Below are 54,795 nucleotides of genomic sequence, written 5' to 3' on the forward strand. Positions count from 1 at the left end.
ATAGGCGCGGGCCTGCTCCACCGGATCGCCGGCGTCGCGCAGGGCGACGAACTGCACGCCCTTCACCACGCGCCCATCCTTCACGTCGAGGCACGGGATGACGCGCACGTTCAGCATCAGGCGGCGACCTTCAGCGCTTCCGCGGGGGTGATGTCGCCATTGTAGAGCGCACGGCCCAGCACCGCGCCATGGATCGGCGTGCCGGCCCGGGCTTTCAGCTTCACGATATCGTCGACGCTGGCCAGGCCGCCCGCCGCGATCACCGGGATGGCCACCGCATCGGCGATGGCCCCGAAGGCGTCGACGTTGAAGCCCATGGTGGTGCCGTCGCGGTCGATGTCGGTGATGATCAGGGCGCCCACGCCCACGTCCTCGAAGCGCCTGGCCACCGTCACCGCGTCCAGGTCGGAGCTCTCGGTCCAGCCCTGGGTCGCCACCTTGCCGGCGCGGACGTCGACGCTGACGGCGATCTGCTCGGGCCACCGGCGCGCGGCGTCGCGGACGATCTGCGGCTCGGTCACCGCCACGGTGCCGAGGATCACCCGGCTGACGCCCGCCTCGATCCAGCGCTCGATGTCCGCCAGGGTGCGGATGCCGCCGCCCAGCTGCACCGGCACCGAGACGGCGGAAAGGATCTGCTCCACCGCCGCCTCGTTCACCGCCCGACCGGAGACCGCGCCGTTCAGGTCGACCACGTGGATCCAGTGGAAGCCGCCGTCGGCCCAGGCGCGGGCCTGGTCGGCGGGGCTGTTGTTGAACACCGTGGCGGTGTTCAGGTCGCCGTGCAGCACGCGCACGCACTGGCCGTCCTTCAGGTCGATGGCGGGATAGAGGATCACGGGCGCCACTCCAGGAAGTTGGCCATGAGGTTGAGCCCCGCGCCTTGCGACTTCTCGGGGTGGAACTGGACGCCGGCCATGTTGCCGCGCGCGACGGCCGCGGGGAACCGGCCGCCGTGATCGACCCAGGCGGCGACGTCGGCCGGCTCGTCCGGGTGAATGGCGAAGGAGTGGGTGAAGTAGACGGCGCGCCCATCCTTCAGGTCGGCCACGACCGGGTTGTCGGAGACGTCCACCAGGGCGTTCCACCCCATGTGCGGCACCTTGGCGGCGGGGTCGGCGGGCTCGAGCCGGCGGACCTCGCCGGGAACCCAGCCCAGCCCTTCCGTGACGCCGAATTCGAGGCCGCGCGACGCCATCAGCTGCATGCCGACGCAGACGCCCAGGAACGGCGCCCCGCGCTCGCGCACCGCCTCGGTCATCGCCTCTACGAGGCCCGGCCGCGCTTGCAGGGCGGCCATGCAGGCGGCGAAGGCGCCCACGCCGGGCAGCACCACCCGGTCGGCGCCGGCCACGAACTCCGGGTCATGGGTGACCACGATCTGGTGCCGGCCGTCGGCGGCGCGCACCAGGGCCTTTTCGGCCGAGCGCAGGTTGCCCGACCCGTAGTCGATCAGGGCGACACGCTGCATGGGATGTTCCTTACAGCACGCCCTTGGTGGAGGGGGCGTGGCCCTGGGTCTTGGGGTCCAGTTCGACCGCCTGGCGAAGCGCCCGGGCCAGCGCCTTGAAGCCGCTTTCGGCGATGTGGTGGGAATTGTCGCCGTAGAGCGTCTCCAGGTGCACGCAGGCGCCCACGTTGAACGCGAAGGCCTGGTGGAACTCCTTGAACAGCTCGGTGTCGAACTCGCCGATCTTCGGCGTCTTGAAGCTCGACTTCCAGATCAGGTAGGGCCGGTTGGAGAGATCGATGGCGCAGCGCGTCAGGGTCTCGTCCATGGGGATGTAGGCGTGGCCGAACCGGCGGATCCCCTTGAACCCGTCCAGGGCCTGGTTGATCGCCTGGCCCAGCACGATGCCGGTGTCCTCCACCGTGTGGTGCATGTCGATGTGCAGGTCGCCCTTGGTCTCGACCTGCAGGTCGATCCCGCCGTGGCGGGCGAAGCTTTCGAGCATGTGGTCGAAGAAGCCGATGCCGGTGGTGATGGTCGACACGCCGGTCCCGTCCAGGTCCACGCGGACGCGGATCTGGGTTTCCTTGGTGTTGCGGACCACCTCGCCGACGCGGCTCATGGCATCAGTATCCCTTCGACGCGGCGAGCTCGGCGAGCGAGACGGACGGCCGCGGGCCGTAGTGCGAGATCACCTCGGCGGCGGCGAGCGAGGCCAGCTTGCCGCACTGCTGCAGCGGACGCCCCCGCGCCAGGCCGAACATGAACCCGGCCGCGTATTGGTCGCCCGCGCCGGTCGTGTCCACGACTTTTTCCACAGGCTCGGCGGCGACGCTCAGGCGCTCGCCCTGGGAAAGGATCACCGAGCCCTGCTCCGAACGGGTGACGGCGGCGAGCTTCACGTGCGGGCGCAGCGCCTCCAGCGCGGCGTCAAAATCGTCGGTCTGGAAGAGGGAGGTGAGCTCGGCCTCGTTGGCGAACAGCAGGTCCACCTGGCCCTCGATGAAGCCCATCAGGGCGGCGCGGTGGCGCTCCACCACGAAGCTGTCGGAGAGCGTCAGGGCGATCATCCGGCCGGCGCCGTGGGCCAGGGCCGCGGCCTTGGCGAAGGCCCGGCGGGCGCGCTCGGCGTCGAACAGGTAGCCCTCGAGGTAGACGATCTTCGCCGCCTCGATGGTGTCCTTCTCCACGTCCGCGTCGGTGAATTCCACCGAGGCGCCCAGGAAGGTGCACATGGTGCGCTGGCCGTCCGGCGTGACGTTGATCATCGAAACCGCGGTAGCCGGGCCGCCGGCCAGCGGGGCGTTCTCGAAGCGGGCGCCGATGGCCCGCATGTCCTTGGCGAACAGCTCGCCGAGCTCGTCATCGGCCACCTTGCCCATGAAGGCGCCCTTGCCGCCGAACGAGGCGAGGCCGGCGATGGTGTTGGCCGCCGAGCCGCCGGAGGCCTGGATCTCCGGCGTCATGCGCGAATAGAGCTGCTGGGACCGGTCCTGGTCGACCAGCATCATGGCGCCCTTGTCGAGGCCGTTCTCCGCGAGGAAGCTGTCCGGCGCCGGGCCGATCACGTCGACGATGGCGTTGCCGATGGCGGCGACGTCGTAGAGGTCTGGCATCGAGAGGCGTGTCCTGGCCGCGGCGAAGGCCCGCCGCTTAGCTGAAAACGGGGCAGGGCGCTACGGGGCGGGGCGGCGTGCGACCCCGTAGGCCAGCAGCGGCCAGGTCGACCACGGGCGACAGCCGCCAGGCCTCGCCATTGATCTCATGGCGGCCAGTCTGCCTGGGGCTCCAGGTCTCTCAAGGACCAGCCGCAGGCCGGCCGCGCGGCGCCGCGCCCGGAGGGCGCGTCCTTGACAGACCTGGAGCCCAAGGCTCGCATCTCACCATGAGATGAATGGGCGGAAGGGTCCCCGGGGGGGGGACCTTTCCGGACTCGCTGGGTTGTGCCGACCCCCGGACCCTCTCCGCGCCTCAGCCGACGAAGATCCACCCTGCCGGCAGGCTCGCCAGCTGCACGTTCTGCAGCACGAGCCGCCCGCCGCCGGTCATGTCGATCCAGACGTCCGCGCCCTGCTGGCTGGCGGCGTACTGTGTCCCGGGGTCGAGCTGCACCCGGTCGCCCTCGGCGGCGTTGAAGTCCGTGGCGATGTCGAGCCCGGCGTCGCCGAAGCTGTGGAAGATGTCCGCGCCCGCGCCGCCGACCAGGGTGTCCGAGCCGCGGTCGCCCGACAGCCAGTCGTTCCCCGCGCCGCCTTCCAGCCGGTCCTCGGCCTGGCCGCCGCGGACCAGGTCGGCGCCGTCGCCGCCGACGCAGGTGTCATTGCCGAGGTTGCCGTAGACGATGTCGTTCCCGGCGTCGCCATACAGGCGGTCATGGCCCTGTCCGCCGACCACCCAGTCGTCGCCGGCCGCGCCGTACTCCAGGTCGTCGCCGATGTTGCCGTGGATGTCGTCGAAGCCCGCGCCGCCGAAGATGGTGTCGTTGCCGTCCTCGCCGCGCAGGTAGTTGCCGGTGTCGACCACCGCAGGCGCGGGCCCTTCGGGGTTGAACAGGCCGTAGATGACGTCGTCACCGGCGCCGCCCCAGACCTGGTCGGCCCCCATGCCGCCGGTCAGGGTGTCGTTCCCCGCATAGCCGCGCAGCAGGTCGTCGCCGGACGAGCCGTTCCCCTGGTCGGCGCCGGAAAGGGCGAAGGACAGCGCCGCCTGGGTGTTGTCGGAATAGAACCACTGGTTCGCCTGGGGCACGGGCACGCTGATGCCGGTGAACTCCACCGAACGCCCGCCGCTCAGCGTCCAGGAGAGGCCGGTGATCGTGCCGCCGACGATCTGCTGGTTGGCGTCGTAGGTGAAGCCTTGGCCGGTGAACACCACCCGCTGGGCGCCCAGCGACAGGACGAGGCGCGCGCTGGTCGCCTCGTCGATGTTCATGCCGAAGAATTCGCCGACGTGCAGCGTGTCGAAATTGATCCCGCCCTGCAGGTTGATGGTCGCCATGGCTCAGCCCGTCCCTTGGTTTGCCTTCCCGGCAAAACCTGCAAAGCGCGGCTGCGTTCCGTCAACCGACGTTCGCCGGCTCAGCGGCCGATGAACAGGTGGCGCGAAGGGCAGAGGTCGGCCACCGGGCATTCCTCGCACTTCGGGCGGCGCGCGATGCAGGTGTAGCGGCCGTGCAGGATCAGCCAGTGGTGCGCGCGGGTCAGCAGCGGCTCCGGGATCTTGCCCATGAGCTCCAGTTCGACCGCGTCCGGCGTCTTGCCCGTGGAGAGGCCCAGCCGGTGCGAGACGCGGAAGACGTGGGTGTCGACCGCGATGGCCGGCTCCACCCGCAGCTCGTTCAGCACCACAGAGGCGGTCTTGCGGCCGACGCCCGGCAGGGCCTGCAGGGCGGCCCGGTCCAGCGGCACCCGGCCGCCGTACTGCTCCACCAGGATGCGCGCCATGGCGATGACGTTCTTGGCCTTGGTGTTGAAGAGGCCGATGGAGGAGATGAACGGCTTCAGCCCGTGCTCGCCCAGCGCCAGCATCGCCTCAGGCGTGTCGGCCACCTCGAAGAGCTTGGCGGTGGCCTTGTTCACCGAGACGTCGGTCGCCTGGGCCGAAAGCGCCACGGCGACCACCAGGGTGTAGGCGTCCTTGTACTCGAGCTCGGTGCGCGGGTCGCTCTCCAGGCTCTCGAACCGGTGGAAGATCTCGGCGATGCGGGCCTGCTCGGCGGGCGAGAGGCGAGGGGGCTTCTTCCGGCGGGCGGTCTTGGCAGGCGGCTTGGGCATGGACGCGGCGGAAGATGGCCTGCACTCCCCGCTTCGCCAAGGCGGTTTCCGGGCGTATCTTCCCCGCCGCCCATGGTCCGCCCGCTCTACATGGACGCCGTCATCACCCCGCACCGCTCGCTCTCCGAGCGGGGCTTCGTCGTGCTCATTTCGGTCGTGACCCTGGCGAATGTGGCCTCCGCCGCCGTGTTCCTGGCGATGGGCGCGACCCTGGTGCCGATCTTCCTCGGCGTCGACCTCCTGGCGGTGTTCGTGGCCTTCATGGTGAGCTTCCAGGCCGTGAAGAACGTCGAGCGCGTGCAGGTCACCTCGCGCGAGGTGCGGGTGGTGCGCGAGTCGCCGAAGGAGACGGTGGTGGTCTGGGAAAGCCCGACCGCCTTCACCCGCGTCTCGGTGGAGAAGGAGGAGGACCGGGCTCTGGACGTGAAGCTGGCCCTCTCCGGCCGCGAGCTGCCGGTGGCCGCCGCCCTCAGCCCGCGCGAACGCGCCGAGTTCGCCCAGGCCCTGGAGCGGGCGATCTGGGAAGCCAAGCGCGAGCGGATCTAGCGCGTTCCCTCTCCCGCTTGCGGGAGAGGGCAGGGTGAGGGCGGCGCAGGAACGTCCGCATCACTCCGGTTGGACCCGCTGGCGCGATCGGGTCCAACACCCTGCCCGATCCTGAGCCGCGCCGCCCTCACCCCAGCCCTCTCCCGCAGGGCGGGAGAGGGGGCTAGGCGGCGACCGCCGCGCGGAGTTCGGCGAGCCGGCGTTCGTCCGCCGGGTGGGTGGAGAGCGCCTCGGGCGGCTTCGGCTGGGCGTCGGCCCGGGCGATCATGCGCTCCCAGAAGGTGACGGCCGCGCGCGGATTCTGGCCGACCTTCTCCATCAGGGCGACCCCGATGCGGTCGGCCTCCAGCTCGTGCTTGCGGGAATAGGGCAGGATCACCCCATACATCGCCCCGAGCCCCAGGGCCGCGGCCACCGCCTCGCCGCCCTGGCCGCCCTCGCCGCCGGAGAGCAGCACCTGGGCGATGCCGACCCCGGCCTTCACCGCCAACTCCTGGCTGACCCGCTCCGCCGGATGGCGGGCGACAAGATGGCCGACTTCGTGGCCGAGCACCGAGCCGATCTCGTCGTCCGAGCGGGCGAACTCGAAAAGTCCGCGGAAGAAGCCGACCTTGCCGTTGGGCAGGACGAAGGCGTTGAACTCGGGGCTGTCGAGGACCACGAATTCCCAGGCGAGCTTGCGGCCCGAAGCCTCGGCCAGGGGCCGGCCGATCCGCGCCAGGCGGGCATGGGCGGCGGGGTCGCGCACGGGCCGCACCTGGGCGAGCATCTGGGCCCAGGCCTGGTCGGCCATGCCCACCAACTGCTCGTCCGGGATGAAGGCCAGCTGGCGACGGCCGGTGTCCGCGTTCTCGGAGCAGCCGGCAAGGCCGGCCGCCGCCCCGAGCGCCAGGAGCTTGCGGCGGGAGAGGCAGGCCCCGCACATGGCTAGAGGATATACCGGCTGAGGTCGGCGTTGGCCGATAGCTCGCCGATCCGGGTCTGCACGTAGGCCGCGTCCACGGTCACCGTCTCGCCCGTGCGGTCGGCGGCCGAGAAGGAGACTTCCTCCAGCACCTTCTCCAGCACGGTCTGCAGGCGGCGCGCTCCGATGTTCTCCACGGCGCCGTTCACCGTCACGGCGGCGTCGGCCAGGGCGTCGACCGCGTCTTGGGTGAAGGCCAGGGTCACGCCCTCGGTCGCCAGCAGGGCCTGGTGCTGGCGGATCAGGTTGGCTTCGGGCTCGGTGAGGATGCGGCGGAAGTCCTCGCGGGTGAGCGGCTTCAGCTCCACGCGGATCGGCAGCCGGCCCTGCAGCTCGGGCAGCAGGTCGCTGGGCTTGGCCACGTGGAAGGCGCCCGAGGCGATGAACAGGATGTGGTCGGTCTTCACCGGGCCGTACTTGGTGGAGACGGTGGTGCCCTCGATCAGCGGCAGCAGGTCGCGCTGCACGCCCTCGCGGGAGACGTCGGCGCCCTGGCGCTCGGCGCGGCTGGCCACCTTGTCGATCTCGTCCAGGAAGACGATGCCCTGGTTCTCGGCCAGCTCCAGCGCCTCCTGGGTCAGCGCCTCCTGGTCGACCAGTTTGTCGCTCTCCTCGGCGATCAGCGGAGCCCAGGCGCCCGACACCGTGGTCTTGTGCGTCTTGGTCCGGCCGCCGAACGCCTTGCCGAAGATGTCGCCGATGTTGAGCATGCCCACGCCGCCGCCGGGCTGGCCGGGGATGTCCATCATCGGCAACTGCGGGCCGGCGTCGGCCACCTGCAGCTCGACCTCCTTGTCGTCGAGCTCGCCGGCGCGCAGCTTCCTGCGGAAGGCCTCGCGCGCGGCGGTGGACCCGGGTCCGGTCAGGGCGTCGAGGATCCGCTCCTCGGCGGCCGCCTCGGCCCGGGCGCGGACGCCCGCCCGGCGCTTCTCGCGGACCATCTGGATGGCGCTCTCCACCAGGTCGCGGACGATCTGGTCCACGTCGCGGCCGACGTACCCGACCTCGGTGAACTTGGTGGCCTCCACTTTCAGGAACGGCGCCTGCGCCAGCCGGGCCAGCCGCCGGGCGATCTCGGTCTTGCCGACGCCCGTGGGCCCGATCATCAGGATGTTCTTCGGCGTCACCTCGTCCCGCAGGTCGGCGGGCACGCGTTTGCGCCGCCAGCGGTTGCGCAGGGCCACGGCCACGGCGCGCTTCGCCTCGGGATGGCCGACGATGTAGCGGTCGAGCTCGGAGACGATCTCGCGGGGGGAGAATTCGGTCATGTCGCCTGCAGAGATAGGAAGGCCCGGGGCGGCTTACGACGCCTTCGGCGGCGGGGCGGCGAGGAGCTGGTCGTAGAGCAGCCGCCAGCCTTCGGAATCGTAGCGCCAGATGCGCACGTAGTGGCCGCGCGCCGGCTTGCCGTCGGCCGCGGTCCAGTTGGCGTTCCCGTAGGTCCAGGCGAGGTCACCCGCCGCAGAGGCCTGGCCGCCGATCGGCGCGAACAGGATCTGCTGCGGTCGCGTGTCGAGCTCGGCCTCGAGGCCGGCCCGGTCGACCGGCGGCCTCGCCTTGGAGCCGACCACGCGCGCGTCCGTCGAGATGTGGGCCAGGTAGGCGCCTTTCACGTCCTTGCGGGCGGCGGCGGCCAGCGCCGTCTCGGCGCGGGAGACCTCGGTCATAGCCTTGGCGGGCGAGCCGGCCTTGCGCGCCGAGGCGCGGGCGTACGCGACGGGAGAGTCCTTCGGCGCCGCCCCGGTCGGATCGCTGGGCGGCCCGCCGTCGAACAGCCACTTCCATGAGCCGTCGGGCTGCTTGGCCCAGACGGTGAAGTACCAGGCGCCGGGTTTGCCGCCGAAGGCGTACGGCCCGGTGGTGAAGCCGAGGTCCCCCGACTGGGCAACCCCCGCCCACAGCGGCCACCAGACGAGGTCCGGCCCCTTGGGCCTGGGCTCGGCGAAGGCGGCCTTGGCCAGGGTCGGATCCGGGCTCAGCACGATCCCTTCCGGCGCCGAGTGCTTGTAGAAGCTCGCCTGGACGCCCAGCGCCAGGCCGTCGGCGGCGAAGGCGCGCTCGGCGGCCACCACCTCGGCGGGGTCGGCCTTGGGCGCGGCGAAGGCGGGCAGGGCCAGAAGGCAGGCGGCGACCAGCGCCAGGCTAGAGGACTTCAACCGTCAGGTTCCCATTGGTGTAGACGCAGATCTCGGCGGCGATCGCCATGGCCTTGCGGGCGACGGCTTCGGCGTCCAGGTCGGTCTCCATCAGCGCGCGGCCGGCGGCGAGCGCGAAGTTGCCGCCCGAGCCGATGGCGGCCACCCCATGCTCCGGCTCCAGCACGTCGCCGACGCCGGTGACGGTGAAGATGCTGTCCTTGTCGGCCACCAGCAGCATGGCCTCCAGCTTGCGCAGGTAGCGGTCGGTCCGCCAGTCCTTGGCCAGGTCCACGCAGGCCCGCGCCAGCTGTTCGGGATACTGCTCGAGCTTGGCCTCGAGCCGCTCGATCAGCGTGAAGGCGTCGGCCGTGGAGCCCGCGAAGCCGGCGATCACCCGGCCGCCGGCCAGCTTGCGCACCTTGCGGGCGCTGCCCTTCACCACCGTCTGGCCCATGGACACCTGGCCGTCGCCGGCGATCACGGTCTTGCCGCCCTTGCGCACGGCGAGGATGGTGGTGCCGTGCCAATCGGGAAACGGCGCTGTATGGGTCGACATGGCCTGCGATGTGGCCAGCGGGGGAGGCGAGGTCAAGCCACATGAGCTTCACCGACGAGGAGGTCGAGCGTTACGCGCGCCACCTGGTGCTGCGCGAGGTGGGCGGCCCCGGTCAGCAGAAACTCAAGGGCGCCAGCGTGCTGTTGGTAGGCGCCGGCGGCCTCGGCTCGCCGGCCGCCCTCTACCTGGCGGCGGCCGGCGTGGGCTCGATCTTCCTGGCCGACCCCGACACCGTGGACGTCTCCAACCTCCAGCGGCAGGTGATCTACACCGACGGCGACGTGGGCCTGCCCAAGGCCGAGGCCGCGGCCGACCGGCTGCATGCGCTGAATCCCCACGTCTTCGTGGCGGCCTACCACGGCGCGTTCGACGACCAGAGCGCCGACGAACTGGTCTCGGACGTCGACCTGGTGCTGGACGGCACTGACGACTTCGCCACCCGGTTCTGCGTCAACGCCGCCTGCGTGCGCCACGGCAAGACCCTGGTCACCGGCGCCATCGGCCGCTGGACGGGTCAGGTGGGCGTGTTCCGCGGGCGCCCCTGCTATCGCTGCCTGATGCCGGAGATCCCGCCCGAGGCCGAGACCTGCGTTGCCGTGGGGGTGGTCGGCGCCCTGGCGGGGGTGGTGGGCTCGATGATGGCGCTCGAGGCGGTGAAGCTGATCACCGGCGCCGGCGACCCCCTGCTGGGCCGCCTGTCGATCTACGACGCCCTGGCCGGGGAGACGCGCACTGTGCGGGTGGGAGCCGATCCCGAGTGTCCGGTGTGCGGGGCAGGGGGCTAGGCGAACGCCTCGCCGATGAAGCCGCTCGTCCGCTCGAGCACCGTCTTCCAGGTCTCGCTCGACCAGGTGGTGTGGCCCGCGTCGCGGATCTCGCGCAGTTCGACCCGCTTGCCGGCGGCGAGGAGGGCGTCCTGCATCAGCTTCGACTGGCGCGGCGAGACCACCTGGTCGTCCGAGCCGTGCAGCAGCAGCACTGGCGCCTTGAAGGCCTGCGCCTGCAGCCGCGGCGAGGCGGCGCGCAGGGCGGCCAGGTCGGTGCGCGGGTCGCCCACGGTGCGCACCCAGTAGCGGTAGGAGGGCGAGTCCTCCCCGTCGCGCCGCTCGTCCTCCAGCAGCTCGACCAGGTCGCTTACCCCGGCGATCGCCACCACCGCCTTGTAGGCGTCCGGGCGACGCACCGCCCCCTGCAGGGCCGCGTAGCCGCCGTAGCTCGCCCCGCAGATCGCCAGCCGGCCGCGATCGGCCCAGCCCAGCCGGACCACGTGGTCGACGCAGTCCTCCACGTCGGCCTGCATCAGGTCGCCCCAGCGCTTGCGCCCCTGGTCGGCGAAGGCCTTGCCGTAGCCGCCGGAGCCGCGGAAGTTCGGCTGCAGCACCAGCCACCCCTGGGCGGCCAGCGCCTGCACCATCAGGTCGTAGTCGTAGTAGTCGCGGATCTCCGGGCCGCCGTGCGGGACGACCACCATGGGCAGCGGACGGCGCTCCGGCGCGCCGGCCGGGATGCTGAGGTAGGCGGTGATCTCGGCCCCGTCTCGGGTGGCGACCTTCAGCGTCTCCATCCGCGCCAGCCTTCCCGGCTCCAGCCAGGGCCGGGTGGTGGCCACCAGGTGCAGCCGCCGCGTCGCGCGGTCGTAGACGTGGAACGCTCCGGGTTCCTGCGGCCCGGTGGACTTCAGCAGCAGCCGCTGGTGATCCAGGCTGATGTCGTAGAGCCGCACGTTGGCGGCCCCGCCCAGCGCCTTGTTGATCCCCTTGTAGTGCGCCGCCAGCGCCGGCTCGGCGAACTGGTAGTCCAGCCGGTCGGCCCGGGTTGAGGTGGCCACCAGGCGCAGGTTCTCGTCGATCACCGCGCCTTCCACGTCCCAGGCCGGGCGGTCGCCCACCACCGGCCCGAACTCCAGCGTCTTGATGTCGAAGGTGCGGATCGCCTTGGTGTCCTCGTCGTCCTTCCGCATGGAGACCAGGAACACCCCGGGCTCCGGCGTCGGCCCGACCACGTCGAAGTCCGGCAGCTTCTTCAGCTCGTCGCGGCGCGAGCGGCGGATCAGTTTCCACTCGGTCTCGCCGGGCGCGCGGGCGAACACCGAGACCACCGTGCCGCGCTTGTTGGAATCCATCCGCAGCATCGGCACGCCGCGCTGGGTCAGCCAGAAGTCGGTGGACGGCGGCCCCCGCTCCACCACCTTGGCGTGGCCGGTGTAGACGTCCACCTCGTAGAGGCTGAAGGCGCCACGGAAGGCGTCCCAGGTCTGCATCAGCACCCGCCGGGGGTCGTCGTGCATCAGGTCGACGATGCGGGCGGCGTCGAAGCTGCGCCGCAGCACCGCCTTCTGGTCCGAGAACAGGACCACTGGATCGCGCCCGTCCACGCCCACCGAGATCACCCGGCGCACCGGCATCGGGATCAGCACCCCGCTCACCCAGATGCCCGTAGGCCGTTCCTTGGGGTCGGTGCGCACCGTCACCCAGATCAGCAGGCGGTCGTTGGACGCCCACTCCACCTGGTCCACGTGGTAGTCGCCGAAGTCCACCGGGGCGGGGTCGGCCTCCAGCGCGTCCATCCGGCTGATCATCACCAGCGTGGTGCGCTCGTCGCCCTCGCCGCGCTCGCGCAGCACCGCCAGCTGCCGCCCGTCGGGCGAGATGGCCGCGTCGCGCACCACCGGCGCCCGCAGCAGCTCGTCCAGGGTGTGCGGCTTCGCTCCGTCCCCGACGCCCACGGCGGCGGCGCTCGTCGGCCTGGCCAGCAGGGCGCCGGGCAGGGGGGCGGCGAGGGCGGCGGCGAGCAGGTTTCGGCGGGTGGGACCCGGCATCGGCCTTCCGGTGACGTCGTTCGGCGAAGCTTTCGCCTCACCGGGCTTGGCCGTCAATCCGATGTCACACCCGTCACAGCATCTGCGGCAGGACCCGGTCCGGCGGCCGGTGACCGTCCATCCAGGTCTTGATGTTGATGATTACCTTCTCGCCCATCTCCACCCGGGCCTCGACGGTGGCCGAGCCGAGGTGAGGCAGCAGCACCGCGTTGGACAGGCCCATGAGCTTCGGGTTCACCGTCGGCTCGAACTCGAACACGTCCAGCCCCGCGCCAGCGATGGCCCGGCTCTTCAGGAGGTCGGCCAGCGCGTCCTCGTCGATGATCTCGCCCCGGGCCGTGTTGATGACGATGGCGTGCGGCTGGAGCAGCTTCAGCCGCCGGGCCGACAGCAGGTGGTAGGTGGCGGGCGTGTGCGGCGAGTGCACCGAGATGATGTCCATCCGGGCGAGCATCTGGTCCAGGCTTTCCCAATAGGTCGCCGACAGCTCGTCGGCGATCCGCGGGCTCACCGGCTTGCGGTTGTGGTAGTGGATCTGCATGCCGAAGGCCTTGGCCCGGCGCGCCACCGCCGTGCCGATCCGGCCCATGCCGATGATCCCCAGCCGCTTGCCGTTCACCCGCCGGCCCATCATCCAGGTCGGCGCCCAGCCGGCGAAATCGCCCGCCTGCACCACGTTGGCGCCCTCCACGATGCGGCGCGACACCGACATCATCAGGGCCATGGTCAGGTCGGCGGTGTCCTCGGTCAGCACGCCCGGGGTGTTGGTGACGGTGATCCCCCGGGCGTTGGCGGCGGCGACGTCGATATGGTCCACGCCGGCGCCGAAGTTGGCGATCAGCCTCAGCTTCTCGCCCGCCTTCTCCAGCACGGTGGCGTCGATGCGGTCGGTGATCGTCGGGGCCAGCACGTCGGCGCGGCCCACTGCGTCGATCAGCGCCTCGCGCGTCATCGGCTGATCCGTCAGGTTCAGCTCGGCGTCGAACAGCTCGCGCATCCGGGTCTCCACCGAGTCCGGAAGTTTGCGCGTGACGATGACTTTCGGCTTGCGGGCGACCATGAGCGAACTGAAAAGGGGACGTTTCCTGATGCGCCGCGGGATCGGCGCCTCGTTGGGGAAGACCTGTAGCAAAGGGTCCATGGGCGGCCAAGGCGAGGCGGTGCGAATGCGTGGGGTCGGGCGGCGGGCGCCGAAATGGGCAGCGCTGGCGCTCGGGCTCGCCTGCGCCCTGGGCGGACCGGCCGGAGCCGCCGCGCCGGCCGACCGTCCGACGCCATCCGGCCTGCCGGTGCCCCGCTGGGTGACGCTGAAGTTCGCCGAGGTGAACGCCCGCAAGGGGCCGGGCGACGACCACCGCCTGCTTTGGGTCTATCGCTCGCGCGGCCTGCCGGTGCAGGTGGTCGCCGAGACCAGCGAGTGGCGGCGCGTCTGCGACCCCGAAGGCGGGCTGGCCTGGGTGCACAAGCGGACCACAGACGGCCGTCGCAACCTGATGAACCTCCGCCGCCAGCCGCTGGCGATGGCCAAGAAGCCTAAGCCGGGCGCCAAGCCCGCCGCCTACCTCGGCGGCCGGGCGCTGGCGTCCCTGCTCCGCTGCGAGAAGGGCTGGTGCAGGGTAAAGGCGGGCGGCGCCACCGGCTGGATCCGCGAGGCCGACGCCTGGGGCACGGCCGAGGCGCCGCAGTGCCGCTTGAAGTCCTGATCGCTCGGCGCTGCCCCCAGGCGAGAGCTCCCGCAGGGCGGTGAACCGGCGCATCGCGGCGGGACGATCCGCGGGTCCCGGAACCCGCGTCCGCGTCTCGCCCGTTGAGCCCCCCGACGGGCTCTGCTACGGCGGACCCCTTCGGGAGCACGGATCATAAGATGAGCGTCAAGGCCAAGGACCACTACAGTTACGAAGAGCTGCTGGCCTGCGCCCGGGGCGAGATGTTCGGCCCCGGCAACGCCCAGCTGCCGGCCCCGCCGATGCTGCTGTTCGATCGCATGACGCACATCGACGACACCGGGGGCGAGCACGGCCTGGGCTACATCGAGGCCGAATTCGACATCCGGCCGGACCTCTGGTTCTTCGACTGCCACTTCCTCGGCGACCCGGTGATGCCGGGCAGCCTGGGCCTCGACGCGCTCTGGCAGCTTGTGGGCTTCTACCTGGGCTGGATCGGCGGCAAGGGCCGCGGCCGGGCCCTCGGCTGCGGCGAGGTGAAGTTCGCCGGCGAGGTCACCCCCGACATCAAGCTGGTCACCTACAAGATCCAGATGAAGCGGGTGATCAACCGCCGCCTCGTCATGGGTATCGGCGACGGGGTGCTGGAAGCCGACGGCAAGCCCATCTACACGGCCAACGACCTGCGGGTCGGGCTGTACCAGCGGGCCTAGAGACCCGCGAACTCTCTTCGGGAAGGAAGCATGCGCCGCGTCGTCGTCACCGGGATGGGCATCGTCTCGTCGATCGGAAACAACGCCAACGAGGTCCTGGCCTCGCTGAGGGAAGCCAGGTCGGGAATCTCGGCCGCGCCGGAGTATGCGGAGCTCGGCTTCCGCTGCCAGGTGCACGCCGCGCCCCAGATCGACTGGGAGGCGATGGTCGACCGCCGCGCCGCCCGCTTCCTCGCCCAGGGCACCGCCTATGGCCACATCGCCATGGAGCAGGCCATCGCTGACGCGGGCCTGGAGGAGGCCGAGGTCTCGAACGAGCGCACCGGCCTGGTGGTCGGCTCGGGCGGCCCGTCCACCCGGGTGATCGTCGAGGCGGCCGAGACCACCCGCACCAAGGGCCCCAAGCGGATCGGGCCGTTCGCGGTGCCCAAGGCCATGAGCTCGGGCCCGTCGGCGACGCTGGCCACCTGGTTCAAGATCCGCGGGATCAACTATTCGATCTCGTCGGCCTGCGCGACCAGCGCCCACTGCATTGGCAACGCCTACGAGCAGATCCAGCTCGGCAAGCAGGACATCGTCTTCGCCGGCGGCGTGGAGGAGCTCGACTGGAGCCTCTCCAACCTGTTCGACGCCATGGGCGCCATGAGCTCGAACTTCAACGACCGCCCGCAGGTGGCCAGCCGCGCGTACGACAAGGACCGCGACGGCTTCGTCATCGCCGGCGGCTCGGGCATCCTGGTGCTCGAGGAGCTGGAGCACGCCCGCGCCCGCGGCGCGAAGATCTACGGCGAGATCGTCGGCTACGCCGCCAACTCCGACGGCTACGACATGGTCGCGCCCTCGGGCGAAGGCGCCCAGCGCTGCATGAAGATCGCCATGGAAGGCGCGGGCAACCGGGCCATCGACTACCTGAACCCGCACGGCACCTCGACCCCGGTGGGCGACACCAAGGAGATGGAGGCCGTCCGCGCCGTGTTCGGCGACAAGGCCCCGCTGATCTCGTCCACCAAGTCGCTGACCGGCCACAGCCTGGGCGCGGCGGGCGTGCAGGAGGCGATCTACTCCCTGCTGATGCTCAACAACGGCTTCGCCTGCGAGAGCGCCCACATCGAGAACCTCGATCCGGCCTTCGCCGACCTCCCGATCGTGCGCCAGCGCATCGACCGCGAGCTCGAGACGGTGATGAGCAACTCCTTCGGCTTCGGCGGGACCAACGGCTGCCTGGTGATGAGCCGGGTCTAGGCGAATGGCGAAGCCTGCGCGAGCCAAGCACCAGGTGCTGATCCCCCTGGCCATGCTGCTGCTGGTGTTGGGGCTCACCACCGACGAATTCCTGGAAGGCGGCCTGCCCGGCGACTGGGTGAGGGGCGCCCTGTTGGGCGGGGCGGCGGGCCTGCTGCTGCTGGCGCTCGTGCTCGGCGTCCGCGCCCGCCGCGGCTGAGCCTTGGCCGCGGACGTGCCCCGTCGGCCCGAGCGGCCGGACGACGAGATGTGCTGCAAGCGCGGCTGCGACCCCTGCATCTTCGACTACTACGAGCGCGCCCTGGACCGCTGGGAAGCCAAGGTCCGCGCGCTCGGCCTCGATCCAGCGACCCTAAACCCCTCTCCCGTGAGCGGGAGAGGGTAGGGTGAGGGCGGCGCAGGACGCGCCGCCGCCGCTCCGGTTGGATCCGACCAAGCCTCTGCTCTAACATCGTGCCCGCCCCACCGCCGAGCCGCCCTCACCCCACCCTCTCCCCGAGGGAGAGGGCTTGGCGGCCCTTGCCTCTCGCCCCGCCCCCGGCCACAACCGCCCCACGAACACCACGGGAGACGCCAAGTGGCCGACGACTATCAGATGCCGAAGGGCGAGCTGATGAAGGGCAAGAAGGGGGTCGTGACCGGCGTTGCGAACCACCAGTCCATCGCCTGGGGCATCGCCCGCCAGCTCGCCGCCCAGGGCGCCGAGATCGCCTTCCTCCACCTGCCGGGCATGGAGCGCCGGGTGCAGCCGCTCGCCGAGGAGATCGGGGTCAAGGTGGTGGCGCCCATGGACGTGACCGACGACGCCTCGGTGGAGGCCGCATTCCAGGCGGTGAAGGACGCTTTCGGCGAGATCGACTTCTTCGTCCACGCCATCGCCTTCGCCAACAAGGACGAGCTGAAGGGCTCGTTTGTCGACAACACCACCCGCGAGGGCTTCCTGCGGGCGATGAACATCTCGGCCTTCAGCTTCGTGGACTGCGCCCGCCGGGCGGCGGCCATGATGCCTGAGGCCGGCGGCTCGATCCTGACGCTCACCTACATGGGCTCGGAGCGGGCGATCCCGAACTACAACACCATGGGCGTGGCCAAGGCCGCTCTCGAGGCCGCCGTGCGCTACGCCGCCCGCGACCTCGGGCCTCGCCGCATCCGGGTGAACGCGCTGTCGCCGGGGGCGATGAAGACCCTGTCGCTGGCCGGGATCTCCGGCGGCCGCGGCATGCTCGCCAAGGGCCGCTCGCTCAGCGCCATGAAGGAGGACACTTCCATGGAAGGCGTCGCCGGCGCCGCCCTCTGGCTGCTCTCCGACCTCGGCCTCTCCACCACCGGCGAATGTGTCCACGTCGACGCCGGCTTCCACATCATGGGCTTCTCCGACGACGAGGAATAACCCTCGGACCCGTCGGTAACCCTCTCCCGCTCGCGGGAGAGGGCAGGGTGAGGGCGGCGCAGGAGTCGCGGCCCCACTCCGGTTGGACCCGATCGCACCCCGGGTCCCACCCCCTGCCGACCCAAGCGCCGAGCCGCCCTCACCCTAGCCCTCTCCCGCAGGCGGGAGAGGGAACCGCGCCGTCGCTTCCTTCATAGGGTCCCAGCCCGGCCGGTCGCCACCGCAGGCGTTCAGGATCGTCAGGCACACCCCGTCGCGGTTCTCCAGCACCTGTGAATTCCAGAACCGGATCACCCGAAAACCCGCCCTCTCAAGCGCCGCCGTTCGCCGCGCGTCGTAAGCTTCCTGCTCCGCGTGCTGCCCCCCATCGAGCTCCACGACCAGCCCCGCCGCCTCGCACATGAAGTCGGCGATAAACGGCCCCACCGGAACCTGCCGGCGCCACTTCCACCCGCCCAGCCGCCGGTCCCGCAACACCGCCCACAGCCGCGCCTCGGCCTCCGTGTCGTCCTCACGCAGCGCCCTGGCTCGGTCCCGCTGCCGCTTGCGCGCCACCGTCCGAACCTTCGCCATAGCTGGAACATTAGGAGAACATGCGCCCCGGTCAACTCCCCCTCTCCCGCTCGCGGGAGAGGGTAGGGTGAGGGCGGAGCAGTCTTCACGGCCCGCGCTCCGGTTGGACCCGCTCGCACCCCGGATCCAACCCCCTGCCGACCTGACCGCCGCGCCGCCCTCACCCTAACCCTCTCCCGCCAGGCGGGAGAGGGAACGCGGCGGCGCCCAACTCCCCCTCTCCCACGAGAGGGAAGCCGCTCAGCGTTCCGGGTCGAGGTCGTTGCGGGGGTCGAGGGTGGAGTGCACCGGGCGGGGCTCGGCGCGGCGGCGCAGGCGGGCGTCCAGCTGCTGGTTCGCGGCTCGGTCGTGGGCGGCGAGGGTCCGGGCCGCCGCCACCGCCAGCCCGCCGGTCACGATCAGCACCAGGGCGATCAGCACCGGCCCGGCCTCGCCCGCGACGATCCTGCGGCCGGCGTCGACGAGCAGGTAGGCGGCCGCCGTCCCCGCGCCGATCACCAGCAGCCTGGTGGCGGGATCGGGCCTCACCGCGGGCGCTGTGGCTCGGGCCGGGGCGGCCGGGTGGCGTGGGGGGCGAGCGTCAGGTTCTGGCGCTCGAGGTGGCGATTGAGGGCTGCCTCGGCATCATGCCGGGGCGCGGCGAGCGCGTAGAAGACCGCGATCGATACGGCGCCTACGACGCAGATCGCCCAGGCGGCGATCTCGGCCCAGGCTCCAATCGCGCCCGCCAGGCCTCCGAGCGTCGTGAGGAACGACAGCGCCGTCCCCAGTACGCCGCCCGTCAGCACGATCCAGAGTCCGGTCTTCCTGCGTGCGGCCACCGCCAGCCTCCAGCCTGACCATGCAAACGGCCAAGGCTGGAACTGGCTCCGCCTCAGGCCGCGTAGGCCTTCAGGAACCGCCGCGCCGCCTCCCGGGCGATGGCGTCGGCCCGGTCTTCGTCGAGGTTGCGCTCGACCCCCAGCAGGGCCGCGGTCTGGTACGAGCCGATGACCATGCCGGCGAAGAACTCGGCGGCCTCGGCCGGATCCGGGCAGGCGAGCCGTCCGGCGCGGGTCTCCAGCTCCAGGAAGGCGGCGAGCTTCCGGCGGGACTCCCGCGGCCCCGCCTCGTAGACGGCGCGGGCCACCTCCGGCGCGTCCTGCGCCCCCAGGATGGCCGCCCGGAAGAAGCCCTGGCCGCGGCTGCCCTCCAGCAGCTTGGCCATCAGGATGCGGCCGAAGGCGGCCAGCGCCTGTTCCGGGTCGGCGATGCCCTCGGGCGTCTCGAGGGGCGCGGTCATCTCGTGCACCCGGCGGTCGCAGAGCGCCCGCACCAGTTCGGCCTTGGAGCCGTAGTGGTTGTAGATGGTCTGCTTGGAGACGCAGGCCCGGCGCGCGATCTCCTCCATGGAGGCCGAGACGCCGCGTTCGGAGAGCACCTCCACGGCGGCGTCCAGGATCGCTTCGCTCTTGGCCAAGTCGATCTGTCCGGCGATGCGGGGCATCAGTGACCGCCTCCGGGCGCGCCCATGGTCTTCCCGGGCTTGGCGAAGAAGGCCAGCGCCATGGCCGCCCAGCAGCCCATGGCCAGGAAGGCGAAGGCGTCGCCGAAGCTCAGCACCGAGGCCTGCCGCTGCATCATGCCCGACACCGCCTTGGCGGCCGCGCCCTCGGGGTTGGGCACGCCGCGGGCGGTCATCAGCTGGGTGATGGCCTCGAGCAGGCCCGCCGTGGCGGGATTGGCCGTGTTCGCAGCCGCGGCGATGTCGGCGTAGTGCACCGCGGTCTGGTGGGCGAGGATGGTGGACAGCAGGGCAAGGCCGATCGCCCCGCCGACGTTGCGCAGCAGGTTAATCAGCCCGGATGCGTCCTTCATCATGCTGACGGGCAGGGTGGAGACGCTCATCTGCTGGGCGGCGATCATGGCGATCATCGTGCCCAGGCCGCGGGCCACCTGCAGGGTGAAGAACTCGGCGAACCCCCACTCGTCGGTGACCCGCACGCCCAGCTGGATGCCCCAGGCCGCCAGGGCGAAGCCGCCGACCATGGCGATCCGGGCGTCCACCGCGCGCACGACGCGGCCGGCGATCGGGGCGGAGAGGAACATGGTGAGGCCGGACACCAGCATCACGTTGCCCACCTCGGCCGAGGAATAGCCCCGCACGTTGCCGAGGAAGATGGGCATCAGGAAGGTGCCCCCGAACAGGCTGACGCCCGTCACGAAGGTCATGACCATGCCCAGCGAGAAGTTGCGGTCGAGGAACGGCTTCAGCGAGACGATCGGCTGCCAGTAGGTGAGCTGTCGCCAGATGAAGACCACGCCGGCCACGGCGGCCGTGACGGTCAGCCACAGGATGGCGTCGTCCTCGAACCAGTTCTCGCTGGCGCCCTCCTCCAGCACGTACTGCATGGAAAGCAGGAAGACGGTCATCAGGCCCAGGCCCCACCAATCGATGCCTTTGGAGAGGCTTGGGTCGCCGCGGTCGAAGTTGGCGTAGCGGCCCACCAGGAACACCACCAGCAGGCCCACGGGGACGTTGATGAAGAACAGCCACCGCCAGCTCAGCTGGTCGGTCAGGTGGCCGCCCAGGGTCGGTCCGACGGTGGGGGCGAGGGTGACGATCAGGCCCACGATGACGTTGGCGGTCAGCCGCCGCTCCTGCGGGAAGACGGTCATGGCCGTGGCGAAGATCGGCGGGATCATCGCCCCGGCGAAGATCCCCTGCATCGCCCGGAAGACGATCATCATCCCGACGCTGGTCGACAGGCCCACGGCCACCGAGGTGACGATGAAGCCGATCACCGCCACCACGTAGAAGGACCGCGTCCCCCACATCTTGGTCAGGTAGGCCGTCAGCGGCATGATCACCACCTCGGCCAGCAGGTAGATCGTTTGCACCCAGCTGATCTCGTCGGCGGTGGCGCCGATGCCGGCCTGGATCTGGGTCAGCGAGCTGGCGACGATCTGGATGTCCAGCAGGGCCATGAACTGGCCGATGACCATCCCGCCGAAGCCCAGGAAGACCTTGGTCCAGTCGACCGCCTGGCCGTCGGCCCCCAGCTCGGCGGACGGCCGGGCCGCGGGCGGCGGCGAGCCGGGCGGGGCGGCGGCGTCGGTCACGGCGCGCGGCCTTACTGCGCGGTGCCGCGGCGGGCGTACTGCGAGGGCAGGGCGCCCGCTTCGGCGAAGCTCGGGCCGGTGTTCTCCGTCACCGCGACCTTCACCTCCACCGACAGCCCCGGGCGGAGCGCGCCGGCCAGCCGCTGGGTGCGGTCGACGGCGATCTTCACCGGCAGGCGCTGGGCGATCTTGGTGAAGTTGCCGACGGCGTTCTCCACCGGGATGAGGGCGAACTCGGCCCCCGTGGCCGGGGCGAAGCTGTCGATGCGCCCCTTCAGCGTCTGTTTCCCGAAGGCGTCGGCGTGGATCTCCACCGGCTGGCCGATGCGCAGCCGCGAGACCTGGGTCTCCTTGAAGTTGGCCACCACATAGGCGTCGCCCAGGGGCACCAGGCTCATCAGCGTGCCGCCGGGACGCACGTACTGGCCGACCCGGACGCCCCGGGCGCCGACCACCCCAGCCACCGGGGCGCGGATTTCGGTGCGGGCAAGGTCGATGCGGGCCTGCTCCACGGCGGCGCGGGCGGCTTGCGCCTGGGCGACGGTCTGGGCCCGCGCCGACCCCAGCGAAGCCGCCGCGCGGCGCTCGGCCTCGAGCGTGGCCTGCGCCTGGGCGACGTTGGCCGAAGCCTGCTGCTGGGCGGCGCGGGCGGTCTGGGCGCGCTGCGACGACACCCAGCCCTGCTGGGCCAGCTGGCCGTAGCGGTTGAGCTCGGCCTGGGCCAGGCCGGCCTGGGCGCGGGCGCTGTCCACCCCGGCCGCCTTCTGGGCGATCATCGCCTCCTCGAGCCGGGCCTTGTCGTCCACCTGAGCCACCGCGGCCTCGAGGGCGGCGGCGTTGGCCTCCGCCTGCGCCAGTCGCGCCTTTATGGTGGCGGCGTCGATGCGGACGAGCACCTGGCCGGCCTGCACCGCCTCATTGTCGTCCACCAGCACCTCGGCCACATAGCCGTCCACCAGCGGCGCCACCGGCACCTTGTCGGCCTGCACGAAGGCGTTGTCGGTGGACTCGAACTTCTGCTTGTTCGTCCACCAGACCCCGCCGCCGATCGCCAGCGCCACGGCGCCCACGCCGCCGGCCACGATCGGAACCAGACGCTTCTTCGGCAGCCCCGCCATCACACAAATCCCGGAAGAAGACCGAAAACTGGACGCAACGGTCCATCGTTCGATGACCAGCTAGGCCCGCCGCCGGTAAACCGCAAGTGAAGAATGGACGCTGCCGTCCAGAAATCGCCCGCCGCTGGACACCCGCCCCCCCTCCGTGCCCTAACCGCCCCATGAGCGAGTACGACGCCGAGGTCATCATCGCCGGGGCCGGCATCGCCGGCGCCACCCTGGCCCTGGCCCTCCATCAGGCGGGCGTGAAGCCCCTGCTGATCGACCCCGTGGTCTTCGACGCCCAGCTCGCCCCCACCTTCGACGGCCGCGCCTCCGCCATCGCCTTCGCCGCCTACCGTCAGTGGCGGGCGCTGGGCCTCGCCCCCGCCCTCGACCCTCACGCCCAGCGCATCGAGCAGATCCTCGTCACCGACGGCCGCTCCCCGGGCGCCGCGGCTGGCGGGCAGACGCCGTTCTGGCTCCGCTTCGACGCCGCCGAGATCGCCGACCGCGCCGACGGCGAGCCCCTCGGCTACCTGCTCGAGAACCGCCACATCCGCGCGGCCGTCGCCGCCGCCGTGGAGGCCGCGGGCATCCAGGTGCTGGCGCCCGCCCGCGTCGCGTCCGCCACCTTCGGCGTTCGCGAGGCCGCCGTGACCCTGGCCGACGGCCGGACCCTGACGGCCCCGCTGGTGATCGGCGCCGAGGGGCGGGGTTCGGCGGTGCGCGAGGCGGCCGGCATCGGCACGGTGGGCTGGGGCTACAGCCAGACCGGCGTGGTGGCCACCGTCCGCCTGTCCCGCCCGCACCAGGGCGTCGCCCACGAGTACTTCCTGCCCGAGGGTCCTTTCGCCATCCTGCCGCTGACCGGCGACCGCGCCAGCCTGGTCTGGACCGAGAGCGACCGCCGCGCGGCCGCGCTCAAGGCCGCTCGGCCCGAGATCTTCCATGCCCACCTGCAGCGCCGATTCGGCGACCACCTGGGCGAGGCGGTGGTGGAGGGTCCGGTCTTCACCTATCCCCTCAGCCTGCAGCTGGCCGAGCGGTTCACCGGCCCCAGGGTGGCCCTGCTCGGCGACGCCGCCCACGGCGTCCATCCGATCGCCGGCCAGGGGCTGAACCTGGGCCTCAAGGGGGCCGCCGCCCTGGCGGAGGTGCTGGTCGACGCCGCCCGGCTGGGCGAGGACGCCGGTTCGGAGGTAGTCCTGGAGCGCTACGCCGCCTGGCGTCGCTTCGACACCGTCACCCTGTCGGCCGGCATGGACGCCTTCGTCCGCCTGTTCTCCAACGACAATCCTCTGGTCCGCCTGGCCCGCGGCGCCGGCATGGCGGCGGTGAACCGCATCGGTCCTGCCCGCCGCTTCTTCATGCACCAGGCCGGCGGTGCGGTGGGCGACTTGCCCCGGCTGCTGCGCGGCGAGGCGCTCTAGCTAGTCGCCGATCTCCCGCGCTTCTTCGGGCAGCATGATCGGCACGCCGTCGCGGATCGGGTAGGCGAGCTTCGCCCCGCGGCTGATCAGCTCGCCGCGCGCGCGGTCGAACTCCAGCGGGCCGTGGGTCACCGGGCAGACCAGGACCTCGAGCAGTCGGGGGTCGACGTCCACCTCGACGAGGGGCACTGCGGTCTCAGGGGCGGTGGGTTCGCTCATGGGCGGCGGGTTTACTGCACCTGCGGCGCGCCGTCATCGTCGTCCTCGAGCGCGTCGATCTCCAGCAAGGCGGTGAGCGCATCGAACCGGCCGGCGAGGTCGGGCGCCTCCAGGAGCGCCTGCTTCTCGGCCGGGTCGAACGGCAGGCCCATGGCCAGGCTGTTGACCAGAGCCTCCAGCGGCGCGGCCGCGGCGGTTTCCCAGTCGATGTCCAGCTCGCGGCGGTTCAGGTAGCGCTTGAGCGCCATGGCGAAGCGCTTGCGCGCGGCCTCCTCGGCCTCGGCGCCCTCATCCTCCGCCAGGTCGGCTTCGAACCGGTCGTAATGCGCCCGCACCTGGCGATAGGGCGTCTTGAGGTTCAGCTCCTCGCCCGGCGCGAAGCGGCACACGCCGGTGAGCGTGATCAGGTAGCGGCCATCCGAGGTCTCGGCGTAGCTGGTGATCCGCCCGAGGCAGCCCACGTCGGCCAGGAGCGGCCGGGTGCGGTCGCCGCCCGGCTTGGATTGGATCATGCCGATCACCCGATCCCCGGCCATGACGTCGTCGATCATGTTCAGGTAGCGCGGCTCGAAGATCTGCAGCGGCAGGTCGCCGCCCGGCAGCAGCAGCGCGCCGTCCAGCGGAAAGACGGGAATGACCTGCGGCAGGTCGGCGATGCGCCGGTAGGGCGCCATGGTCGTTCCCCGGCGCGTCAACTGAACAGGATCGCCGACAGCCGGCGCCGGCCGTTCTTGGCGATCTCGGAGCTGTGGCCCGCCGCCTCGAAGATCGTCAGCAGCTGCTTGCGGGCCGCCTGGTCGTTCCACTCGCGGTCCTTCTCGATGATGGCCAGCAGGTGGTCCACCGCGGCCTCCATCTGCCCCTTGCCGGCGAGCGCCTTGGCCAGCTCGAGGCGCGCCTCGTGGTCGTCGGGATCGCTCGCCAGCCGCTGCTCCAACGGCGCGGTCTCGGAGTCGCCCTCGGCGGCCAGCGCGAGCGCCGCCCGCACGCTGTCCAGCTCGGGGTCCTTGGCGCCTTCTGGAACCATGTCGACGATCTCGCGGGCGCGGTCACTGTCGCCCGAGGCGAGGTAGACGCGCGCCAGACCGGCCATGGCCTTCACGTTCTCGGGCTCGTGGCGCAGCACTTCCGCGTAGGCCTGGGCTGCGCCGCCGAGGTCGCCGAGCTCCATGGACTCGCGGGCCATGTCCAGGAGGTCGTCGGCCGGCGAGCCGGCGCCCGCGCCGCCCTGCTTGGCCAGGCGCTCCACGAACTGCTTCACCTGGCTATCCGGCAAGGCGCCCATGAAGCCGTCCACCGGGCGGCCGCCGACGAAGGCGAACACCGCCGGGATCGACTGCACCCGCAGCTGGCCGGCGAAGGCCGGGTTCTTGTCGATGTCGATCTTCACCAGCTTCACCGCCCCTTTGGCGGCGGTCACGGCCTTTTCGAGGGCCGGGCCGAGCTGGCGGCACGGACCGCACCAGGTCGCCCAGAAGTCGACGATCACCGGCGTCGTCTTGGACGCCTCGACCACGTCGGCCACGAAGCTGGCGTCCGTCCCGTCCTTGATGATGTCGCCGGCCGGCTTGCCGGCGGTGTCCCCAATCAGGGTCATGGCTCTCTTACCCTCGCCTCGTCAGCCAAACGCCTCGCACGCCAAGATGGTCGCACAGCGGGCCCGGTTCAACGCACCGGCTCAACCACGGCCATGGCCTCGAAGTCCACCACCATCGGCGCGACTCCCACGGCGGCGAGAAAGCGGCGGAAGCCGTCGCCGCTGACGGTGGTGGTGGCGGTGTTGGCCATCGGGTGGAAGTTCAGCCGATCGGCTTCGGCCAGCGTCCGGTCCAGCACGAAGCGCACCTGCCGCTCGCGGTCGTTCACCAGGGCGAAGGCGGTGACCGAGCCTGGAGACACGCCGAGCACCTGGGCCATGAGCGTGGGGCTGCCGAACGACAGCCGGCCCGAGCCGATCACGTGATGAAGGCGCTTCAGGTCGATCCGGGCGTGGCCTTCGGCGGAGACCAGCCACAGCTGATCCTTCGCATCCTTCAGGAACAGGTTCTTGGTGTGCGCGCCCGGGAGCCTCGCCTTGATCTCCTCGCCCTCTTCGACCCGGAACACCGCCGGGTGGTCGTGGGTCTGGGCCTCCACACCGATTTCCCGCAGGAAGGCCAGCAGGCCGTCCCGGTCCTTGGGCTTCACCTCGCTCATCGCCTCCTGATAGCGGAACTGGACGCGGGCGCCATCCGCGCTCTAGAGGTCGGCCACACCCTAACCGCACGAGCCGACCGATGCTTCTGGAGTGCTTCCCCGTCACCGATCGCCCCCCTGAGCTGGTGCCGGGCCGGCCGCAGCGGGCCTGGATGGACCACTTCGCCGCGCGCCACCCCTATCGGTGCCTGCCGCTCAGCATGGCGAACTCGTCGGGATGGGAGCTGCTGTGCCCGGTGGGCTTCACCGCCGAGTGGAACGGCGGGAACATGCAGCAGGACATCACCCTGCGCCCCGACAACCCGCATCCGGATTTCCACAAGCTGGCCTCCAGCCACTTCAGCCACGGCGTGCTGACCTTCCATGCGGGCTACCTGTTCCGGACCCCGCCGGGCTGGTCGATGATGGTCATGGGCGCGCCCAACCACATCAAGGACGGCATCCAGCCGCTGTCCGGCGTGGTGGAGACCGACTGGCTGCCGTTCCCGTTCACGATGAACTGGCTCTTCACCCGGCCTGGGCGCGTCCGGTTTGAGAAGGGCGAGCCCTTCTGTTTCATCACCCTGCTGCAGGATAAGACGCTGCATGAGATCCAGCCCGTGATCCGGCGCATGGATTCCGACCCGGAGCTTCGCCACCAGTACGACGTCTGGGAGAAGCACCGCAGCGAGTTCAACCAGAAGATCTTCCGCGGCGACCCGGAGGCCACCAAGGAGGCCTGGCAGCGCTACTACTTCAAGGGCGAGTTCCCGGAGGAGGTCGCCGCGCCCGCCCCGCAGGGGCACGTCAACAAGCGCCGGCTGAAGACCCCGAAATTCGGCTGAAGACCCGCTTGCAAAGGCCTGGGTCGTCTGCCATAAGCCGGCCTCTCGAATTTCGGGGGCCGCCGGAAACGACGGACTTCGAGGAGCGCGGGCGTAGCTCAGGGGTAGAGCACAACCTTGCCAAGGTTGGGGTCGGGCGTTCGAATCGCCTCGCCCGCTCCAAGATTCGAACGGACAAACGCCGCCCTTCGGGGCGGCGTTTTGCGGTTGCGGCGGTGTCGCTCACCTGTCGAAGACCCGCCCTCGCGGCCCGGGGCCGCCACCGCCCGCAAGCAAGGTCTGCCGTCGGTCAGGCGGCAGCCTGGCGGATGGCCTCCTCGAAGGCGGCCATGACCGTGGGTCGGTCGGTGTCGTAGATGCCGTGCCCGCCGCGCCCGGTCCAAAGCCGCGCCCCGGCCGCCGCCAGGGCTTCACGGTCGGCCGCGCTGGTAAGGCTCGGCCAGCCAGGGCCCAGCGCAGGGCTCTCCAGCGGCCGGTCTCCGGCCACCACATGCAAGGGCTGCCCCGCTCTCACCTCAAACCGGCGCGGGGCTGTCGCGGCCGGCCCGAGGCCCAGCGCCTCGGCCACGAACCGCATCTGTTCGGGGTGCAGCCGTCCCGCCATGGTCTCGAGGAATCGCTGCAGGGGCCACAGGCCCGCGGCGTCCAGGAAGGGCTCCACGGCCACCCACGCCCGGACCGAATCCGTCGCGACCCCGAGCACCGCCGATGCGCCCGTGGAGAAGCCGCCCAGCACCACCCGGCGCCCGCCGTGCAGCCGCTCTACCGCCTCGCCGAGCGCCTCCGAGATCAGGGGGAGATCGTAGCGGGCGAAGCCCGGGCCCGACATGGCCGGCAGCCAGACGAGGGTCGCCCCTGCGCCCTCGACGCGAAAGTCACGGAGGTAGTCGCGCGACGGGAAGACGCCGTTCACGACCACCACCACCGGGGCGTCGGCGTGCGGCGGCGGCTGCAGCGCCTCGATCCGCAGCCTGCCCCTGGATGTCTCGACGAAGTCCATGCCCGATCCTCAGGCCAGGCTTAGGGGCGGGGGAGAGACGAGGCAACCGCTGCGGCGCGAGCCCAGGTGCGCCGATAGGCTGCGCCGGCTATGACCCTGGCGACCGTTCGGAGTAGCCCATGACCCGCTTCACCCGCCGCGCCCTGATGCTCGGCTCGGCGCTCGCCCTTGGTGCGGGGCCCGCCGCGCTTAGCGCTCCAGCCCGCATCGCGCCGCTGCTGACCACGCCGGAGGCCGTGGACGCCCAGTCGTGGGCGCGGCCCCGCGAAGCCCGCGTCACGCACGTTCATCTCGATCTCGCCGCGGACTTCGAGCAGCGGACGATCGGCGGGACCGCCACCCTCGACGTTCTCGCGCAGCCGGGCGTCGACGAGGTGGTCCTGGACGCCCTCGACCTGCAGGTGTCGCGGGTCACCGACGCCCGCGGCAGAGCCCTGGCCTGGAGCATGGGTCCGAAGGACGGCGACAAGGGCTCGGCGTTCACGATCAAGCTGGCGGGCGCCCGGCGGATCGTCATCGCCTACCAGGCGGGCCCGGGCGCCACGGCCCTGCAATGGCTGCCGCCGGAGCTCACCGCCGGGAAGGCCGCCCCCTTCCTCTACAGCCAGGGCCAGTCGATCCTGAACCGGAGCTGGTTCCCCACCCAGGATAGCCCCGGCGTGCGCCAGACCTGGAGCGCTCGCCTGGTGGTCCCCGCCGGCATGACGGCGGTGATGAGCGCCGAGCGGCTGACGCCGAACGGCGAGCCCGCCGGACCCGGCAAGCGGGCCTTCCGCTTCCGCATGCCCCATCCCGTGCCGACCTACCTCGTGGCGCTGGGCGTCGGCCGCCTGGCGTTCCGGCCGCTGGGCCGCCGCACAGGAGTCTACGCCGAGCCGGCCATGCTGGAGCGCGCCGCCTTCGAGCTGGCGGACACCGAAAAGATGGTCACCGCCGCCGAGCGGCTCTACGGCCCCTACCGCTGGGGCCGCTACGACCTGCTCGTCCTGCCGCCCGCCTTCCCCTACGGCGGCATGGAGAACGCCACCCTCACCTTCCTCACCCCCACCTTCATGACGGGCGACCGGGCGAACGTCAGCCTCGTGGCCCATGAGCTGGCGCACAGCTGGTCCGGCAACCTGGTCACCAACGCCACCTGGCCGGATGTCTGGCTGAACGAGGGCTTCACCAGCTACGTCGAGAACCGGATCATGGAGGCGATCTACGGCCGCGAGCGGGCGGTGATGGAGGCCGACCTCGCCTGGGACACCCTGCAGGCGGACATCAAGGAGCTGGGCGGCCCCTCCGATCCGCGCACCCGGCTCTACGGCGAGCCCGGCGGACAGATCGACTACTTCAAGGGCGAGACCTTCCTTCGCACCCTGGAGACGCTTCTGGGCCGCGAGCGCTGGGACGCCTACCTCCGCAGCTACTTCGACCGACATGCCTTCCAGCCGCAGACGACGGCCGGCTTCCTGGCCGACTTCCGCCGCCATGTCGTCCGGGGTGACGCGGCGCTGGAGGCGAAGCTGCAGCTCGACGCCTGGGCCTATCAGCCCGGCCTGCCGGACAACGCCGTCCACCTGCGCTCGGCCCGCCTGGAGGCGGTGGACCGCTCGGTGGCGGCCTTCGTCGCGGGCGGCGCGGCATCGAGCCTGCCGGCCAAGGGCTGGACCACCCAGGAGTGGCAGCGGTTCCTGAACAACCTGCCGCGGCGGCTCACCCCCGAGCAGCTGGGCGACCTCGACCGGGCGTTCGGGCTCTCGGCGTCCACCAACGGCTATGTCCGCTCGGCCTGGCTGGAGCTGGCCATCGCCAACCGGTACGAGCCCGCCCTGCCGTCGCTGCGCCAGTTCCTGACCAGCGTCGGCCGCGGCCTGTTCGTGACCCCGCTCTACACGGGCCTGATCCGGCAGGGCGACTGGGGCCGCGGCCTCGCCCGGGAGATCTTCGCGCAGGCGCGTGCGACCTATCATCCGAGCCTGGCCGACCGCATCGCCCGCACCCTGGCGGGCGCCCCCGCGGCCTGAGGCCTTCGCGGCCCGGGGTTACCCGGCGCTACGCCGCAGCGTAGGGCCGGCCATACCCGCGGCGCCGCCGAGAAGGGTCACACCCTGTCCGCCCTGATCTATCCGGTAGGGCCACGCACCGACCGCGCCGTGGTATTGCCGGAGTGACGGGGACCGAACGACGTGTTGATGAGCAGGCTATACATCTAACTATACTGGCGCTTGGCCGCGCCACGTCTTGGGATTAACACCTGGTTTACCAACACCGCTGAACGTCCCCGGCAAATGTCGGGGGTCTCCGTGGGCAGGTCATCGTTTCTTCATCGCAGTCTCGGCGCGGCGCTCGCCGCCGCCGCCCTACTGGCCGGGACGCCGGCCCTGGCGCTCGACACCGACGACGCCCCCCAGGCGACCGCGCCCGCGGATCTGGTGACAGACGGCGAACCCGCCGGCGGAGCCACGCCCGCGCCGGCGGTCGATCCGACGGCCGCGCTCGCCGCCCGCCTCGACGCCCTGGAGAAGCGCAACGCCGAGCTCGAAGCGCAGGTGCAGCGGCTGAGCGCGGTCGAGGCCAAGCCGGCGCCCAAGGCGGATCCCGCCGCGGCCAAGGTCTCCCTGGCCAACGGCCGCCCCACCTTCGCCAGCGCTGATGGCCGTTTCACGGCTTCCCTGCGCGGCTTCTTCCAGCTGGACGCCTCCCGCTTCGACCAGCGCCGGCCCGGCCCGCTGGCCAGCGATTTCCGCCGCGGCTCGCTCGGGGACGCCGCGGAAGCCGACCGCGCGCGCGACCTGGGCGACGGGACCAACTTCCGCCGCGCCCGCATCGGGGTCGAGGGCAAGGCCTTCGGCGATTGGGATTACAACTTCCTGTTCGACTTCGGCGGTTCCGGCGTCGAGTCGTCCGGCGTGATCAACCAGGCCTGGCTGCAGTACGGCGGTCTGAAGAACGCCAAGCTGCGGGTCGGCGCCTTCGCCCCGCCCGCCGGACTCGACGACGCCACCTCGGTGACCCAGAACCAGTTCATCGAGCGGGCGGCGGTTTCCGAGCTGGTGCGCGGCCTGGCCGGCGCGGACGCCCGGGTGGGCGCCGGCGTGCTGGCGGCGGGCGAGCGCTGGAACGCCTCGGCGGTGGTGACGGGCGCCACGGTGGGCCAGCAGAGCTTCGACGAGCAGCTGGGCTTCGTCGGTCGGGCGGTGTTCGCACCGATCAAGTCCGCCAAGACGGTCGTGCACCTGGGGGTGAACACCTCGCAGGTGATCAACCCGCCCGCGGCCGGACCCGACGTGCCGCCTGTCGGCGCCGCCCAGAACGTGCGCCTGCGGGAACGCCCGGAGAACCGGGTGGAGAGCGTCCGACTGGTGGACACCGGAAACATCGACGCGGACGGAGTCAGCGCCCTGGGCCTGGAAGCCGCTGCGCAGCACGGGCCGCTGACCGTCCAGGGCGAGTACCAGACGATCAAGGTGGAGCGCCGCAACAGCACGCTCTCCGATCCCAGGTTCGACGGCTGGTACGTCCAGGCCGGCTGGACCCTGTTCGGTCCGCCGCGCAAGTACAGCATGAGCAGCGCCTCGTTCGAGGCTCCGAAGGTGGAGAAGCCCTTCAATCTGAAGACCGGCGACTGGGGGGTCTGGGAGGTCGGCGCCCGCTACTCGGTGCTGGACCTGAACAGCCGCGAGGGTGCGGCCGGCGCGGCCCCGCCCGTCAACGGCGTCCGCGGCGGCGAGCAGAAGATCGCCACCCTCGGCGTCAACTGGGCGCCCAACAACACGGTGCGGTTCCAGGCCACCCTGCAGGACGTGGAGGTGGACCGCCTTTCGCCCGGCGGCACGGCGTTCGGCGCAGGCGCGCTGACCCCGCCGGCCGGAGCCCAGGTTGGCCAGAAATTCAAGATCTGGACGGTCCGGGCGCAGTACGCCTTCTGAACCGCGCCGGAATGAGCTAACGGCCTCCCGTCGAAGCCGGGGGGCCGTATGCACGCAAGCGCGAGGGGATGGCTGCCGCTGGCGGCCTGCATCACCGCCACCGCCTGCTTCCAGGTCGGCGCGGCGCTGGCCAAGGGCCTGTTCCCCGCCGTCGGCGCGCCCGGCGCCGCCGCCATGCGACTGGTTCTCGGCTCGGCCATGCTGCTGGTGTGGGCCCGGCCCTGGCGCGACTGGCCGGCGCAGCCGAGGCTGGGCGCCCTGGCGGTGCTTGGGGCCGCCACCGCGGGCGCCATCCTGTTCTTCTACCTGGCCATCGCGCGCCTGCCGCTCGGCATGGCGATCGCCCTGCAGTTTATCGGACCCTTGGCGGTGGCGGTCCTGGGTTCGCGCCGGCCGTTGGACCTTCTGTGGGCCGGCCTGGCGGCCGCCGGCGTCTGGGCGCTGGTGGGCCAGGGCCTCGCCGCCGATCGGCTGGACCCGCTGGGCCTTGCCGCGGCGCTGGCCGCCGCCGCCTGCTGGGCTAGCTACATCCTGGTCGGTCGGGCCGCGGCCGCCTCCTTTGGCCGCGCCACGTCGGCGCTCGCCGCCACCGTGGCCACCGTCTTCGTGCTGCCGGCCGGCGTGGTCCATGCGGGCGCCGCCATGCTCGACCTTTCCCTCCTGCCCCTGGCGCTGCTGGTGGCCCTCGTCTCCGTGGCCATTCCGTTCTCGCTGGAGCTGTTCGCCCTGCCGAGGCTGCCGGCCCGCACCTTCTCGGTGCTCACCAGCACCGAGCCGATGTTCGGCGCATTATTTGGCTTCCTCGTGCTGCATGAAAGGCTCGCCGAGGCCCAGCTCGTCGGGGTCGCGGCGGTGATGGCGGCGGCCGCGGGAGCGGCCTGGTCCAGCGCCCGGGAGCCTTCGAAAGAGGTGCCGCCCACCTGAGCTGCGCCGTTACGTGGAACCGCGTTCGCCGTCGCTCGTTTTCTGAGGTCGCGCCGTGCGTCACGGCTGAGTTGGGGGATGCATGACAACGGAGGTGCTGCCGCCGTCCGGGACGAGCGCGGAAGGCCAGCTGCGCATGGCTCTGGACTTCGCCGGCGTCGGCGACTGGAGCTGGGACGCGCGCTCGGATGCAGTGGTTCTCTCGACCACCGCCTGCCAGATCTTCGGCGTGTCTCCTGGCCCCCTCACCTGGAGCGACATGCAGGCGCGGCTGCTCCACCCGGAGGACCGCGGCCGGGCCGCCGCCGCCGTCGAGGCGGCGCTCGCTTCGCGTGGCCAGTACCGGGTCGAGTACAGGATCCGGCGGCCCAGGGACGGCGTGGAGGCCTGGGTGCTGGCGGCCGGACGGGCCACTTACGCGCCGGACGGCGAACCGCTCGCCATGTGGGGCCTGGTGCAGGACGTCACCGACCGCAAGCGGACCGAAGCCCGTCTGGCCGCGAGCGAGGCGGAAGCCCGGGCGACGGCCAATCTGCTGCAGGCGATCGGCGAGTCCTCGCCCGACCTGATCTACGCCAAGGATCGCGAATTCCGGACGATCTACGCCAACGCCGCGACGCTGCGGGCCCTGGGGCTGCCCCTGGAGGCGGTGCTCGGACGGGCCGCCGCCGACTACGCCAGCCAACCGGCCGAGGGCGAGGCGCACGCCGACAACGACCGGATCGTCATGGCCACGGGCGCGACCCAGGTCGTGGAGGAGGTCTTCACGGGCCAGGACGGCAAGCAGCGGGTCTACCAGTCCACCAAGGCGCCCCTGCGGGACGGCGCCGGCGAAGTCATGGGCATCGTCGGGGTCTCGGTGGACATCTCCGAAAGCCGCGCGACCCAGGAACGGCTGCGCCGCCAGTCCGTGCAGCTCAAGGCGCTCGCCGACGCCCTGGTCCGGGTGGCGCGGGCCGCCACCTTGGGCGACACCCTGGAGGAGCTGACCCACGCGGCGCGGACCATCATCGGTGCGCACCAGTCGGTGGTCAGCCTGACGCGCGGCCCCGACTGGAGCCAGGCGATCAACAGCGTGTCGCTGTCCGAGAAGTATGACCGCTGGCGCGATTACGCCGAGATTCCGGACGGCAGCGGCGTCTACGCCTGGCTTTGCGAGCAGAACCGCCCCGTGAGGCTCACCCAGGCCGAGCTGGAGGCGCACCCCCGGTGGCGCGGTTTCGGCCGGCACGCCTCGGAGCACCCGCCCATGCGGGGCTGGCTCGCGGCTCCGCTCATCGGCCGCGACGGACGCAACCTCGGGATCATCCAGCTTTCCGACAAGCTGGAGGACGGCGACTTTGACGAGGCGGACGAGGCCATCCTCGTGCAGCTGGCCCAGTTCGCGTCGGCGGCCATCGAGCAGAGCACCACCGAGGAGGCGCTGCGCCAGAGCACGGAGGCGCTCCAGGACCGCGAGGCCCAGCTCACCGCGGCGCTCGACGCCGGCGCGCTCGCGATCTTCGATTTCGATCACGTGGCCGGCCGCATGGCCCCGTCGCCCCGGCTGAACGCCCTCTACGGCTATCCGCCAGATCACGATCTGACGCTCGCCGACATCCGCGCCCGCTATCACCCGGAAGACGCCGAGGGCATCCTGGCCCGCGCCCGGGCGCATGACGCCGATCCTTCGATCCGCCACTTCGAGTGGACCTTCCGCCTCCAGCTGCCCGATGGCGCGATCCGCTGGATCGAGGGTCGGGGCGAATACCTGCGCGACGACGCGGGCGCCATCCGGCGGTCGCGCGGCGTCGTCATGGACATCACCCAGCGCAAGCGGTGGGAAGAGCACCAGCGCCTGCTGATCAACGAGCTGAACCACCGGGTGAAGAACACCCTGGCTGTCGTCCAGAGCCTCGCCCACCAGACCTTCCGGTCCGGCCAGCCGCCCGAGGCCAGCCGAGCGGCCTTCGAGGCGCGGCTGAGCGCGCTGTCGGCGGCCCACAACCTGCTGACGGAGCAGAGCTGGGAAGCCGCCGCCATGGATGAGATCGTGGCGACCACCGTGACGGCGGCGCTTGGCGGCGACGCCGGGCGGGTCCGGCTGTCCGGCCCGACGGTTCGCCTGTCGCCGCAGACCGCGGTCTCCGTCGCCCTGGCGATGCACGAGCTGTGCACCAATGCGCTGAAGTACGGCGCCCTATCGAACGACAGCGGTCGCGTCGCGATCGACTGGACCGTGGATTCCGGCGCGCGACGGCTGGCGCTCACCTGGACGGAGAGCGGAGGTCCGCCGGTCCGGCCGCCCGGGCGGCGGGGCTTCGGATCGCGGATGATCGAACGGGGCCTGGCCGGGGAACTGGGGGGCGACGTCGCCCTCGACTTCCGCCCGGAGGGCCTCGTCTGCCGGATCGACGCGCCGCTGCCGCCGGCCTGAACACAAGGAAACGCCCCCGCCCGGCGAACCGGCGGAGGCGTCCAAGGTCGTTCAGATCAGCGCGGCGCGGGGTACTGGATGCGCGGACGCAGGTTGTCGATCACGGCGCGCGCTTCGAACGCCCGCGGGTCGTCGGCCGGCTTTTGCCCGCGGCCCATCACGATCTCGGCGGCCGCCTCGAAGCGCTCCACCGTCCTCACGTCCACCCGGTTCGCCCAGAAGGGGTCCCCCCAGAACGGATCCCACGAACGCCAGCCGTAACCCCGGCCGAAGTAGCGCCACGAGGGACGCCAGTAGCCGTAGCCCGGCCCGTACCACGGCCGGTAGAACGGATCCGGCTCCACGTAGGTGCGGGCGTCGCGATCGGTGTGCCGGTCGACGATGGAGAACCAGTCGTAGCCGCTTTGCACGGTCAGCTCGGCCGAGCGGAACAGCAGGTAGGCCTCCACGGTCTCCCGCGAGGTGAGGCTGTTGCCGGCGAAGGTGACGCGATAGCGGTTGGGCTCGAGCCGGAGCTCGGAATAGCCGCCGGAGGTCTGCTGCCCCGGCAGGTTGGGTTGGTAGGGCGTGGCGGTGGCGCACGCCGACAGCCCGGCCGCCAAGGCCAGAACGGCGGCGATAGCGGCGGATCTCTTTGACATTCTGTCTCTCAAACGAACGGAACGTCCCTCGAAAGGACATCTATGCCTCTGAACACGCAGCGGCAATCGCGGTTTCCGCGCCGATGTTATGTGAGTTTTGGGCGCGTCGCTCAGCCGACTTGGGCGTACACCCACGCCGCCCGTCCAAGCCCACCGAACAGCAGCACCGCGCAGGCCAGCGCCTGGATCAGGAATCCGAGCTCCCGGTTCTTCGGGTCCTTCATGTAGCCGACGGCGTAAATCACCCGGCCGAGGATCCAGACGACCCCCATGGCCGCGGCGACCATGTCGTTCCAGTAGAGGGCGAAGATCCACAGCGAGGGCAGGTAGATCGGCAGCCACTCGAGCGTGTTGGCATGCACCCGCACGGCGCGTTCCAGGACCGGGTCGCCGGTCATCTGCGGCGGCTGGATGCCGGTCTTGCGCCGGGCGCGCGCGACGCCGATGCCCAGCGAGAAGTAGAGGATGAGCGAAAGCAGGGTGACGATCGCCACAACGGCGTGGGTCTGCATGGTTGGTCCCTCCCGACGCCCCAGCCTGCCACGCTTGCGCTGTACGAGGGAACCGGAACCCTCCGTCTGCGCGTTCAGGTTGCGTCTGACCACGCAGGACTCATCCAGACGTGCCGTCCACCGCCATCCGCCACATCGACTACGACCAGGCGAGCCAGCGGCTGAGGGTCCGGTTCGTCAGCGGGCAGCGCTACGAGTACGAGGGCGTGCCGCCCCCGGTGCACCGCTCGTTCGTGGAGTCCGGCTCCAAGGGCCGCTTCTTCCAGGCGGAGATCCGCGACCGCTACCCGTTCCGACGGCTGGACAGCTAGCCCCGCAGCCGCTTGTCCCGGTTGGCCGTGACCCGCAGGCGCAGGGCGTTCAGCTTGATGAAGCCGGCCGCGTCACGGTGGTCGTAGGCCACGGCGCCCTCCTCGAAGGTGACCAGCTCCTGGTCGTAGAGCGAGTAGGGGCTGGTCCGGCCGATCACGGTGACGTTGCCCTTGTAGAGCTTCACCCGCACCTGGCCCGAGACCATGGCCTGGGAGTGGTCGATCGCCGCCTGCAGCATCTCGCGTTCCGGCGAGAACCAGAAGCCGTTGTAGATCAGGCTGGCGTACTTCGGCATCAGCTCGTCCTTCAGGTGCATGGCGCCCCGGTCCAGCGTGATGCTCTCCATGCCCCGATGGGCGGCCAGCAGGATCGTCCCGCCGGGCGTCTCGTAGACCCCGCGCGACTTCATCCCGACGAAGCGGTTCTCCACCAGGTCGAGACGGCCGATCCCGTTGTCGTGCCCGAGCTCGTTCAGCCGCGTCAGCAGGGCGGCGGGAGACAGCTTCTGCCCGTCGATGGCGACCGGGTCGCCCTTCTCGTAATCGATGGTGATGACGGTGGGCTGGTCCGGCGCGGCTTCCGGCGAGATCGTGCGCATGTGCACGAACTCGGGCGCTTCCACCGCCGGGTCCTCGAGGACCTTACCCTCCGACGAAGAGTGCAGCAGGTTGGCGTCGACGCTGAAGGGGCTCTCGCCGCGCTTGTCCTTGCTGATCGGGATCTGGTGCTTCTCGGCGAAGTCGATCAGCGCCTCGCGGCTCTTGAACGCCCATTCGCGCCAGGGCGCGATCACCCGGATGTCGGGCTCCAGCGCGTAGTAGCCAAGCTCGAAGCGGACCTGGTCGTTCCCCTTGCCCGTCGCCCCGTGGCACACGGCGTCCGCGCCGACCTGGCGGGCGATCTCGATCTGCCGCTTGGCGATCAGAGGTCGGGCGATGGAGGTGCCCAGCAGGTACTGGCCCTCATAGACCGTGTTGGCCCGGAACATCGGGAAGACGAAGTCGCGGACGAACTCCTCGCGCAGATCGTCGATGAAGATGTTCTCGGGCTTGATGCCCAGCATCAGCGCCTTCTCGCGCGCCGGCCCCAGCTCCTCCCCCTGGCCGAGGTCGGCGGTGAAGGTGACCACCTCCGCGCCGTACTCGGTCTGCAGCCACTTCAGGATGATCGAGGTGTCCAGGCCGCCGGAATAGGCGAGCACGACCTTCTTGACGGACTTGTCGGCCATGTCGGGCTGTAGCTTTCGATAAGGGAAGAGACGTCGCGGGCCTTAAAGGGCCTAAGGGCGCGGGGTTCAAGCGCTAACCGCGCCGCTGCACCAGGCTGAGGTGCGCCAGGGCGAAGAGCGAGCCGAGGAAGGCGCGGGTCGCCGCCACCAGCCCCGCCGAGACCGCCTCGGTCGGCCAGGTCCGCGCCACGTAGCCCAGCGGGAAGCTGACCAGCACCGCGATCGCGGGGAGAACCCAGGTCCGAAGCCGGTTCGCGCGCGGGTCGTTGCGGTGGATCGCCAGCGACAGGCTGAACATGATCGACAGGGCGAGCACCGACAGGGCGTCGCCAACGTAGGCGAGGACCTGGACCACCTTAGACCGTCACCTGGGTGCCCATCTCGACCACGCGGCCGGGCGGGATCTTGTAGAAGTCGGTGGGGTTTGCGGCGTTGCGCATCAGGAAGATGAACAGCTTGTCCTGCCACAGCGGCATGCCCGACTGGGCCGATGGCACCACCGAACGCCGGCCGAGGAAGAAGCTCGTGGCCATGATGTCGAACTTCAGGCCGAGCTTGCGGCATAGGCCGAGCGCCTTGGGCACGTTCGGGCTCTCCATGAAGCCGTAGGCGATGATCACCTTCTTGAAGTCGTCGTTCAGCGGTTCGATCCGCACCCGCTTGTCATCCTCCACCCGCGGCGTTTCCGTGGTCTCCACCGTCAGGATGATGTTCTTCTCGTGCAGCACCTTGTTGTGCTTGAGGTTGTGCATGAGAGCCACGGGAGAGGTGTCCGGATCGGAGGTGAGGAACACCGCCGTCCCCGGGGCCCGGTAGGGCGCCCGCGCCTTGAGGATGTCGGCCAGCTCCGCCAGCGGGACACTGTCGCGCCGGGTCTTCTCGGACAGGATCTGCGCGCCGCGGGTCCACGTCCACATGATCAGCACCAGGCCCGCGCCCAGCACCAGCGGCAGCCAGGCGCCTTGCGGGATCTTCAGCAGGTTCGACGAGATGAACACGATGTCGAGGAAGCCGAAGGCGGCGGTGGCCAGCGTGGCCTGCCAGACCGGCCGCTTCCACATGTAGCGGACGATGTAGAAGAACAGCAGGGTGTCGACGAACATCGCCCCGGTCACCGCGATGCCGTAGGCGGCCGCAAGGTTTGAGGAGGTGCGGAACATCACCAGCAGGATCAGCACGCCGACGAGGAGGAAGGTGTTCACCTGCGGCACGTAGATCTGGCCCGCCTGGGTCTCGCTGGTGCGGCGGATGTCGATGCGGGGGAAGAGGCCTAGCTGGACCGCCTGCTGGGTCATGGAGAAGGCGCCGGTGATGACCGCCTGCGACGCGATCACGGTGGCGGCGATCGAGAGCAGCCACACCGGCCAGTAGACCAGCTCCGGGATCATGTCGAAGAACGGGTTCTCGGCGGTCTCGGGGTGCGCCAGCACCATGGCGCCCTGGCCGAGGTAGTTCAGGATCAGCGACGGCAGGACCAGCACCACCCAGGCCGCGCGGATCGGGCCTTTGCCGAAGTGGCCCATGTCGGCGTAGAGCGCCTCGGCGCCCGTCACCGCCAGGAAGACGCTGCCCAGGATGACGAAGCCCAGGAAGCCGTTGTCGATAAGGAACATCACGCCGTAGTGGGGCGACAGGGCGCGGAAGACCGAGAAGTCGTCGGAGATGTGATAGAGGCCGAGCGCGCCCAGCACGAGGAACCAGAGCGCCGTCACCGGCCCGAACAGCCGCGCCACATTGGCCGTGCCCCGCGACTGCACCAGGAAGAGCAGCACCAGGATCGCCATGGTCGCCGGCAGGACCAGGGGCGCGAGCCTCGGCCCGATCCCCGGCAATTCCTTCATGCCTTCCATCGAGCCCAGCACCGACACAGCCGGCGTGATGATGCCGTCGGCGTAGAACAGGGCGGCGCCGGCGACGCCCAGGGCGAAGATGATCACCGACCGACGCCCGGGACTGACGCGCTGCGCCAGCGCCATGAGCGCCAGCGTGCCGCCCTCGCCCTTGTTGTCGGCGCGCATGAGGAAGACGACGTACTTGACGCTGACGATCAGGATCAGGGCCCAGATCACCAGGGAGACGACGCCCAGCACGGCCAGCTCGCTCGTCCCGCCGCCGCGGGCGTGGTGCAGCGCTTCGCGCATGGCGTAGAGCGGGCTGGTGCCGATGTCGCCGAACACGACGCCGACCGAGCCCAGGGCCAGCGCCCAGAACTTCTCCTTGGGCGCGTGGTGCGTCCCCTCCGCCCTCTGACCGAGGGCGCCGGCCGGATCAGCCATCCATCATCTCCGGGGACAAGACGCGTCAGACGTCCCCTTGGCGGCCCCATGCCGTCACGCGGGCGGCGCGATACACCCAATTCCCAGGCCGTTCAATGCCGCGTCGTCCCAGCTGTTCCTGTGGGACCAGGCTTCGCAAGGCGTCCGCCTCGCCCTAGGTTCGCCGCGACGCGCGCGGGAGAGCTGGATGGAACGCAGACTGGCCCTGGTGACCGGGGCCTCGGCCGGCATAGGCGCCGCCTTCGCGCGCATCCTGGCCGGGCGCGGCTATGACGTGGCGCTCACCGCCCGACGCGCCGACCGCCTGGACAAGCTGGCCGGGGAGATCCGCCTGGCGGCGGGCGTCGAGACCCTCGTTGTTCCCGCCGACCTGGCGGACCGCCACGCGCCGGAGCAGATCCTCGACCAGCTGGCGGCGCACGGCCGGACCGTGGACTTCCTGGTCAACAACGCGGGCTACGGCCTGCCCGGCGTCTATGCCGAGACCACCTGGCCAGACCAGGCGGCGTTCCTTCAGGTGATGCTCCATGCCCCGAGCGAGCTGGCCCACCGGGTGCTGCCCGGCATGCTGGCCCGCCGGTTCGGGCGGATCGTCAACGTCGCCTCGCTGGCCGGCCTGATCCCCGGCGCTGCGGGGCACACCCTCTACGGCGCCACCAAGAGCTTCCTCATCAAGTTCTCCCAGAGCCTGCATCTCGAGACCCGCGACAAGGGCGTGCACGTCTCTGCGCTCTGCCCGGGCTTCACCTGGTCGGAGTTCCATGACGTCAACGGGACGCGTGAGCGGGTGGGCGCCTCGACGCCGGGCTGGGCCTGGATGGGCGCGGAGGAGGTCGCGGCGGCGGGCTATCAGGCGGTGGAGGCGAACCGCGCCGTCTGCGTGCCCGGCGCCCCCAACAAGGCCGCGGCAGCCTTCGCCAAGCTGATCCCCGACGACTGGGGCCTCGCCATCCTCGCCACCCAGAGCCGGAAGTTCCGGCAGGGGTGAGGCTGCTCCTAATGCCCGTCCTGGTAGGGCGTCGCGGCTTCCGGCTGGATGATGCCGATGGTCGAGTCCGCCAGGCCGGCGAACATGAACTGCACGGCGAGGGCGCAGAGGATCAGGCCCAGCACCCGCACCACGATCGTCAGACCGATGCGGCCGAGGATGCGGGTGATCAGCGGCGTCGCCAGGAAGGCCAGCAGGGTCGCCACGGACACCACCGCGATCACCGCGACCCCGATCGCCGCCCCGGCCAGCCCGAAGACGCGGGCCTGATCGGCGTAGATCACCACCGTCGAGATCGCGCCCGGCCCGATCAGCAGGGGCATGGCGAAGGGGACGATCATCCGCTCGAAGCGCTTGCGGGCGTAGGCGCTGCCGCCTTGGCCAGCCTCCTCGGGATCGGCCGCATCCGCATAGGTAGCCGTGAAGTCGTCGCGGGCCATCTCCAGGCCCAGCATGAAGAGGATCACGCCCCCGGCGATGCGGAACGCTGGCTGCGAGATGCCAAAGAAGGTCAGTAGGCTGAGCCCCGAGAAGTAGAAGAAGGTGAGGAAGCCCAGCACAAAGAGGCTGATGTAGACGGCGATGCGCGCTCGCACCCCGCTGCGCACGCCGCCCGTCGCGGCGGCGAAGACCGGCACGTTCCCGATGGGGTCAAGCAGCGCGAACAGCGCTACGAAGAAGTTGACCGCGAAGTCCCACTGGCTCATGCAGGCGTCTTAGCCCAAATCGCTGACGCCGGACCACCCGTGGTCCCGCCTGACCGGAGCCTTCGCCATGGCCGCCGCCGCGCCTGCACACGCCCATGTCGCCGCCGATCCGCGGCTGATCGTGCCGCTGGACCTCCCCACCGCGGACGAGGCCCGGGCCATGGTCGAGGCGTTGGGCGACGCCGTGGCCTTCTACAAGGTCGGCCTGGAGCTGTTCGCCAGCGACGGAATGGCCCTGGCCCGGGAGCTGAAGGCCCAGGGCAAGCAGGTGTTCCTCGACTGGAAGCTGCACGACATCGGCACCACCGTGCAGCGCGCGGCCGCCGTCCTGGCCCAGTCGGGCTGCGACTTCCTGACGGTGCACGGCGAGCCGCAGGTAATGGCTTCGGCGGTGCGTGGGCGTGGAAACTCGGGCCTCAAGATCCTCGCGGTGACGGTGCTGACCAGCCTCGCCGACGCCGACCTCGAGGAGATGGGCTACGCCGAGACGGCTCGGGCGCTCGTCGAGCGCCGCATCCACCAGGCCATCGCCGCCGGCTGCGACGGCGTCATCGCCAGCCCGCACGAGGCCGAACTCGCGCGCCGGCTGGGCGGGGCGGACTTCCTGGTGGTGACCCCCGGCGTTCGGCCCGACTGGTCGGCGAAGAACGATCAGGCCCGGGCCGCCACCCCGCGCGAGGCCTTGCAGGCCGGGGCCAGCCATATCGTGTGCGGCCGCCCGATCACCGCCGCCAACGACCCACAGGCCGCGGCGCTGCGCGTGGCCGCCGAGATGGCCGGGGTCTAGAAGTCGACGGCGATACCCTTCCGCTCCCAGTCGCCGAAGCGGGTGGGCTCGGGACCCCGGGGGCCGCCCTGTTCGGCGGCGCGTTCCGCGGCGATGGCCGCCTGGCGGCGGGCTTCCGCTTCCTCGAGGGCGCGTCGGGCGGCCTCGGAAAGCGCCTTGCCCGGGGCGGCGTTGGGGGGCGCGTCGGTCATGGCCCCTATCTAGTGTGTGACGGGCGTCACGTCCAAGCGGCGGCTTTGTCGGCAAACGCCCCCTCCACATCATCGGAGGGAAAAACAATGCCGCGGATCTCCACCGCCTTTTTCGCAACCGCCGTCCTCTACGCCCTGGCCGGCATGGTGCTCGGCATGGTGATGGGCGCGAGCGGCGACCACACCATGCGGCCGCTGCACGCCCACATAAACCTGCTCGGCTGGGCGACGCTCGGCCTGATGGGCGCCTTCTACGGCGTGGCCGGCGAGCGCGCGCCGCGCCGGCTGGCCTGGACGGTTTTCGCCGTCGCCAACCTCGGCAACATCCTGCTGCTGGCCATGCTGTCGCAGATCCTGCAGGGCAAGCCGCCGGTGCTGCCCCTGCTCATTGGAGGCGAGGTGCTGGTGGTGCTCGGCATGGCCCTGTTCGGGGTTTCGGTGCTGCTCGGCGGGCGCCGCCCGCCGGTCGAGCTCGCGACGGGCGAAACGCAGCCCTTGCGCCAGGCGGCCTGAGCGGGCAACCCGCGCGGGTGACCGACACCCGAACCCAAGACACCCCCGGCGGCGCGCCGGGCCACGCCGCCCGCGCCGCCGCCCTGGACCTACTGACCGCCGCGCTGTCGCGTCGGGCGGGCATGGACGAGGGCCTCGCCCATCCGGCCCTCAAGGCGCTGAGCCCGCGCGACCGGGCCTTCGCCCGGGCGCTCGTGATGGCGACGCTTCGCCGGCTTGGGCCGATCGACGCAGCCCTCCAGGCCCGGCTGCAGAAGCCGCCGCCCGAGCGGGTGGTGAACGTGCTGCGCCTGGGCGCCGCCCAGCTCTTCGTACTGCAGACCCCGGCCCACGCTGCGGTTGGGGCGACGGTGGACCTCGCCGCCGCAGACAAGGCCACCCGGCCGTTCAAGAACCTCGTGAACGCCGTACTGCGCGGACTGACCCGCGAGCCCCCGGACCTCGCCGACCCCGAGCTGCTGGCGCCCACCTGGCTCTACGCCCGCTGGCGCGCCGCCTACGGCGAAGCCGAAGCGCGGGCCATCGCCGCCCAGATTGCGGAGGAGCCGGCCGCCGACCTCTCCCTCAAGGCGCCGGACGACGCGGCGGCGCTCGCGCCCGCCCTGGAGGCAGAGGCGCTGCCGGGCGGCACGCTGCGCTCGGCGCTCAAGGGCGAGGTCTCCGCCTGGCCGGGGTTCCAGGAGGGCCGGTGGTGGGTGCAGGACGCCTCCGCGGCGGTTCCCGCCCGCCTGCTCGGCCTGACCGAGGGCCAGACGGCGCTCGACCTCTGCGCCGCCCCCGGCGGCAAGACCCTGCAGTTGGCGGCCATGGGCGCGCGGACCACCGCCGTGGACAAGTCGGCCTCGCGGCTGCAGCGCCTGTCCGAGAACCTGGCCCGCACCGGGCTCTCCGCCGAGGCGGTGGCCGCCGACGGCGCCCAGTGGAACGACCGGCGCCGCTTCGACGCCGTGCTGCTGGACGCGCCCTGCTCGGCCACCGGGACCTTCCGCCGCCATCCGGACGTGCTCTGGGCCGCCAAGCCGCAGGACATCGCCAGCCTCGCCGCCGTGCAGAGCCGGCTGCTCGACGCCGCCGGCCGCCGCGTGAAGCCCGGCGGCGTGCTGGTCTACTGCGTCTGCTCGCTGGAGCCCGAGGAGGGCCAGCCGCAGGTGGACGCCTTCCTGGCCCGCACGCCCGAGTTCGCCCTGGAGCCGGTCGGGCCGGGCGAGGGCGGCGCGCCGGAGGCCAGCCTCACCCCGGAAGGGACGCTGCGGATCCTGCCGCACCACCGCCCGGGCGGGACGGACGGCTTCTTCATCGCGCGCCTGCGTCGGAAATCCGACTGACCTGCGACGTCTGCGCGCACCCCGCGCCGGCTCATCCTCTGGTCGCAGGGCGCGCATCAGATTAAGTCCGGGTTCCATGGCGGCCCCTTCGACGATTATCGCGCCCTCCATCCTCGCCTCCGACTTCGCGCGGCTGGGCGAGGAGGTGCGCGCCATCGAGGCGGCGGGCGCGGACTGGGTGCACGTGGACGTGATGGACGGCCACTTCGTGCCCAACATCACGCTCGGCCCCGACATCGTGAAGGCCCTGCGCCCGCACTCGTCCCTGCCGTTCGACGTCCACCTGATGATCTCGCCGGCCGATCCCTACCTGGAGGCCTTCCGCGAGGCCGGCGCCGACATCATCAGCGTCCATCCCGAGGCCGGGCCGCACCTGAACCGCACCCTGCGCCGGATCCGCGAGCTGGGAGCCAAGGCCGGCGTGGTGTTCAACCCCTCCACCGATCCGTCCGCGATCCAGTGGATCATGGACGACGTGGACCTGGTGCTGGTCATGTCGGTGAACCCCGGCTTCGGCGGCCAGAGCTTCCTGTCGTCACAGCTGCGCAAGGTCGAGGCGCTGCGCAGGATGATCGACGCCTCGGGCAAGGACATCGTCCTCGAGGTGGACGGCGGGGTCACCCCGCAGACCGCGCCCCAGTGCATCGCGGCCGGCGCCACCGCCCTCGTCGCCGGCAGCGCGGTGTTCCGCGGCGGGCCGGGCGCCTACGCCGGCAACATCGCGGCGCTGCGGGGCGGCTGAGGACGCGAGGCGGGGCATGGCCGGGACCTTCGCCAGCTTCCCGGGCCGCAACGCCGCCATAGCCCTGGGCGTCGCCGCCCGCCGCCAGCTGGTGGCCGAGTGGCGCGGCACGCCCCTGCACCGCTGGTCCCTGGCGAGCCCGCGCCCCGAGGGCCTGGGCGCCACGCCCCGCGACCTGCGGCCCGTGGACGCCGAGAACGGCGCCCGCATCCTGGCCGGCGGCTTCGTCCTGGCCGGCGCCACCCTGACCGTGGGCCCCCGCGGCGACCCCTGGGACCGGCCGAGCCCCGATCGGGCGTTCGCGCTGGCCCTGCACCGGATGGGCTGGCTGAAGGACGTGGTCGCCGCCGGCGCGCCCGGTCCGGCCGAGGCGCTCAGGCTGGTGCTGGAGTGGCGGCGCGCCTTCGGCCGCTGGAACGCCTTTTCCTGGAGCCCGGAGGTTCTGGAGCGGCGGGTGTTCAACCTCGCCTGCCAGGCCCGCGCCATCTGCAGCCGCGCCTCGGAAGCCGAGACCGCCGACGTCGCCCTCGACCTCGCTCGCCAGGCGCGCTTCCTGCTCCAGGCGGCCGAGGGCCCTGTCCGCGCCGCCGAGCGGGCCGCCGCCGCCGCCGTCGCCGCCGCGGCGCTCGGCGGCCGGCCCAGCGAGCAGTTGCTGGCGCTCGCCCTGCAGCGCCTGGAGCGCACCCTGCCGCTCACCGTCGCCCCGGACGGCGGCCACGCCTCGCGCAGCCCGCAGGCGGCCCTGGAGCTGCTGTTCGACCTGCTGACCCTGGACGACGCCCTGGTGCAGCGCGGGGTCGCCCCGCCCGACGAGGTGATGCGCGCCATCGACCGCCTGGCCGGCGCCGTGCGCTTCTTCACCCTCGCGGACGGCCGCCTGGCGGCCTTCCAGGGGGGCGAGGAGCTGCAGCCAGCCTATGTGGCCGCCGCGCGGGCGCGCGACGAGGGCGAGGCGCGCGCCATCCCCGCCGCCCGCAACGGTTACCACCGCCTGGAGGCGCGCTCCCTGCAGGTGGTCGCCGACGCCGCCCCGCCTGCGGCCGGACCCTGGAGCGTCGCCGCCTGCGCCCAGCCGCTGGCGATGGAGGTGCTGGTGGGCGGCCGACGCCTGATCGTCGGCGGCGGCTGGTCGCCCGACGCCCAGGGCCCCCAGGCCATGCGCCTGGTGGACGCCGCCTCCACGGTCTCGGTGGGCGACGCCTCCTGCGGCGAGCCCTTGCGGGGCTTCGCCGCCCAGGTGCTCGGCCCGCGCCTGACTGGCGCCGCCGACGCCGTCGAGGCCCGCCGCCACGAGGCCCCGGGCGCGCTGTGGCTGGAGCTGGCGCACGACGGCTGGGTCAAGCGCTTCGGCCTGCGCCACGAGCGGCGGCTCTACATCGACGTCGAGGCCGACGAGCTGCGCGGCGAGGACCGCCTGACGCCCGTCGGCCGCCCCGGCGCACGCAAGTTCGCCCCCTTCATGGTCCGCTTCCACCTGCACCCGCAGGTCCACGCCCTGATCGCCCGGGATCGAAAGAGCGTCCTGCTCAAGCCCGACGGCCAGGAGCACGGCTGGTGGTTGCGCAACGACGCCCTGGAGGTCGGCCTGGAGCCCTCCGTGCACTACCAGGACGGCCAGCCCCGCCGCTCGCAGCAGATCGTGCTGCGGGGCCAGGCCCGGCTCGAGCAGGGCGCCCGCATCCGCTGGAAGCTGTCGGCCGCCGAATCCCGGTGAACACGTCGCGTTGACGCCGGGCGGCGGCGCAAGTAGCAGACGCCCATCTCCGCGTGACTGGCGAATGAGGTGGGCGACCACCGGGAAGCGCGGCGACCATAGCGCCCCCTGGCGCATCCGCCGCTCGCCTGGGCATCGCTCCGATCCGCAACGCAAGGAGAATGCCGTGCCCGCCGCTCCCGACTTCCCGCCCGCCCCCGACAAGGTCCAGATCCGCCGCGCCCTGCTTTCGGTCTCCGACAAGACCGGTCTGGTGGACGCCGCCCGGACACTGGCGGGGATGGGCGTTGAGCTGGTCTCCACCGGCGGCACCCGGAAGGCCATCGCCGACGCCGGCCTGCCGGTGAAGGACATCTCCGAGCTCACCGGCTTCCCCGAGATGATGGACGGCCGGGTGAAGACCCTGCACCCCATCGTCCACGGCGGCCTGCTGGGCGTCCGCGACGCCCCCGAGCACAAGGCGGCCATGGACAGTCACGGGATCGGCGCCATCGACCTGGTCTACGTGAACCTCTACCCCTTCGAGGCCACGGTGGCCTCGGGCGCCGACTATGAGACCGCCGTCGAGAACATCGACATCGGCGGGCCGGCCATGATCCGCTCGGCGGCCAAGAACCACGGCTACGTGGCCGTCTGCACCGAGCCTTCGGACCTCCAGGAGGTGCTGCGCGCGCTCGAGGCCGACGGCGCCACCTCGCTCGACCTGCGCAAGCGGCTCGCCGCCCGCGCCTACGCGCGCACCGCCGCCTACGACGCCGCCATCTCCGGCTGGTTCGCCCGCCAGCTCGGCGACGCGGCGCCCGCCCGCCTCAGCCTCTCTGGCGAACTCGCCCAGACCATGCGCTACGGCGAGAACCCGCACCAGCAGGCCGCCTTCTACCGCTTCCCCAGCCCGCGCACCGGCGTCGCCACCGCCCGCCAGCTGCAGGGCAAGGAGCTCAGCTACAACAACATCAACGACACCGACGCGGCCTTCGAGCTGATCGCGGAGTTCGCCCCTGAGGCGGGTCCGGCCTGCGCCATCATCAAGCACGCCAACCCCTGCGGCGTGGCCACGGGCGCGAGCCTGGCCGAGGCCTACGACCGGGCGCTCGCCTGCGACCCCACCAGCGCCTTCGGCGGGATCGTCGCCCTGAACAGCCGGCTGGACGCGGCCACCGCCGAGAAGGTGCTGGAGATCTTCACCGAGGTGGTGATCGCGCCCGACGCCGACGAGGACGCCGTCGCCCTGTTCCGCAAAAAGAAGAACGTCCGCCTGCTGGTCACCGGCGGCCTGCCGGACCCGCGCGAGCCGGGGGTCACCTTCAAGTCGGTGTCCGGCGGCTTCCTGGTCCAGTCGCGCGACGACGCCCGGCTCACGCCCGCCGATCTGAAGGTGGTCACCAGGCGCGCGCCCACCGACGAGGAGGTGCGCGACATGCTCTTCGCCTTCACCGTCGCCAAGCACGTGAAGTCGAACGCCATCGTTTACGCCAGGGCCGGCCAGACCCTGGGTGTGGGGGCCGGCCAGATGAACCGCAAGGACAGCGCCCGCATCGCCGCCCTGCGGGCCGCCGACTTCGGCCTGGACCTCGCGGGCTCCGCCTGCGCCTCGGAGGCCTTCTTCCCCTTCGCCGACGGCCTGCTGCAGGCCGCCGACGCCGGCTGCACCGCGGTCATCCAGCCGGGCGGCTCCATGCGCGACGAGGAAGTCATCGCCGCGGCCGATGAGCGCGGCCTGGCCATGGTCTTCACCGGCCTCCGCGTCTTCCGCCACTAGCGCCTAGAACCCTCTCCCGCTTGCGGGAGAGGGGAGGGTGAGGGCGGCGCCGATCTCGCCTCATCGCCGACGTTGAACCCGAGGGCGCGACCGGGTCCAACGCCCTGACCAGCGCCGCCGCAGCGCCGCCCTCACCCAACCCTCTCCCGCGGGCGGGAGAGGGCTTGCGCCCTACCGCCGCCGCTTGGCGGTCGCCTCGTTGGCCAGCTCCCGCAGGGCCGCATTGGCGATCGTCAGCTTGGCGAAGGTCCAGGGCCCGCCGGCGGCTTCGATCTCCTCGATCACCCGCAGCGCGGCGCGCGCTTGTTCGCGGCGGAGCGCCGCCCAGGCGCTCACCGCGTCCTTTGCCGAGGCGGCGTCGTCGCCGGCCTGCTGCTGGCCGGCGAACTCCATGATCGCCCGGGCGAGCTGCGCCTGCTCGGCCAGCATGTCCTCGATCAGACGCCGGAGCGCCGTGCGCTCGAAGGCGTCGCCCACCGCATAGCCGCCCGCCGCGGCCCGCAGCCGATCGAAGGCGAAGGCCGCCCCCGTGGCGTTGTAGACCCGCGAGACGTTGGGCAGCGGCCAGCTGGAGGCCTCGGCCAGGTCCACCAGGTCTGCGGCCGTGGTCAGGGATTGCAGCACCGACACCTGGCGCGCCAGTTCGGGCGGGGCGCCCAGCTCCACCAGCTCGGCGATCCGCGCCTCGATGGAGGCCCGCTCGACGGCGGTCACCGTGTCCGGCGTGAGCCCCTTCAGCGCCCGGAAGCCCGCGCCGTAGCGGCGGATCAGGCTGTCCACGTCCAGCTTCTCCCGGGCCGACCGCCGGGCCAGCCAGAAGGTAGCGCCCCGCAGGGCCGCCACCGTCCGCCGGTAGAGGGCCATCTGGGCGGCGGCCGGGACCTTGCCGTCCAGGTCGTCCATCGCCGACCACAGCGGCTCGATGTCGAGCACCGCCTTGGCGGCCTCGTAGCCGCAGACGAAGGCGGTCACGTCGCAGCCGGCCGCCGCCATCAGCCGCGACGGGAAGCTCGGGCCGCAGCGGTTGACGATGTCGTTGGCGACCACGGTGGCGATGATTTCTCGGCGCAGCCGGTGGCGGCGCATGGGCTCGGCCCAGCGGCGCAGCGGCTTCGGGAAATAGGCCTCCAGCCTCTGCTCGAAGAACGGGTCGTCCGGCGCCTGGCTGGCGACCATCTCGCGCTTCAGCTCCAGCTTGCCATAGGCCAGCAGCACCGCCAGCTCCGGCCTGGTCAGGCCTCGGCCCGCCGCCTGCCGCTCGGCGATGGCGGCCGGGTCCGGCAGCCCCTCCACCGTGCGGTCCAGGCGGCCCGCCTGCTCCAGGTCGCTCATGAACCGCGCGTGCGGCTCCAGCTCGCCCGCCGCGTCCATGTCCAGGAGCGACAGCGCCAGGGTCTGGCCGTAGTTGTGGGCCAGGACGTGGGCCGCCACGTCGTCCACCATCGAGCGCAGCAAGGTGTCGCGCTTCTTGCGGGTCAGCTCTCCGGTCCGCTCCAGCATGCCGGTGAGGATCTTGATGTTCACCTCGTGGTCGGAGCTGTCGACGCCGGCTGAGTTGTCGATGGCGTCGGTGTTGATCCGCCCGCCCAGGTTCGCGAACTCGATCCGCGCCGCCTGCGTCAGGCCCAGGTTGGCCCCCTCGCCGACCACCTTCACCCGCAGTTCCGAGGCGTTCACCCGGATCGGGTCATTCGCCTTGTCGCCAACCTCGGTGTTGGTCTCGTGCCGCGCCTTCACATAGGTGCCGATGCCGCCCAGGTAGAGCAGCTCGGCCGGCGCCTTGAGGATGGCGTTAATCAACTCGCCCGGCGTCAGGGTCTCGGCCTCGATCCCGAGCATCGCGCGCACCTGCGGCGTCAGCGGGATCTCCTTCTGGCTGCGCGGGAAGACCCCCCCGCCCTTCGAGATCGCCTTGCGGTCGTAGTCGTCCCAGGACGACCGCGGCAACTCGAACATCCGCTTGCGCTCGTCCCAGGACTTCGCCGGGTCGGGATCGGGATCCAGGAAGATGTGACGGTGGTCGAAGGCGGCCAGCAGGCGGATCTGCTTCGACAGCAGCATGCCGTTGCCGAACACGTCGCCGCTCATGTCGCCGCAGCCCACCACCGTGAACGGCTCGGACTGGATGTCCTTGCCGAGCTCGCGGAAGTGGCGCTTCACCGCCTCCCAGGCGCCACGGGCGGTGATGCCCATCGCCTTATGGTCGTAGCCGGCGGACCCGCCCGACGCGAAGGCGTCGCCCAGCCAGAAGCCGTAGGACTCGGCGATGCCGTTGGCGATGTCCGAGAAGGTCGCCGTGCCCTTGTCCGCCGCCACCACCAGGTAGGGATCGTCGCCATCGTGGACGACCACGTCGGCGGGATGGATGACCTGGCCCTCGGGCGACAGGTTGTCGGTGATGTCCAGCAGGCCGGAGAGGAAGGTGGTGTAGGCGCGGATCCCCTCCGCCCGCACCGCGTCCGGCGCGCCGCCCTTGGGCAGCTGCTTGGGGAAGAAGCCGCCTTTCGAGCCGACGGGCACGATCACCGCGTTCTTCACCTGCTGCGCCTTCACCAGGCCCAGCACCTCGGTGCGGAAGTCGTCGCGCCGGTCCGACCAGCGCAGGCCGCCGCGCGCCACGGGGCCGAACCGCAGGTGAACGCCCTCCACGGCCACACCCCAGACGAAGATCTCGCGGTAGGGCTTGGGCAGCGGCAGGTCGGCCAGCTCGCCGCTCGCCACCTTGAACGAGATGTAGGGCTTCGGCCGGCCATCGGGGCCGGGCTGGTAGAAGTTGGTCCGCAGGATGGCCGCGACCAGCAGGGCGAGGCGGCGCAGCACCCGGTCGTCGTCCAGGCTCTCCACGTGCTGCAGGGCCTCGATGATCCGGCCCATCACCGCAGCGGCCTGCTGGTTGCGGGCGGCCAGGTCGGCGCGGATCGCAGGGTCGAACTTGGTGCGGAAGAGGTCGAGGATCAGCCGCGCCACGCCCGGATGGTTGCGCAGCGCCTCTTCCTGCGCCCGCTGGGTCGGGTCGAGGCCGGACTGCTGGCGATAACGCGCCAGCGCCCGGATCAGGGCGGCGTCGCGCCAGGACAGCGACAGCTCCAGCACCAGGCGGTTGAAGCCGTCGTTTTCGGTGAGCCCCGTCCAGACCGCGGCCACGGCGTCTTCGAAGGCGTCCTTCACCTCGGCGAACACCAGGTGCTCGCCGCGCGGGTCGGTCAGCTCGAAATCGTGGACCCAGATGGTCGGATGGCCCTCGCGCTGGATGCAGAACCCGGCCTCGGCCAGGGTCTTCAGGCCCATGTTCTCCAGGATCGGCAGCACGTCGGCCAGCGGCGCAGGCTCGCCCTGGCGATAGAGCTTGAAGCGGAACTCCAGGGGACCGTCCTCGGCCGTCCGGTAGGCGCGAACCCGCACCGGCTCGTCACCGAACGCCTCCACCTCGGCCACGTCGGCCAGGGCCTCGGCGGCGTCGAACCGGTCCCGGTACCCGGCCGGGAAGGCGTCGCGGTAGCGGGCGACGGTTTCCGACACTTCCTCCGGCGTCCGCCCGCTGGCGCGGATGGCGGCGTCGAAGCGGTCTTCCCAGGTGCGGGCGGCCTCGGCGATCTCGGCTTCCAGGGCGCGCAGGTCGGGCCACAGGTGCTGGCCAGGGGTGAAGCCGACGATGTAGTGCACGCGCGCCAGCGGCGCGTCCGGGAAGGCCGGGTAGTAGGCCGACAGCCGTCCGCCGTAGGCGTCGGCGATCATCGCCCCGGCCCGCCGCCGCAGGTCTGAGTCGTAGCGGTCGCGGGGCACGAACAGCAGGACCGAGGCGAAGCGGTCGAACGGATCGCGCCGCTCGAACAGGCGCACGCGCGGCCGATCGTAGAGGTGCAGGACGCCGACGGCTTGGGCCAGCAGGTCGTCCTCGCTCATCTGGAAGAGCTCGTCGCGCGGGTGGTTCTCGACGATGTTCTTCAGGCGCTTGGCGTTGTGGCTGCCCGGCAGGGCGCCGGCGCGCTCCAGCACCCGGGCGACCTTTTCGCGGATCAGCGGCACGTTGGCGGCCGGCTGGTCGTAGGCGTCGGCGGTGAACAGGCCCACGAAGCGGACCTCGCCGCTCGGCCGGCCGTCGTCGCCGTAGCGCTTCACGCCCACGTAATCCATGTAGCCCCGGCGGTGGACCCGGCTGCGCACGTTCGACTTGGCGACGGTCAGCGCCGGGTCGCGGACGATCCGGTCCTGAGCTTCGCTCATCAGGATCGCGGGCTCGCTGGCCCGGCGCAGCACGGTGCGGGTCGGATCGCGGAGCACGCCCAGGCCGTCGGTCGGCTGGTAGAGCGGCTCCTCCGGTGCATACTCGCCGTTGGGCAGGCGCGGGTACGCGTAGACGCGGGCGCCCAGGAACACGAAGTGCTCCTTGTGCAGCCATCGCAGGAAGGCGAGCTCCTCCTCGCTGGCCTTGTCGCCGCGCTCGGCCAGTTCGCCGATGGTCCGGGCCATCAGCTCCAGCATCGCCGGGAAGTCGTCCACGGCGGCGCGGACGTCGGCCAGCGCCGCCTTCACCCCCTTGGCGAGCGCCGCCTCGCGGTCGGCGCCCACGGGATCGAGGATCACCTGGATCATGGACTCGCGACGCGGGGTCCCCGTCTCGCCGCGCACCCCGGCGCGGTCGCGCCGCACGGTGACGATCGGGTGGAACATGGCCCGGACGGAGAGACCCTGGTCCGCGATCTCCCCCATCACGGAGTCAACGAGGAACGGTGCGTCGTCCTGCACGATCTCGAGCCGGTCGAGCCCGTTGTGGCGCGAGCCTTCGACGGGGACGATGCGGATGGTGGGGCCCCGCCCGCGGCGGCGCTCGCCGAACCGCCAGAAGTCGGCGAGGTTGGCCGCCAGCTCGGCGGCGGAGAGCTCCGGCAGCTCGTCCGTCAGGGCGTCGGCGCTGGCCTGGTCGGCGAAAGCCCGGGCGGCCTCCATCTGCGGCTCGTCGCCCATCGCGGCGAGGACGGCGCGCACCAGGCGGCGGTTCGGCTGCAGGGCGGCCGGCTTGACGGGGCGGTTCATCGGGCGCGACCCCCGCTGGCGCGGCCGGGGAGGGCCTGCGCGCCGGTCACGAGGACGCCGCCGGAGGAGAGTGTCCGGCGGCGTGTGGCTCCGCCGTGGGGGGTCGGCGAAGCGCTCTGTGCTCGGAGCGCCCGCGGGGTTGGGGGACGGACGTTCTGGCCGGGGCGTTGGGCTCCCCGGCTGACCATAGATAGGAACTGCAAGCTCACGTTTAAGTCCTCTCGGCGCGTTTCCGTCATCCGGCGGGCGGGTCAGAAGCGATGGCCTTGTCGAGCGGGGTGGGCGCCCCCTTGTCCGTGCGTTGGCGCAGCGGGTCCCCATCCTCGCTGAGCAGCACGGCGATCCAGCGCGACCCGGGGAACTGGGCGAGGATCACCATGGCCATGACGGTCAGGGGCGTCGACAGGAAGGCCCCCGTCATCCCCCAGATCGCCGCCCAGAAGGCCAGCGACAGCAGCACCATGACGGGATCGATGTTCAGGCTGCGGCCCTGCATCCGCGGGTAGATCACGTTGCCGACCACCAGGGTGACGGTCTGCAGGACCGCGAACAGAACGGCCGCCTGCCAGAGGGTGTCGAACTGCACGAGCGCCATCACCGGCGGCGCCGCGACGCCGACGATGCCCCCGATCACCGGGATGTACGAGGCGATGAAGATCACGAACGTCCAGAACAGCGCATTGTCGAGGCCGACGGCCAGCATCGCCGCCCACGAGGCCGCCGCGATCATCAGCCCGGTCACCGTCTGCACCCAGAGGTACTGCTCCACCCCGTCGCGGATGCGCAGGAAGATGCCCATGGCCTCCTGCCGCTCCTCGCGCTGCGGAAAGAGGTTGACCATCTTCCGCGTCCAGCCGCGCCGCGAGGCGATGATGAAGCCCAGGTAGACGATCACGAAGCCGGCCGTTGCGGCGAAGTCCTGCAGGCTGCGCGCCACCTGGCCGAGGAAGCGTGTGGGATTCAGCTGCTGCGCCAGCTGCTCGATCGTCGGCGGGACATCGATCCCCACGAGGCCCGCCATGCGCGCCAGCAGGCCGTTCAGCCGCGGCGCATAGCCGGCGAGCTGGCCCGCGAACGAATAGGCGTTGTCGGCGATCACATAGGCCGTGCCGCC

The 54,795-nt window shown here is 71.5% G+C and carries 55 protein-coding genes, 1 tRNA gene and 1 riboswitch (2 of these 57 running past the window's edge); of the genes, 23 read left to right on the forward strand and 33 right to left on the reverse strand.

Going from position 1 to position 54,795, the window contains the following annotated elements:
- From hisF to nth, 7 genes are all read right to left on the reverse strand, one after another.
- On the reverse strand, positions 1 to 117 hold the beginning of the coding sequence (gene hisF / locus VIL67_RS03870; protein WP_332047523.1) for an imidazole glycerol phosphate synthase subunit HisF. Its footprint begins 654 nt before the window's first position; the window shows 117 of its 771 coding nt (coding positions 1-117); it begins with the start codon at positions 115 to 117; its stop codon lies beyond the left edge, outside the window.
- The gene (gene hisA / locus VIL67_RS03875; RefSeq protein WP_332047524.1) at positions 117 to 839 is read right to left on the reverse strand and encodes a 1-(5-phosphoribosyl)-5-[(5-phosphoribosylamino)methylideneamino]imidazole-4-carboxamide isomerase; all 723 of its coding nucleotides are present in this window, start codon (positions 837 to 839) and stop codon (positions 117 to 119) included. Before hisA ends, hisF begins: the two co-directional genes overlap by 1 nt.
- Positions 836 to 1,471, reverse strand: coding sequence for an imidazole glycerol phosphate synthase subunit HisH (gene hisH, locus VIL67_RS03880; protein WP_332047525.1), 636 nt, complete (start codon positions 1,469 to 1,471; stop codon positions 836 to 838). The genes hisA and hisH overlap by 4 nt, the downstream gene beginning before the upstream one ends.
- A gap of 10 nt (positions 1,472 to 1,481) precedes the next feature.
- The gene (hisB, locus tag VIL67_RS03885) at positions 1,482 to 2,072 is read right to left on the reverse strand and encodes an imidazoleglycerol-phosphate dehydratase HisB (RefSeq protein ID WP_332047526.1); all 591 of its coding nucleotides are present in this window, start codon (positions 2,070 to 2,072) and stop codon (positions 1,482 to 1,484) included.
- Positions 2,073 to 2,076: 4 nt separating this feature from the next.
- Positions 2,077 to 3,066, reverse strand: coding sequence for an adenosine kinase (locus VIL67_RS03890; RefSeq protein WP_332047527.1), 990 nt, complete (start codon positions 3,064 to 3,066; stop codon positions 2,077 to 2,079).
- A 355-nt stretch (positions 3,067 to 3,421) separates the two neighbouring features.
- A complete protein-coding gene (locus VIL67_RS03895; RefSeq protein WP_332047528.1) occupies positions 3,422 to 4,447 on the reverse strand; it encodes a calcium-binding protein in 1,026 nt (341 codons plus the stop codon).
- Positions 4,448 to 4,527: 80 nt separating this feature from the next.
- On the reverse strand, positions 4,528 to 5,223 hold the full coding sequence (gene nth / locus VIL67_RS03900; RefSeq protein ID WP_332047529.1) for an endonuclease III: 696 nt from the start codon (positions 5,221 to 5,223) through the stop codon (positions 4,528 to 4,530).
- Positions 5,224 to 5,295: 72 nt separating this feature from the next.
- On the opposite strand from nth, the gene VIL67_RS03905 reads away from it, so the two are divergent.
- The gene (locus VIL67_RS03905) at positions 5,296 to 5,769 is read left to right on the forward strand and encodes a DUF2244 domain-containing protein (RefSeq protein ID WP_332047530.1); all 474 of its coding nucleotides are present in this window, start codon (positions 5,296 to 5,298) and stop codon (positions 5,767 to 5,769) included.
- A gap of 163 nt (positions 5,770 to 5,932) precedes the next feature.
- Here the strand turns inward: VIL67_RS03905 and VIL67_RS03910 are convergent, their stop codons facing one another.
- From VIL67_RS03910 to hslV, 4 genes are read right to left on the reverse strand one after another with little or no spacing between them, the layout of a single operon-like run.
- The gene (locus tag VIL67_RS03910; RefSeq protein WP_332047531.1) at positions 5,933 to 6,694 is read right to left on the reverse strand and encodes a M48 family metallopeptidase; all 762 of its coding nucleotides are present in this window, start codon (positions 6,692 to 6,694) and stop codon (positions 5,933 to 5,935) included.
- Positions 6,695 to 6,696: 2 nt separating this feature from the next.
- The gene (gene hslU / locus VIL67_RS03915) at positions 6,697 to 8,001 is read right to left on the reverse strand and encodes an ATP-dependent protease ATPase subunit HslU (protein WP_332047532.1); all 1,305 of its coding nucleotides are present in this window, start codon (positions 7,999 to 8,001) and stop codon (positions 6,697 to 6,699) included.
- Positions 8,002 to 8,034: 33 nt separating this feature from the next.
- Positions 8,035 to 8,889, reverse strand: coding sequence for a DUF4440 domain-containing protein (locus VIL67_RS03920; protein ID WP_332047533.1), 855 nt, complete (start codon positions 8,887 to 8,889; stop codon positions 8,035 to 8,037).
- Entirely contained in the window at positions 8,876 to 9,463 is a 588-nt protein-coding gene (gene hslV, locus VIL67_RS03925) for an ATP-dependent protease subunit HslV (protein ID WP_332047534.1), read from the reverse strand. The genes VIL67_RS03920 and hslV overlap by 14 nt, the downstream gene beginning before the upstream one ends.
- A 5-nt stretch (positions 9,464 to 9,468) precedes the next feature.
- Between hslV and VIL67_RS03930 the strand changes: the two genes are divergently transcribed.
- On the forward strand, positions 9,469 to 10,212 hold the full coding sequence (locus tag VIL67_RS03930) for a HesA/MoeB/ThiF family protein (protein ID WP_332047535.1): 744 nt from the start codon (positions 9,469 to 9,471) through the stop codon (positions 10,210 to 10,212).
- Here VIL67_RS03930 and VIL67_RS03935 read toward each other — a convergent pair.
- Positions 10,209 to 12,245, reverse strand: coding sequence for an alpha/beta hydrolase family protein (locus VIL67_RS03935; protein ID WP_332047536.1), 2,037 nt, complete (start codon positions 12,243 to 12,245; stop codon positions 10,209 to 10,211). The genes VIL67_RS03930 and VIL67_RS03935 overlap by 4 nt on opposite strands.
- Before the next feature lie 73 nt (positions 12,246 to 12,318).
- Positions 12,319 to 13,305, reverse strand: coding sequence for a 2-hydroxyacid dehydrogenase (locus VIL67_RS03940; RefSeq protein ID WP_332047537.1), 987 nt, complete (start codon positions 13,303 to 13,305; stop codon positions 12,319 to 12,321).
- 106 nt (positions 13,306 to 13,411) lie between these two features.
- On the opposite strand from VIL67_RS03940, the gene VIL67_RS03945 reads away from it, so the two are divergent.
- The 6 genes from VIL67_RS03945 (at position 13,412) to VIL67_RS03970 (ending at position 17,254) form a co-directional block, all read left to right on the forward strand.
- Positions 13,412 to 13,948 (forward strand): SH3 domain-containing protein, encoded by a 537-nt coding sequence (locus VIL67_RS03945; protein WP_332047538.1) that lies wholly within the window; start codon positions 13,412 to 13,414, stop codon positions 13,946 to 13,948.
- A gap of 161 nt (positions 13,949 to 14,109) precedes the next feature.
- Entirely contained in the window at positions 14,110 to 14,622 is a 513-nt protein-coding gene (gene fabA / locus VIL67_RS03950; protein WP_332047539.1) for a 3-hydroxyacyl-[acyl-carrier-protein] dehydratase FabA, read from the forward strand.
- A 30-nt stretch (positions 14,623 to 14,652) separates the two neighbouring features.
- A complete protein-coding gene (gene fabB / locus VIL67_RS03955; RefSeq protein ID WP_332047540.1) occupies positions 14,653 to 15,864 on the forward strand; it encodes a beta-ketoacyl-ACP synthase I in 1,212 nt (403 codons plus the stop codon).
- 4 nt (positions 15,865 to 15,868) lie between these two features.
- Complete coding sequence (locus tag VIL67_RS03960) at positions 15,869 to 16,063, forward strand: hypothetical protein (RefSeq protein ID WP_332047541.1); 195 nt, start codon at positions 15,869 to 15,871, stop codon at positions 16,061 to 16,063.
- A 15-nt stretch (positions 16,064 to 16,078) separates the two neighbouring features.
- A complete protein-coding gene (locus VIL67_RS03965) occupies positions 16,079 to 16,249 on the forward strand; it encodes an oxidoreductase-like domain-containing protein (RefSeq protein WP_332047542.1) in 171 nt (56 codons plus the stop codon).
- A gap of 192 nt (positions 16,250 to 16,441) precedes the next feature.
- Entirely contained in the window at positions 16,442 to 17,254 is an 813-nt protein-coding gene (locus VIL67_RS03970) for an enoyl-ACP reductase FabI (RefSeq protein ID WP_332047543.1), read from the forward strand.
- Between the two features lie 144 nt (positions 17,255 to 17,398).
- Here VIL67_RS03970 and VIL67_RS03975 read toward each other — a convergent pair whose 3' ends face one another.
- The 6 genes from VIL67_RS03975 to VIL67_RS04000 form a co-directional block, all read right to left on the reverse strand.
- Complete coding sequence (locus VIL67_RS03975) at positions 17,399 to 17,827, reverse strand: endonuclease domain-containing protein (protein ID WP_332047544.1); 429 nt, start codon at positions 17,825 to 17,827, stop codon at positions 17,399 to 17,401.
- Between the two features lie 240 nt (positions 17,828 to 18,067).
- Positions 18,068 to 18,355: a hypothetical protein gene (locus VIL67_RS03980; protein ID WP_332047545.1), complete on the reverse strand. Its 288-nt coding sequence runs from the start codon at positions 18,353 to 18,355 to the stop codon at positions 18,068 to 18,070.
- Positions 18,352 to 18,648 carry a hypothetical protein gene (locus tag VIL67_RS03985; RefSeq protein WP_332047546.1) on the reverse strand — a complete coding sequence of 99 codons (297 nt, stop codon included), beginning with the start codon at positions 18,646 to 18,648 and terminating at the stop codon, positions 18,352 to 18,354. Before VIL67_RS03985 ends, VIL67_RS03980 begins: the two co-directional genes overlap by 4 nt.
- Before the next feature lie 53 nt (positions 18,649 to 18,701).
- Entirely contained in the window at positions 18,702 to 19,313 is a 612-nt protein-coding gene (locus tag VIL67_RS03990) for a TetR/AcrR family transcriptional regulator (RefSeq protein ID WP_332047547.1), read from the reverse strand.
- Positions 19,313 to 20,929 carry a DHA2 family efflux MFS transporter permease subunit gene (locus VIL67_RS03995; RefSeq protein ID WP_332047548.1) on the reverse strand — a complete coding sequence of 539 codons (1,617 nt, stop codon included), beginning with the start codon at positions 20,927 to 20,929 and terminating at the stop codon, positions 19,313 to 19,315. Before VIL67_RS03995 ends, VIL67_RS03990 begins: the two co-directional genes overlap by 1 nt.
- Before the next feature lie 11 nt (positions 20,930 to 20,940).
- Positions 20,941 to 22,047, reverse strand: a complete 1,107-nt coding sequence (locus VIL67_RS04000) for an HlyD family secretion protein (protein WP_332047549.1) — start codon at positions 22,045 to 22,047, stop codon at positions 20,941 to 20,943.
- A gap of 161 nt (positions 22,048 to 22,208) precedes the next feature.
- On the opposite strand from VIL67_RS04000, the gene VIL67_RS04005 reads away from it, so the two are divergent.
- Positions 22,209 to 23,459, forward strand: coding sequence for a UbiH/UbiF/VisC/COQ6 family ubiquinone biosynthesis hydroxylase (locus VIL67_RS04005; RefSeq protein ID WP_332047550.1), 1,251 nt, complete (start codon positions 22,209 to 22,211; stop codon positions 23,457 to 23,459).
- Here the strand turns inward: VIL67_RS04005 and VIL67_RS04010 are convergent, their stop codons facing one another.
- The 4 genes from VIL67_RS04010 to VIL67_RS04025 form a co-directional block, all read right to left on the reverse strand.
- Positions 23,460 to 23,678, reverse strand: coding sequence for a Trm112 family protein (locus VIL67_RS04010; protein ID WP_332047551.1), 219 nt, complete (start codon positions 23,676 to 23,678; stop codon positions 23,460 to 23,462).
- Between the two features lie 11 nt (positions 23,679 to 23,689).
- Positions 23,690 to 24,352 carry an LON peptidase substrate-binding domain-containing protein gene (locus VIL67_RS04015; protein WP_332047552.1) on the reverse strand — a complete coding sequence of 221 codons (663 nt, stop codon included), beginning with the start codon at positions 24,350 to 24,352 and terminating at the stop codon, positions 23,690 to 23,692.
- Positions 24,353 to 24,369: 17 nt separating this feature from the next.
- On the reverse strand, positions 24,370 to 25,275 hold the full coding sequence (locus VIL67_RS04020; RefSeq protein WP_332047553.1) for a co-chaperone YbbN: 906 nt from the start codon (positions 25,273 to 25,275) through the stop codon (positions 24,370 to 24,372).
- A gap of 68 nt (positions 25,276 to 25,343) precedes the next feature.
- Positions 25,344 to 25,874, reverse strand: coding sequence for a prolyl-tRNA synthetase associated domain-containing protein (locus tag VIL67_RS04025; RefSeq protein ID WP_332047554.1), 531 nt, complete (start codon positions 25,872 to 25,874; stop codon positions 25,344 to 25,346).
- Between the two features lie 80 nt (positions 25,875 to 25,954).
- On the opposite strand from VIL67_RS04025, the gene VIL67_RS04030 reads away from it, so the two are divergent.
- Together VIL67_RS04030 and VIL67_RS04035 are read left to right on the forward strand one after the other, a co-directional pair.
- On the forward strand, positions 25,955 to 26,698 hold the full coding sequence (locus tag VIL67_RS04030) for a DUF6065 family protein (RefSeq protein WP_332047555.1): 744 nt from the start codon (positions 25,955 to 25,957) through the stop codon (positions 26,696 to 26,698).
- A gap of 87 nt (positions 26,699 to 26,785) precedes the next feature.
- Positions 26,786 to 26,860, forward strand: a tRNA-Gly gene (locus VIL67_RS04035).
- A gap of 127 nt (positions 26,861 to 26,987) precedes the next feature.
- Here VIL67_RS04035 and VIL67_RS04040 read toward each other — a convergent pair.
- Positions 26,988 to 27,698, reverse strand: a complete 711-nt coding sequence (locus VIL67_RS04040) for a hypothetical protein (protein WP_332047556.1) — start codon at positions 27,696 to 27,698, stop codon at positions 26,988 to 26,990.
- 119 nt (positions 27,699 to 27,817) lie between these two features.
- Between VIL67_RS04040 and VIL67_RS04045 the strand changes: the two genes are divergently transcribed.
- From VIL67_RS04045 to VIL67_RS04060, 4 genes are all read left to right on the forward strand, one after another.
- Complete coding sequence (locus VIL67_RS04045) at positions 27,818 to 29,707, forward strand: M1 family metallopeptidase (protein ID WP_332047557.1); 1,890 nt, start codon at positions 27,818 to 27,820, stop codon at positions 29,705 to 29,707.
- 279 nt (positions 29,708 to 29,986) lie between these two features.
- Entirely contained in the window at positions 29,987 to 31,612 is a 1,626-nt protein-coding gene (locus VIL67_RS04050; protein WP_332047558.1) for an OprO/OprP family phosphate-selective porin, read from the forward strand.
- Positions 31,613 to 31,660: 48 nt separating this feature from the next.
- Positions 31,661 to 32,536, forward strand: a complete 876-nt coding sequence (locus VIL67_RS04055) for an EamA family transporter (protein WP_332047559.1) — start codon at positions 31,661 to 31,663, stop codon at positions 32,534 to 32,536.
- Positions 32,537 to 32,618: 82 nt separating this feature from the next.
- On the forward strand, positions 32,619 to 34,952 hold the full coding sequence (locus VIL67_RS04060) for a PAS domain-containing sensor histidine kinase (RefSeq protein WP_332047560.1): 2,334 nt from the start codon (positions 32,619 to 32,621) through the stop codon (positions 34,950 to 34,952).
- A gap of 56 nt (positions 34,953 to 35,008) precedes the next feature.
- Here the strand turns inward: VIL67_RS04060 and VIL67_RS04065 are convergent, their stop codons facing one another.
- Together VIL67_RS04065 and VIL67_RS04070 are read right to left on the reverse strand one after the other, a co-directional pair.
- Positions 35,009 to 35,593, reverse strand: a complete 585-nt coding sequence (locus tag VIL67_RS04065; protein WP_332047561.1) for a CC0125/CC1285 family lipoprotein — start codon at positions 35,591 to 35,593, stop codon at positions 35,009 to 35,011.
- A 110-nt stretch (positions 35,594 to 35,703) separates the two neighbouring features.
- Positions 35,704 to 36,105, reverse strand: coding sequence for an MAPEG family protein (locus VIL67_RS04070; RefSeq protein WP_332047562.1), 402 nt, complete (start codon positions 36,103 to 36,105; stop codon positions 35,704 to 35,706).
- 110 nt (positions 36,106 to 36,215) lie between these two features.
- Between VIL67_RS04070 and VIL67_RS04075 the strand changes: the two genes are divergently transcribed.
- Positions 36,216 to 36,416 (forward strand): KTSC domain-containing protein, encoded by a 201-nt coding sequence (locus VIL67_RS04075; RefSeq protein WP_332047563.1) that lies wholly within the window; start codon positions 36,216 to 36,218, stop codon positions 36,414 to 36,416.
- On the opposite strand, the gene VIL67_RS04080 is transcribed toward VIL67_RS04075, so the two are convergent.
- From VIL67_RS04080 to VIL67_RS04090, 3 genes are all read right to left on the reverse strand, one after another.
- A complete protein-coding gene (locus VIL67_RS04080; RefSeq protein ID WP_332047564.1) occupies positions 36,413 to 37,645 on the reverse strand; it encodes an argininosuccinate synthase in 1,233 nt (410 codons plus the stop codon). The genes VIL67_RS04075 and VIL67_RS04080 overlap by 4 nt on opposite strands.
- A 73-nt stretch (positions 37,646 to 37,718) precedes the next feature.
- Complete coding sequence (locus tag VIL67_RS04085; protein WP_332047565.1) at positions 37,719 to 38,000, reverse strand: hypothetical protein; 282 nt, start codon at positions 37,998 to 38,000, stop codon at positions 37,719 to 37,721.
- 1 nt (position 38,001) lies between these two features.
- Positions 38,002 to 39,921: a potassium transporter Kup gene (locus VIL67_RS04090; RefSeq protein WP_332047566.1), complete on the reverse strand. Its 1,920-nt coding sequence runs from the start codon at positions 39,919 to 39,921 to the stop codon at positions 38,002 to 38,004.
- A gap of 187 nt (positions 39,922 to 40,108) precedes the next feature.
- Between VIL67_RS04090 and VIL67_RS04095 the strand changes: the two genes are divergently transcribed.
- Positions 40,109 to 40,909, forward strand: a complete 801-nt coding sequence (locus VIL67_RS04095) for an SDR family NAD(P)-dependent oxidoreductase (RefSeq protein WP_332047567.1) — start codon at positions 40,109 to 40,111, stop codon at positions 40,907 to 40,909.
- Positions 40,910 to 40,917: 8 nt separating this feature from the next.
- On the opposite strand, the gene VIL67_RS04100 is transcribed toward VIL67_RS04095, so the two are convergent.
- Positions 40,918 to 41,616: a MarC family protein gene (locus VIL67_RS04100; RefSeq protein ID WP_332047568.1), complete on the reverse strand. Its 699-nt coding sequence runs from the start codon at positions 41,614 to 41,616 to the stop codon at positions 40,918 to 40,920.
- Positions 41,617 to 41,683: 67 nt separating this feature from the next.
- Here VIL67_RS04100 and pyrF point away from each other — a divergent pair, with 67 nt between their 5' ends.
- Positions 41,684 to 42,403 carry an orotidine-5'-phosphate decarboxylase gene (gene pyrF / locus VIL67_RS04105; protein ID WP_332047569.1) on the forward strand — a complete coding sequence of 240 codons (720 nt, stop codon included), beginning with the start codon at positions 41,684 to 41,686 and terminating at the stop codon, positions 42,401 to 42,403.
- Here the strand turns inward: pyrF and VIL67_RS04110 are convergent.
- On the reverse strand, positions 42,400 to 42,594 hold the full coding sequence (locus tag VIL67_RS04110; protein ID WP_332047570.1) for a DUF1674 domain-containing protein: 195 nt from the start codon (positions 42,592 to 42,594) through the stop codon (positions 42,400 to 42,402). The two genes, pyrF and VIL67_RS04110, sit on opposite strands and share 4 nt — an antisense overlap.
- 87 nt (positions 42,595 to 42,681) lie before the next feature.
- Between VIL67_RS04110 and VIL67_RS04115 the strand changes: the two genes are divergently transcribed.
- From VIL67_RS04115 to purH, 5 genes are all read left to right on the forward strand, one after another.
- Positions 42,682 to 43,107, forward strand: coding sequence for a hypothetical protein (locus VIL67_RS04115; protein ID WP_332047571.1), 426 nt, complete (start codon positions 42,682 to 42,684; stop codon positions 43,105 to 43,107).
- A 17-nt stretch (positions 43,108 to 43,124) separates the two neighbouring features.
- Positions 43,125 to 44,432 carry an RsmB/NOP family class I SAM-dependent RNA methyltransferase gene (locus VIL67_RS04120; RefSeq protein WP_332047572.1) on the forward strand — a complete coding sequence of 436 codons (1,308 nt, stop codon included), beginning with the start codon at positions 43,125 to 43,127 and terminating at the stop codon, positions 44,430 to 44,432.
- Positions 44,433 to 44,508: 76 nt separating this feature from the next.
- A complete protein-coding gene (gene rpe / locus VIL67_RS04125) occupies positions 44,509 to 45,174 on the forward strand; it encodes a ribulose-phosphate 3-epimerase (RefSeq protein ID WP_332047573.1) in 666 nt (221 codons plus the stop codon).
- Positions 45,175 to 45,190: 16 nt separating this feature from the next.
- Complete coding sequence (locus tag VIL67_RS04130; protein WP_332047574.1) at positions 45,191 to 46,888, forward strand: heparinase II/III family protein; 1,698 nt, start codon at positions 45,191 to 45,193, stop codon at positions 46,886 to 46,888.
- Positions 46,889 to 46,931: 43 nt separating this feature from the next.
- A riboswitch (ZMP/ZTP riboswitch) is annotated at positions 46,932 to 47,029 on the forward strand.
- Positions 47,030 to 47,054: 25 nt separating this feature from the next.
- On the forward strand, positions 47,055 to 48,647 hold the full coding sequence (gene purH, locus VIL67_RS04135; protein ID WP_332047575.1) for a bifunctional phosphoribosylaminoimidazolecarboxamide formyltransferase/IMP cyclohydrolase: 1,593 nt from the start codon (positions 47,055 to 47,057) through the stop codon (positions 48,645 to 48,647).
- Positions 48,648 to 48,818: 171 nt separating this feature from the next.
- Here the strand turns inward: purH and VIL67_RS04140 are convergent, their stop codons facing one another.
- A complete protein-coding gene (locus tag VIL67_RS04140; RefSeq protein WP_414696180.1) occupies positions 48,819 to 53,681 on the reverse strand; it encodes an NAD-glutamate dehydrogenase in 4,863 nt (1,620 codons plus the stop codon).
- 235 nt (positions 53,682 to 53,916) lie between these two features.
- A protein-coding gene (locus VIL67_RS04145; RefSeq protein WP_332047576.1) for an AI-2E family transporter crosses the window boundary here: on the reverse strand, positions 53,917 to 54,795 show its 3' portion. 234 nt of this gene lie beyond the right edge of the window; 879 of the gene's 1,113 nt are visible here — the last part of the coding sequence; its start codon lies beyond the right edge, outside the window; it ends in the stop codon at positions 53,917 to 53,919.

Source organism: Phenylobacterium sp., assembly GCF_036563385.1.
GTDB lineage: Bacteria > Pseudomonadota > Alphaproteobacteria > Caulobacterales > Caulobacteraceae > Phenylobacterium.

Excerpts from the sequence above, each read along its gene's own strand:
- VIL67_RS04100 (WP_332047568.1), bottom strand. The coding sequence starts at position 41,616 with ATGAGCCAGTGGGACTTCGCGGTCAACTTCTTCGTAGCGCTGTTCGCG.
- VIL67_RS04065 (WP_332047561.1), bottom strand. The coding sequence starts at position 35,593 with ATGTCAAAGAGATCCGCCGCTATCGCCGCCGTTCTGGCCTTGGCGGCC.
- rpe (WP_332047573.1), top strand. The coding sequence starts at position 44,509 with ATGGCGGCCCCTTCGACGATTATCGCGCCCTCCATCCTCGCCTCCGAC.
- VIL67_RS03895 (WP_332047528.1), bottom strand. The coding sequence starts at position 4,447 with ATGGCGACCATCAACCTGCAGGGCGGGATCAATTTCGACACGCTGCAC.
- VIL67_RS03945 (WP_332047538.1), top strand. The coding sequence starts at position 13,412 with ATGCGTGGGGTCGGGCGGCGGGCGCCGAAATGGGCAGCGCTGGCGCTC.
- VIL67_RS04110 (WP_332047570.1), bottom strand. The coding sequence starts at position 42,594 with ATGACCGACGCGCCCCCCAACGCCGCCCCGGGCAAGGCGCTTTCCGAG.
- VIL67_RS03930 (WP_332047535.1), top strand. The coding sequence starts at position 9,469 with ATGAGCTTCACCGACGAGGAGGTCGAGCGTTACGCGCGCCACCTGGTG.
- VIL67_RS03890 (WP_332047527.1), bottom strand. The coding sequence starts at position 3,066 with ATGCCAGACCTCTACGACGTCGCCGCCATCGGCAACGCCATCGTCGAC.
- VIL67_RS04020 (WP_332047553.1), bottom strand. The coding sequence starts at position 25,275 with ATGACCCTGATTGGGGACACCGCCGGCAAGCCGGCCGGCGACATCATC.
- VIL67_RS04010 (WP_332047551.1), bottom strand. The coding sequence starts at position 23,678 with ATGAGCGAACCCACCGCCCCTGAGACCGCAGTGCCCCTCGTCGAGGTG.
- hisH (WP_332047525.1), bottom strand. The coding sequence starts at position 1,471 with ATGCAGCGTGTCGCCCTGATCGACTACGGGTCGGGCAACCTGCGCTCG.
- VIL67_RS04040 (WP_332047556.1), bottom strand. The coding sequence starts at position 27,698 with ATGGACTTCGTCGAGACATCCAGGGGCAGGCTGCGGATCGAGGCGCTG.
- VIL67_RS03990 (WP_332047547.1), bottom strand. The coding sequence starts at position 19,313 with ATGCCCCGCATCGCCGGACAGATCGACTTGGCCAAGAGCGAAGCGATC.
- fabA (WP_332047539.1), top strand. The coding sequence starts at position 14,110 with ATGAGCGTCAAGGCCAAGGACCACTACAGTTACGAAGAGCTGCTGGCC.
- VIL67_RS04095 (WP_332047567.1), top strand. The coding sequence starts at position 40,109 with ATGGAACGCAGACTGGCCCTGGTGACCGGGGCCTCGGCCGGCATAGGC.
- VIL67_RS04030 (WP_332047555.1), top strand. The coding sequence starts at position 25,955 with ATGCTTCTGGAGTGCTTCCCCGTCACCGATCGCCCCCCTGAGCTGGTG.
- hslU (WP_332047532.1), bottom strand. The coding sequence starts at position 8,001 with ATGACCGAATTCTCCCCCCGCGAGATCGTCTCCGAGCTCGACCGCTAC.
- pyrF (WP_332047569.1), top strand. The coding sequence starts at position 41,684 with ATGGCCGCCGCCGCGCCTGCACACGCCCATGTCGCCGCCGATCCGCGG.
- VIL67_RS03905 (WP_332047530.1), top strand. The coding sequence starts at position 5,296 with ATGGTCCGCCCGCTCTACATGGACGCCGTCATCACCCCGCACCGCTCG.
- VIL67_RS04140 (WP_414696180.1), bottom strand. The coding sequence starts at position 53,681 with ATGAACCGCCCCGTCAAGCCGGCCGCCCTGCAGCCGAACCGCCGCCTG.
- VIL67_RS04130 (WP_332047574.1), top strand. The coding sequence starts at position 45,191 with ATGGCCGGGACCTTCGCCAGCTTCCCGGGCCGCAACGCCGCCATAGCC.
- VIL67_RS04045 (WP_332047557.1), top strand. The coding sequence starts at position 27,818 with ATGACCCGCTTCACCCGCCGCGCCCTGATGCTCGGCTCGGCGCTCGCC.
- VIL67_RS04015 (WP_332047552.1), bottom strand. The coding sequence starts at position 24,352 with ATGGCGCCCTACCGGCGCATCGCCGACCTGCCGCAGGTCATTCCCGTC.
- VIL67_RS03910 (WP_332047531.1), bottom strand. The coding sequence starts at position 6,694 with ATGTGCGGGGCCTGCCTCTCCCGCCGCAAGCTCCTGGCGCTCGGGGCG.
- VIL67_RS04060 (WP_332047560.1), top strand. The coding sequence starts at position 32,619 with ATGACAACGGAGGTGCTGCCGCCGTCCGGGACGAGCGCGGAAGGCCAG.
- nth (WP_332047529.1), bottom strand. The coding sequence starts at position 5,223 with ATGCCCAAGCCGCCTGCCAAGACCGCCCGCCGGAAGAAGCCCCCTCGC.
- VIL67_RS03975 (WP_332047544.1), bottom strand. The coding sequence starts at position 17,827 with ATGGCGAAGGTTCGGACGGTGGCGCGCAAGCGGCAGCGGGACCGAGCC.
- VIL67_RS03940 (WP_332047537.1), bottom strand. The coding sequence starts at position 13,305 with ATGGTCGCCCGCAAGCCGAAAGTCATCGTCACGCGCAAACTTCCGGAC.
- VIL67_RS03960 (WP_332047541.1), top strand. The coding sequence starts at position 15,869 with ATGGCGAAGCCTGCGCGAGCCAAGCACCAGGTGCTGATCCCCCTGGCC.
- VIL67_RS04000 (WP_332047549.1), bottom strand. The coding sequence starts at position 22,047 with ATGGCGGGGCTGCCGAAGAAGCGTCTGGTTCCGATCGTGGCCGGCGGC.
- hisB (WP_332047526.1), bottom strand. The coding sequence starts at position 2,072 with ATGAGCCGCGTCGGCGAGGTGGTCCGCAACACCAAGGAAACCCAGATC.
- VIL67_RS04115 (WP_332047571.1), top strand. The coding sequence starts at position 42,682 with ATGCCGCGGATCTCCACCGCCTTTTTCGCAACCGCCGTCCTCTACGCC.
- VIL67_RS04005 (WP_332047550.1), top strand. The coding sequence starts at position 22,209 with ATGAGCGAGTACGACGCCGAGGTCATCATCGCCGGGGCCGGCATCGCC.
- VIL67_RS03935 (WP_332047536.1), bottom strand. The coding sequence starts at position 12,245 with ATGCCGGGTCCCACCCGCCGAAACCTGCTCGCCGCCGCCCTCGCCGCC.
- fabB (WP_332047540.1), top strand. The coding sequence starts at position 14,653 with ATGCGCCGCGTCGTCGTCACCGGGATGGGCATCGTCTCGTCGATCGGA.
- VIL67_RS04080 (WP_332047564.1), bottom strand. The coding sequence starts at position 37,645 with ATGGCCGACAAGTCCGTCAAGAAGGTCGTGCTCGCCTATTCCGGCGGC.
- VIL67_RS04055 (WP_332047559.1), top strand. The coding sequence starts at position 31,661 with ATGCACGCAAGCGCGAGGGGATGGCTGCCGCTGGCGGCCTGCATCACC.
- VIL67_RS04070 (WP_332047562.1), bottom strand. The coding sequence starts at position 36,105 with ATGCAGACCCACGCCGTTGTGGCGATCGTCACCCTGCTTTCGCTCATC.
- VIL67_RS04025 (WP_332047554.1), bottom strand. The coding sequence starts at position 25,874 with ATGAGCGAGGTGAAGCCCAAGGACCGGGACGGCCTGCTGGCCTTCCTG.
- VIL67_RS04090 (WP_332047566.1), bottom strand. The coding sequence starts at position 39,921 with ATGGCTGATCCGGCCGGCGCCCTCGGTCAGAGGGCGGAGGGGACGCAC.